The sequence below is a fragment of the Pararhodobacter sp. genome, from assembly GCF_034676075.1.
In the GTDB taxonomy this organism is placed as follows: Bacteria; Pseudomonadota; Alphaproteobacteria; order Rhodobacterales; family Rhodobacteraceae; genus Pararhodobacter.
Window position 1 is genome coordinate 1 of record NZ_JAUCCQ010000005.1, and the last position, 55,759, is coordinate 55,759.

Here is a 55,759-nt window from a genome sequence, read left to right on the forward strand (position 1 = left end):
CGGCGAAGGTCCAGAGCGGGAGGGGTTTCGCCCTCGGCCCTGACGCCGTTGGCGTTCGGGCGTCGGGCGACCGGAGGCGGGGGGCCAGCCCCCCGCACCCCCCGCCAAAGGGGGTTTTCCACCCCCTTTGGGAACCCCCGAGGATATTTGGAGAACAAAGATGAAGGGGGGGCGTGCGTCAGGGGATGTCGCGCTTTGACGGGGCTGCGTTGTCAGGGGGCAGATCAGCGGGTGTGAGGGGGCGGCGGGCAGGAGGGCGCGATCGGGGTGGGTAGCGGCGCCCCCGGTCAAGACCGGGGCGCGGCGCTCTTGGCGGGCCGCTTCCGGGATGCCGATCAGCCGCCGAGAACCCCGCCGGTTCTGCGGGACGGGCGAGGAGGGCGCGCGCGGTCAGAGGTTGAAGACGCGGTTCGGGTGCAGTTCGCCGCCCAGATAGGTGCCGACCGCGACCGGCTTGCCCTCGAAACTGGCCCAGGCGGTGTCGCCGGGTTCGGCGCGGGACGACAGCACCCGGCCGGGGTTGCCGTTCTTCAGCCGCACCGCGCCCTCGGGCGAGAGCGGCAGTTCGGGCAGGCCCGCGAGGGCGATTTCGAGGGGCAGGAGGCGCGCGTCCAGATCGGGCGTGCGGGCCAGCGCGTCGATCTCGGCCAGGCCGATGCCGTCCTCGGCGCGGAACGGCCCCGACCATTCGCGCCGCAGCCAGACGACATGGCCGAGGCAGCCCAGCGCCCGGCCCAGGTCGCGGGCGATGGCGCGGACATAACCGCCCTTGCCGCAGACCATCTCGAATTCGGCGGTATCGGCGTCGGGGCGGGCGAGGAGCACGAGTTTCTCGACCTCGAGCGGACGGGCGGCCAGCTCCATCGCCTCGCCGGTGCGGGCGATGTCATAGGCGCGCTCGCCCTCGACCTTCACCGCCGAATATTGCGGCGGGACCTGCTGGATCAGGCCGCGGAAGGCGGGCAGGGCGGCCTCGATCTGGGCCTCGGTCGGGCGGGTGTCGCGCGTCTCGATCGCCTTGCCCTCGGCGTCGTCGGTGTCGGTGGCGACGCCCCAGCGCACCAGAAAGCGGTAGCCCTTGGTGGCGTCGGTGACATAGGGGACGGTCTTCGTCGCCTCGCCCAGCGCCACGGCCAGCACGCCGGTTGCCGCGGGGTCCAGCGTGCCGGCATGGCCCGCCTTCTGCGCGTCGAGCGCCCAGCGCACCTTGCCCACGATTGAGGTCGAGGTCACGCCGGCCGGTTTGTCGACGATCAGCCAGCCGTTGACGGGGCGGCCCTTGCCCTTGCGTGCCATGATGGTGCCTCCTGCGGATCAGGCGCGGCGGATAGCGGTTCGGGGGGGCTGTGGCAAGGCCTGCCGCGGTTTCAGGGCAGGGAGGCGGCCATGGCGCAGGCGTCGCTGTCGCCCAGCGCGCAGCCCTGACGGATCAGTGCCTGGCCGCGGGGATCGTCCTGCGGCACGCCGGTGCCGCCCCTGAGCTGGAGGCCCAGTTGCAGGCAGGACCAGCCGTCGCCCTGGTCGCAGCCCAGGCCATAGAGCCGGGCCGCTTCCGTGAAATCCTGGGCGACGACGATGCCGTCATAGAGGAAATCCCCAAGGTTGCCGCAACCGACGCCGACTTCGGCGGCGCAGGCCTGTTCGAAGAGCGGCAGGGCGGCCTCGGGGTTCTCGGGACCGTCGAACCCCTGCCAGAGCGCCCAGCCGAGGTTCGAGCAGCCCAGCATCTCGCCCAGATCGCAGGCGCGGCGGAACAGGCGTTGCGCCAGCGGCAGGTCGGGCGGGCCGTCGAATCCTTCGGAAACCGCATTGCCGAGGTTCGAACAGCCCAGCGGAGAATCCGCGTCGCAGGCCTGCCGGTAGAGGGCGGCGGCGCGCTGCCGGTCGCGGGGCACATGCGCGCCGGTCTCGTATTCGAAGCCGAGGTTCTCGCAGGAATAGGGATCACCGGCGGCGCATCCCGCCTCCATCAGGGCGATGGCGCGGGGGTATTGCGCGGCATCGGTGCCCTCCAGCAGCACCAGCGCCACATTGTTGCAGGCGACCAGCGCGCCGGGCTGGCCGGCCAGGGCGCAGGCCTCCTCGTAGAGCGAAAGCGCCTTCGGCAGGTTGCGCTGCAGGCCGGACCAGCCGTTGTCATGCAGCGTGCCGAGGCGCAGGCGGGCCAGCGCAGGCAGCGCCGCCAGCGCCGAGGTGAAGAGCCCCTCGGCCCGGGGATCGGCGGGATCGGCCGCCAGATAGGCGCGGCCGAGTTGCAGGGCGATATGGGGATCCGCGGGGTGCAGGGCGGCGGCGGCCTCGCAGGCGGCAACCGCTTCGGGGGCGCGGGTGATGATAGTGGCGCCGCCCGCATCGGGGACGCGCGGGGCGTAGCGCATGCCCGCCAGGCGGTCGCAGTCGGTGGGGCCGGTCTGGCCCAGCGCCGGGGCGGCCAGCAGGATCGTCAGGACGGCGAGGGACGGCAGGGGTTTCATCGTCGGACACTCCGGGGTGGGGGGCCTCAGCGCAGGACGTCGGCCATGTCGCAGGCTTCGGGGTCGCCCAGACCGCAGGCGCGTTCCAGCGCGACGATGGCCCGGGGGACGTCGCGTTCCACGCCGCGGCCTTCGGACAGGATGTCGCCCAGGGTGACGCAGGCATAGGGGTCGTTGCCCTCGCAGCCCAGGGTGAAGAAATGCGCGGCCTGATCGGGGTCGGGCTGCACGCCGAGTCCCGAGCGGTAGATCTCGCCCAGATAGGAACAGCCCTGCGGCTCGCCCCCGGTACAGGCGCGGCGGTAGAGGTCCTGCGCACGGGAGACGTCGAGGTCCACGCCCTCGCCCAGTTCCAGCCGGAAGCCGAACTGGCTGCAGGCCAGCAGATCACCCGCGTCGCAGCCGGCCTCGAAGAGGCGGGCGATTTCCTGCCCCAGCGTGTCGAAATCGCCGGTGCCGCGCAGGTCGGTCTGGAAGGCCTGCTGCGTGCAGGCCCCGCCCCAGCCCCCGCGGCAGAGGTTGTCGAGCAGCGCGAAGCCGCCGGTCTCGTCGGTCGGGCCGCCGCGGCCCTCGATCATCATCACCGCGCGGCGGGTGCAGCCGGGGGCGGCCAGCCGGTCGGGCCAGGTATCGCAGGCAAGGCGATAGAAATCGCGCGCCTGCCGGTCGCCGATCGGCAGCCCGGCCAGCCCCATCTCGTAGAGCCGACCGAGTTCCGAGGCGGCGAGAGGGGGGATCTGTTCGACCACGCCGGCCAGCAATTCGACGACGGTGCGATCCTCGGGATTGGCGGCGAGGCGGGCGCGGGCCAGGAGGACGGCGAAGAAGGGATCCTCGGGCTGCGCGGCGCGGGCGGCCTCGCAGGCGGTGACGGCGGCGGCGGGGTCGTGGACGACATAGGGACCGGTCGCGCCCTCGATCCGCGGCAGCTGCGAGAAACCGGCGAGCCGGTCACAATCGGTCACCTGAGCCCAGAGCGGCGCGGGCAGCAGGAAAGCCAGAGCGACCCCCAGGGCCGACCATCGGTTCATCGTGCAGGTCCCTCGTCGCCTGTCCCGTCTGCGGTCTTGGGGCAAGGCTAACACGCGGGCGGCCGGGGCGAAAAGGGAATTGCGCCCCTGGTCCGCGGCTTAGCGGGTGCAGGCCTCGGCCTCGCCCAGCGCGCAGGCCTTGAGGAAGGCAGCCTGCGCCCGGGCGGGATCGGGGGCGCCCAGCGCATCGCCCGCCAGCATCTCGCCGAGGTTGAGGCAGGCCAGACCCGAGCCACCGGCGCAGCCCTGTTCGTAATAGCGCGCCGCCTGCGGCAGGGTCTGCGCCACGCCATCGGCGGTGGCCAGATGCACCGCGAGGTTGTTGCAGCCGACCGCCGAACCCAGCGCGCAGGCCCGTGCCGCCAGCTCGGCCGAACGCGCCGGGTCGCGGCTCACGGCGATCCCCTCGGCGTAGAGATAGCCGAGGTCCGAACAGGCCCAGGGATCGCGCTCGGTGCAGAGCCGGTCGAGCATCGTCACCCCCTGCGCCTGCTCGCCGGGATCGGCCAGGCTGCCGGTGCCATCCTCGCCATAGACCAGTCCGATGGCGACCTCGTAGCAGGAGTCGGCCACGCCGCCGTCGCAGCCCCGCCCGAAGGCCTCCTGCCGGGCACGCCAGCCGAATGCCATGTCGGTCGCATCACGCATCACCGCGCCCGCCCGGTAGCAGCCATCCGCGAGGCCCAGATCGCAGGCGATCTCGAAGCGGCGCAGGGCGCCCAGCGTCTCGGGCGGGTCGGTCTGGGTCAGCTCGTAACCCGCCTGGATGCAGGCGTAGGGCTCGAACAGGTCGCAGGCGCGTTCGCGCAGGGGCTGCATCCTGAGCGGGTCATAGCCCGGCGCGCGCCCCTCCTCGATCCGGTCGGCGAGGTTGGCGCAGGCCCGGCCGAAGCCCGCGTCGCAGGTCCGCTCGAACAGCGAGACGGCGGCGGGCAGTTCGTCGTCCTGCACCATCGCCGCGGCGAGGTTGTTGCAGCCCGCCAGCGCGCGCGGATCGGGGAAGGCGGCGCAGCTTTCCCCGAAGAGCGCGCGGGCGCGGCCCTCGTCCTGCGGCAGGCCGCCGTGGCCTTGCTGATAGAGCAGCCCCAGACGGCTGGCCGCGAAGGGGGGAGAGGCCGCGGCGCCCTCGGCAATCAGCGCGGGCAGGTTTGGGTCCTGGGGATCGGCGGCCTCCAGCGCCCGGGCCAGCAGGAAGGCGAGGAACGGATCGGGATCGCTGCGCCGCGCCGCTTGGCAGGCGGCGACGGCCTCGGTGGGGACGGCGATCTCGACCACGCCGGGCAGGTCAGGCGCGCGCGGCACCGGCAGATACCCGGCGAGCCGGTCGCAATCCGTCACACTCTGCGCCCCGGCCGCGGGGGCGAGGAGCAGGGCGGCAAGGGTCAGGCAGGCAAAATGCTTCATTGGCAAACCGCAAGGGCGCCGAATGCCGATGCCCCGGCCCGGGCGCCCGTCGCGCCGGAGGCCCCGGCAGCCTAGCACGAAAGCCGCCCGAGCCCGCAGGATTTCACCGCGCCCGCATCACCATCCCGTAAAGATCGCGCGGGTCGTCAGGGTCGGCGATCACGTCGAGCCGCGGCGTCTCCGGGCGCAGCTGATCGTAGAGCCAGCCCAGCGCCGCGAAATCCTCGATGGCGAAGCCCACGCCGTCGAAAAGGGTGATCTGCGCCGGGTCGGTGCGCCCGGTGGCCTCGCCGGTCAGCACCTGCCACAGCTCGGTCACCGGATAGTTGGGCGCGACCTGCTGGATCTCGCCCTCGACCCGCGTCTGCGGTTCGTATTCCACGAAGGTCGCGGCGCGGGACAGGAGGGCGGGCGCCAGTTCCGTCTTGCCCGGGCAATCGCCGCCGATGGCGTTGATATGCACCCCGGCGCCGATCATGTTGTCATGCAGGATCGTGGCGTTGCGCTTGTCGGCGGTGCAGGTGGTGATCACGTCGGCGCCCTGGATCGCCGCCTCGGAGCTGTCGCAGGGGGTGACCTGCAGCCCCGCCGCCCGCAGGTTTTGCGCGCATTTGCGGGTGGCGCCGGGGTCGGTGTCGTAGAGCCGCACCTCGGCGATGCCGCAGACCGCCCGCAGCGCCAGCGCCTGGAATTCCGCCTGCGCGCCATTGCCGATCAGCGCCAGCACTCTGGCATCCGGCCGGGCCAGCGCCTTCGTCGCCAGCGCCGAGGTGGCCGCCGTGCGCAGGGCCGTCAGCAGCGTCATTTCCGAGATCAGCAGCGGATAGCCCGTTGCCACTTCGGACAGCACGCCGAAGGCGGTGACGGTCTGCAGCCCCGCCCTTGTGTTGCCGGGATGGCCGTTCACGTATTTGAAGGCATAGCGGTGGCCGTCCGAGGTCGGCATCAGCTCGATCACGCCGATCGGCGAATGGGCGGCGACCCGCGGCGTCTTGTCGAAGAGCGGCCAGCGGCGGAAATCGGCCTCGATCCTTGCGGTGAGGTCGGTCAGCGCCGGTTCCAGACCGATGCGGTGGAGGGTCGCCATCATCTCGGCCACCGAGACGAAGGGCACCAGCGCCTGGGCCGAGGGTTGGGGAAGATCGCGCATCATACCTGCCCCCGATAGGCCCGCGTCGGCCGGTCGAAGACCTTCTTGCCCATCAGCGAGGCGACCAGATCCACCATCAGATGCGCGGTGCGGCCGCGTTCATCGAGGAACGGGTTCAGCTCCACCAGATCGAGCGAGGTGACGCGCCCGGATTCGTGCAGCAATTCCATCACCAGATGCGCCTCGCGGAAGGTGGCGCCGCCGGGGACGGTGGTGCCGACGGCGGGGGCGACGACGGGATCGAGGAAATCGACGTCGAGCGAGACATGCAGCAAGCCGTCCGCTTCCTCGACCAGCGCCAGGAATTCGCGCAAGGGGGCGACGACGCCGCGTTCATCGAGAACGCGCATGTCGTTGATCGCGATCTCATGCTCCAGCAGCGCCGCGTGTTCGGCGGCATCGACCGAGCGGATGCCGAAAAGGCAGATGTTTTCCGGCGGGACCGGGGCGGGGAAGGGCGGGAAGGCCTCGAAATCGCGGCCCGCCAGATAGGCCACCGGGGTGCCGTGCAGATTGCCCGATTCCGTGGTGGCGGGGGTGTGGAAATCGCTGTGCGCATCGAGCCAGAGGACGAAGAGCGGCCGGTTCAGCGCGCGCGCCGCCGCCGCCACCCCGGCGACGGAACCCAGCGACAGCGAATGATCGCCGCCGAGGAAGATCGGCATGCCCTCGGCCATCGCCGCCTCGCCCATCGCCGCCAGCGACTGCGCCCAGCCGAGGGTTTCGGGCAGGTGGTGGACGGCCGGGTTGGTGACGGTGGCGGGCACCGGCGTACAGATGGCGTCGCCCAGGTCGGTGACGCGGTGGCCCAGCGCCTCCAGCGCCGGTGCCAGGCCCGCGGTGCGATAGGCGGCCGGGCCCATCAGGCAGCCGGGGCGGCGTTGGCCGGTATCGACAGGGGCGCCGATCAGCAGGCAATGGGTCTGGGTCATGGGATCCTCGCGGCTCAGATGGGCTGAGTATAGCGCGGACCGGCCGGAGTTCCGCTTGACAGGATGCGCGTTTCGGGCGGTGTATTGAGCGAAATGCTCAATCAGGGGGGGCGGAATGATCAGCCTGGACGAGACGGACCAGAAGATCCTGGCCGCGCTGAAGCGCGACGGCCGCAAGGGGCTGGCGGCATTGGCCGCCGATCTGGGGATCAGCCGCAACACGGTGCGCGCCCGGATGACGCGGCTGATCGAGACGGGCGAGATCGCCGGTTTCACGGCGCTGACCCGGGGCGATCTGGCGGAAAGCCCGGTGCGGGCGCTGATGATGGTGGCGATCGAGGGGGCGGGCACTGACCGCGCCGTCGGCCGGATGCTGGCGATGCCCGCGGTGCAGGCGGTGCATGCGACCAGCGGGCGCTGGGACGTGATCGTCGACCTCGCCACGGATTCGCTGACCCATCTCGACGAGACGCTGTCGCGGATCCGCAAGCTGGAGGCGGTGACGCAATCGGAGACGCATCTCCTGATGTCGACCCGCCGCGCGACCTCGGTGCGTTAGCGCCTGCGGGGACCGGGCAGGGGGGCTTTCTGCCCCCCTCTGCCCTGCGGGCATTCACCCCCCGAGGATATTTTAAGAACAAAGATTGCAGGTTGGCGCCCTCTTAACCCCGATCTTTGTTCTCCAAATATCCTCGGGGGTTTCTCAAGTGGGTGGAAAACCCCCTTGAGCGGGGGGCGCGGGGGGCTGGCCCCCCGCTTCCTCCGCGCGGCGCCGGGGCTGGTGCGGAACAGAGGCTGGGCGTATCAGGGTCACCGACTCCGCCGGGAAGAATGCCATGGAACTCTGGGTCCTCGTCACCCTCGCCGCCGCCGCCGTCCAGACCCTGCGCTTCACGCTGCAAAAGCGGCTGAAGGGGCTGGGGCTCAGCACCGGCGGCGCCACTTTCTCGCGCTTCCTCTTCGCGGCGCCGCTGGCGCTTGCGGGGCTGGCGCTGCTCATGGCGCTCGACCCGCAGCCGGTGCCCTTGCCCGGCCCGAGGTTCTGGATCTTCGCCATGCTGGGCGGGCTCGGCCAGATCATCGCCACCTTCTGCACCGTCGCGCTGTTCTCGGAACGGTCCTTCGCCGTGGGCATCGCCTTCACCAAGACCGAGACGGTGCAGGTGGCGGCTTTCTCGGCGCTGGTCCTGGGCGAAGGGGTTTCGGCGGCGGGCCTGCTGGCAATTCTGGTCGGCGTGGCCGGGGTCATCCTGATCTCGCGCCCGCCCGAGGGCTGGCGGCAGGGCGGCATCCTGAACCGCGCCACGGTGCTGGGCGTGCTGGCCGGGGCGCTGTTCGGCCTTTCGGCGATCGGCTACCGCGGCGCCACGCTGGAGGTGGCGCATCAGGACGCGCTGTTCCGGGCCACCGCCGCCCTGGCCATGGCGACCAGCTTTCAGGCGCTGGCCATGGCGCTCTGGCTCGGCTGGCGCGAGCCGGGTGAGGTCGGGCGGGTGCTGGCGTCCTGGCGGGCGACGGCGCTGGTCGGGGTGACGGGCGTGCTGGGCAGCCTCGGCTGGTTCGTGGCCTTCGCCCTGCAGAACGCGGCCTATGTCCGCAGCCTGGGGCAGGTCGAGCTGCTCTATTCGATCCTGGTCTCGGCGCTGTTGTTCCGCGAGAAGCCGCGCCCGGTCGAAGTGGCGGGGATGGCGCTTCTGGCGCTGTCGATCCTCGGCATCGTGCTGGTGGCCTGAGCCCTCGGCGCTTATCCCCGCGCGTTCACCGCCCGCATCCGCATGACGAAGCCGCGCAGGATCCCCAGCCCGCTGTCGCGCTCGAACGGGTGATCGGCGGCGGCCAGCACCGAGAGGGTGACGATCCGCCCGGCGACCGGCAGGATGGCGCGCCAATAGGTCTCGTCAAAGGAATTGGGGTTGCCCGCGTCGTGGATCAGCAGCCAGACCACGCCCTCGGCGAAGGTCGCCTCCAGCACCTCGACATCGCTGGGATCGCCCGAGCGCGACAGCTGCGCCCGGCCCGGGGCGCTTTGCAGGAAGCCGGTGAGGCGGCGGAACGTGTCCGGGTTGCCGTCAGAGCTCAGCCCCGTCACCGTGGCGCTCAGCACCGGCGAGGGGCGCAGCGTGTAGCGGCAGCGCACCAGCAGGACGAAGGCCTCGATATCGCTTTCGCGCGTCGCCTCGGCGTCGATGCAATAGCCCGCCGGGCCCGCCACCGCCACCGCCCCGTCCAGAACCCGCAGCTCGGCCGGACCCGAGGTCGGCTGGAGCGCGCGGCTCGCCGCTTCGGTCAGCGGCGCGGTCTCGAAACAGCCGGAGAGCGGCAGCACGAGGACAAGGAGGAGGGGGAGGAGGGCGCGTCGCATCGGCTCAGCCGCTCCACCATCGGCCCCCGGGCGCCTGCGCGGGCAGGACGCGGTCACGCGGCGGAGGGCTGGGATTGGGGGGCATGGGGCCTGCGGGCATCGTGGGATCCTGAGACTGGGATACTTAACGCAAGGGGGGGCGGCAAGGGGCCTGTGCCTTTGAGTAGGGCCGCGGGCGGCAGCGCGGGCCGGGCGCAGCCTGGCGGCGCGGCTTTTGCCCAATGTTTTGCGGCGCCTGCGCAACTGCCCCCTCGACAAAACCCGCGCCCCGCGCTATCGGGCAGGGATGATCGACCAAAGCGCCTCTCTTTCGCTGCGACGCCGACGCTGACAAGCGTCTGACGATCATTGCTGCGCGCCTGTCGGCCGCAGTCCCCCCTCCGAACCCGCATTGACTTGGCCCGTTGCCTTCGGCACGAATGGGCCTTCGCATCCAAGGGCATTCCCATGATTTCGACCGTTCTGCCGACCTATAACCGCACGCCGCTTTCCTTCGTGAAGGGCGAAGGCTCGTGGCTGATCGAGGCGGACGGGCGCCGATTCCTCGACCTGGGGGCGGGGATCGCCGTCAATGCGCTGGGCCACGCCAATCCCGAGCTGGTCTCGGCGCTGACCGAGCAGGCGGGCAAGCTCTGGCATGTCTCGAACCTCTACAAGATCCCCGAACAGCAGGCGCTGGCCGACCTTCTGGTCGATCTGACCTTTGCCGATACGGTCTTCTTCACCAATTCCGGCACCGAGACCGCCGAACTCGCCATCAAGATGGCGCGGAAGTACCATTACGAAAAAGGCGCCCCGCGCGAGACGATCCTGACCTTCGAGGGCGCCTTCCACGGCCGCTCGACCGCCGCCATCGCCGCCTCGGGCGGCGAGAAGATGGTCAAGGGCTTCGGGCCGCTGATGCCCGGGTTCAAGCATCTGCCCTGGGGCGACATGGCGGCGTTCGAGGCCGCCATGGACGAGAGCGTCTGCGCCGTGATGGTCGAGCCCGTGCAGGGCGAGGGCGGCATCCGCCCGATGCCCGAGGAAGACCTGCGCGCGATCCGCGCCGCCTGCGACCGGACCGGGGCGCTGCTGATCCTCGACGAGGTGCAATGCGGCATGGGCCGGACCGGCAAGCTCTTCGCCCATGAATGGGCCGGCGTCACGCCCGACATCATGATGGTTGCCAAGGGTATCGGCGGCGGCTTCCCGCTGGGCGCGGTGCTGGCGACGGAGAACGCGGCCGCGGGCATGGTCGTGGGCACCCATGGCTCGACCTATGGCGGCAACCCCCTGGCCTGCGCCGTGGGGCTGAAGGTCAGCCAGATCGTCTCGGACCCGGCTTTCCTGGACGAGGTCAGCCGCAAGGCGGGCCTGTTGCGGCAGCGGCTGGAAGGGCTGGTTGCGGCCCATCCCGACACGTTCGAGGCGGTGCGCGGCATGGGCCTGATGCTGGGCCTGAAGTGCAAGAAGCCGGCGGTCGAGCTGGCAGCCGCCGCGCGCGAAGCCGGGGTGCTGGTGGTGCCCGCGGCGGACAACGTGCTGCGCCTGCTGCCTGCGCTCAACATTCCCGACGCGGATATCACCGAGGGCGTCGCCCGCCTCGATGCCGCCGCCAGCGCCTATGAGGGCAAGTGAGCCTCATCGTGTCACCCATACGCCGGGGGTGACTTGGCCACAGGCCAAGAGGGGGCAGTGCCCCCTCCCTCCGGTTCCAGAAAGACCCGTCTCATGAAGCATTTTCTCGATATCCATACCACCGATTCCGCCGATCTGCGGCAGATCATCGACCATGCCGCGGCGATGAAGGCCGCCCGCCGCGGCCGCCACAAGGGCGAGGCCGATGACGATCAGCCCCTGAAGGGCCGCATGGTCGCGCTGATCTTCGAAAAGCCCTCGACCCGGACGCGTGTCAGTTTCGACGTCGGCGTGCGCCAAATGGGCGGGCAGACCATGGTGCTGTCGGGTGCCGACATGCAGCTCGGCCATGGCGAGACCATCGCCGATACCGCCCGCGTCCTCAGCCGCTATGTCGATCTGATCATGCTGCGCACCTTCGAGGAGACGGTGATCCAGGAGATGGCGGAATACGCCAGCGTGCCGGTGATCAACGGGCTGACGAACCGCACCCATCCCTGCCAGATCATGGCCGATGTGCTGACCTACGAGGAACATCGCGGCCCGATCACCGGCAAGAAGGTGGTCTGGGCGGGCGACGGCAACAATGTCTGCGCCTCGCTGCTGCAGGCCGCCGGGCAATTCGGCTTCGACTTCACCTTCACCGGGCCGCAGACTCTGGACCCCGAGGCCGAATGGGTCCGCTTCGCCCGCGAAAAGGGCTCGGAGGTGGTGATCGAGCGCGACCCGATGAAGGCGGTCGCGGGTGCCGATCTGGTGGTGGCCGATACCTGGGTCTCGATGCATGACAGCCAGTCCACCAAGGAGCGCCGCCACAACCAGCTGCGTCCCTATCAGGTGAACGAGGCGCTGATGGCGGTGGCCAAGCCCGACTCGCTCTTCATGCATTGCCTGCCCGCGCATCGCGAGGACGAGGTGACCTCGGCCGTGATGGACGGGCCGCATTCGGTGATCTGGGACGAGGCCGAGAACCGGTTGCACGCGCAGAAGGCGATCATGCGCTGGTGCCTCGGCGTCTGATCGGGCCGCGCGGCTGCGCCTTTGCCCCTGACCCTTGCGCCGTCCCCGCGGCGGCTTAGGTAGGGGGAAAGGAGTTACACCCGTGCAGCATTTCTCGATCCTCGACCTGGCCTCGGTTCCCGAAGGCGGCACTGCCGCCGATGCGCTGAAAGGCAGCGTCGATCTGGCCCGCGCCGCCGAAAGGCTGGGCTATCACCGCTTCTGGCTGGCCGAACATCACAACATGGTCGGCATCGCCAGCGCCGCCACCGCCGTGGTCATCGGCCATGTGGCGGGCGCCACCTCGACCATCCGCGTCGGCGCGGGCGGCATCATGCTGCCCAACCATTCGCCGCTGATGGTGGCCGAGGCCTTCGGCACGCTGGAGACGCTCTATCCCGGGCGCATCGACCTCGGGCTCGGCCGGGCGCCCGGCACCGATCAGCTGACCATGCGCGCGCTGAGGCGCAACATGCAGGCCGAGGATACCTTCCCGCAGGATGTGGTGGAGCTTCTGGGCTATTTCGGCGCCAACGAGGGCGGGCGCGTGCAGGCCGTGCCCGGGACCGGCACCCATGTGCCGCTCACCATCCTCGGCTCCAGCCTCTATGGCGCGCAGCTCGCGGCCTATCTGGGCCTGCCCTATGCCTTCGCCTCGCATTTCGCGCCCGCAGCGCTGGATGAGGCGCTGGCGATCTACCGCTCGACCTTCCGCCCCTCGGATTACCTGAAGCGCCCCTATGCCATCGTCGCGGCGGGCTGTTTCGCGGCCGAGACCGATGACGAGGCCTATTTCCTGCGCTCGTCGCAGCTGCTGGCCTTCGCGCGGCTGCGGTCGGGCCAGCCGGGCAAGCTGCCGCGGCCGGTGACGGATGTGGCGGGTGAGGTTCCGCCCGCGCTGATGCGGCAGGTCGAGGGGGCGCTCGGGTTCTCGGCGACCGGCGGGGCCGAAACGCTGGAACGGCGCTTCCGCGAGATGATCGCCCGGACGCAGCCCGATGAGCTGATCCTGACCGGCGCGATCCACGATCCGGCCAAGCGCATCCGGTCCTTCGAGATCGCCGCCGAGGTGTTGCAGGGGTTGAGGGTTCCGGCCTGAGGGGTGCCGGGGTGGGATGAAATCCCACTCTACGGGGTTCGCGAGCGGTGCGTGCGAGCACGCACCCTACGACGGTGACGGCCCCTGCGGTAGGGTGCGTGCTCGCACGCACCGTGGCCCCCCTGACCCTACGCCGCCAATTGGACGATGATCGCCCCCGCCGCGATCAGCCCCATCAGCGCCACCCGCCGGGGTCCGGTGCTTTCGCCCAGCATCAGCCAGCCGATCAGCGCGGCAAAGACCGTCGAGGTCTCGCGCAGCACTGCCGCCTGGCCGACCGGCCCCAGCCGCGTCGCCAGCATGATGCCGCCGAAGCTGCAGAAGGCGACCAGCGCGCCGACGAAGCCCCGCCGCAGCAGCGAGGCCAGCTCGGCCCGGGGCAGGGCGAGCATCCTGCGGGCATTGACCAGCGGCATGAAGACGCTGTCGATGACGAAGAACCAGGCGAGGAAGGTGAACGGGTCGGCCGTCGAGCGGATGCCATAGGCGTCAAACGTGGTGTAGAGCGCCACCATCGCCCCGGTCGCCACGGCAAAGAGCAGCGCGGGCACCAGCCGGTCGCGGCCCTCGGTGATCTTGCGCAGGTTGTAGAGGGCGAGCCCGTAGATCCCGCCCAGCAGAACCGCCACCCCCAGCCATTGCCAGAGGTTGAAGGTCTCGCCGAAGATCAGCCAGGCGCCGATCACGGTGAACAGGGGGCCCGTGCCCCGCACCACCGGATAGACCACGGTATAGGCGCCGCGGGTATAGGTCATCGCCTGCAGGATCTTGTAGGCGACATGGATGACGAAGACCGCGGCGAGGATCGGGACCATATGCGGCTCGGGCCAGGGGACGACGAACAGCGCGACCGGCAGTGCCATCAGGAAGGCGAAGACGTCGATCCCGGCCCGTGACAGCCAGGGATCGTGCCGCCCCTTTTGCAGTGCGCCGAAGATCGCGTGCAGGACCGCAGCCGAGAGGGCCAGCGCCATCGACAGATAGAGGCCGGTCTGCGTGCCTTCCTGGGCGATCAGCCAGTCACTCATGCCGGCGTTCTCCGTGTCGGGCCGGGCACGGGGGGCGCTGCCCCCCGGACCCCCCGGCGTATTTGCAGCAAAGTGAAAGGGTCAGCGGGTTTCGGTTCCGGTCAGCGCCGCGGCGAATTCCTGCGGGTCGAAGGCGTCGAGATCCTCGATCTGTTCGCCCACGCCGATGGCATGGATCGGCAGGCCGAACCGATCGGCCAGCGCCACCAGCACGCCGCCCCGGGCGGTCCCGTCGAGCTTGGTCATGATGAGGCCCGAGACATTGGCCATCTGCCGGAAGACCTCGACCTGGGTCAGGGCGTTCTGGCCAGTGGTGGCGTCCAGCACCAGGAGCGTGTTGTGAGGCGCCGAGGGGTCCTTCTTGCGCAGGACGCGGACGATCTTGGCCAGCTCCTCCATCAGGTCGGCGCGGTTTTGCAGGCGCCCCGCGGTGTCGATCATCAGGAGGTCCGCGCCCTCGGCCTGCGCCCGGGTCAGCGCGTCATAGGCCAGCGAGGCAGGGTCCGAGCCCTCGGGCGCGGTCATCACCGGCACGCCGGCGCGTTGCCCCCAGACCTGCAGCTGTTCCACGGCCGCGGCGCGGAACGTGTCGCCCGCGGCGATGATGACCGACTTGCCCGCGGCGCGGAACTGGCTGGCGAGCTTGCCGATGGTCGTGGTCTTGCCGGCGCCATTGACGCCGACCACCAGCACCACCTGCGGTTTTTTCGCATAGAGGGGCAGGGGGCGGGCGACGGGTTCCATGATCCGGGCGATCTCGGCCGCGAGCGCTTCCTTGATCTCGGCCGTGGTGACGCGGCGGCCGAAGCGCCCGGCGGCGATGTTGGCGGTGACCTTCAGCGCCGTGTCGACGCCCAGATCGGCCTGCACCAGCAGATCTTCCAGTTCCTCGACAAAGGCGTCGTCCAGCACCCGGCGCGGCGCATCCTGCCGTCCGGTCAGCCGCGACAGGAGCCCCGGTTTCGAGGCATCGGGTGCGACGATCGGCGCGGGCGAGGGGATCGGCGCATCCGGCGCCTCGGGCGCGGGCTCGGCGGCGACCAGCGCATCCAGCCCCTCGTCGAGCTTCGAGGAGGAGCGGAACATGCGTTCCTTGAGCTTTCCGAAGAAGGACATGGGGCCTCCGGGCCGGTTTCTGGGCTGTTTTCCAGCAAGTAGCCTCTCGGTCGCATGGATGGAAGGGGCGCGATGCCTTATGCTTGCCCAAATCCGCGGGTATCCGTTAACCCTTCTCGCGCTCTGTTCTCGTGTTCTGGGCCTGCTCATGCGTCTGACCATCTTCACCTTCGCCACGCTTCTGCCCGCCGCGCTGCTGGCCTGGGGCGCCGTTTACGGCGGCTGGGCCATCTGGCTGGCGCCGGTCTCCATCGGGCTGATGTGGATCGCCGTGGACCAGTTCCCGGACCCGGCGGATGAGAGCGAGATGCCGGTCGGTGACACTCTGCTGATCCTGCTGGGCTTCCTGCAGCTGACCCATCTGCCGCTGGGGGTCTGGGCGCTGACCTATAACCTGCATGGGCTGGATTGGGTGGCGGGGATCCTGGGGTTCGGCCTGTTCTACGGCCAGATCGGCAATCCCGCCTCGCATGAGCTGATCCACCGCTCGGACCGCTTCATGACCGGGCTGGGGACGGCGGTCTATATCGGCTTCCTCTTCGGGCATCACGTCTCGGCGCATCGCTTCGTGCACCACCCCTATGTGGCGACGCCGCAGGATCCGGTCTCGGCCGACAAGGGGGTGGGCTTCTGGTCGTTCCTGCCGAAAGCCTGGTACGGCAGTTTCATCACCGGCTACCGGGCCGAGAAGGCGATGACCCGCCGCTCGGGGCGCAAACGCATTAACCCTTATGTCTTCTACATGACCGGCGAGGTGACGCTGCTGGTCCTGGCCTTTGCGCTCTTCGGGCTGAAGGGGCTGCTGATCTATGTGGCGCTCTGCGCCCATACCCAGTCGCAGATGCTGGTCGCCGATTACGTCCAGCATTACGGGCTGAAGCGCCGGCGCCTGGCCAATGGCAAGTTCGAGCCCGCCGGTCCCTGGCACGCCTGGAACTCGGTCGGCTGGTATTCCTCGGCGGTGACGCTGAACGCGCCGCGCCATTCCGACCACCACGCCCATCCGTCGCGGCCCTATCCGCAGCTGACCGTGCCCGAGGGCTCGGCCATGCTGCCCGCGCCCTTGCCCGCCATGGCCATGCTGGCGCTGGTCCCGCCCCTGTGGAAGGCGGTGATGGACAAGCGGCTGGCCGCGGTTCTGGCCCAGCACGAGGCCGCGCCCCTGCCCAGCGCCGAGGCGTTGCTGCAGGGCTGAGGGCCGGTTTCCGCCTGTGTCCGCGGACTCGCGGCATCGTGACGGAGGGGCGGCTGGCCCTTTGTGCAGGCCTCTGGCAGAGTGCCCGGGACTTGTCAGGGAGCCTTGCCATGATCCGCGCCAATTTGCTGGCTCTCGCCACCGCGCTGAGCGTCGCCCTGCCGCTGAGGGCCGAAACGCCGGTGCCGCCCGGTGACACCGCCGCGCCGATGAGCGCCGAGGAATTCGACGCCTATACGCTGGGCCGCACGCTGAGCTACGTCTTCCAGGGCACCCCGTACGGCGTCGAGCAATACCTGCCCGACCGCCGGGTCCGCTGGACCTTCATCGGCCAGGAATGCCAGGACGGCAGCTGGTACGAACGCGCGGGCAACATCTGCTTCGTCTACGACAACGCGCCCGCCGACGAACAATGCTGGCGCTTCTTCGCCGAGGGCGACGGGCTGAGGGCGGTGTTCCAGGGGCTCGATGGTCCCTCGACCGAGCTCTACGAGGTTGAACAAAGCCAGGCGCCGCTGGGTTGCCTGGGCCCGGGCGTGGGTGTCTGACTTTCGGTTTTTGTTGGGAGAGTGACAGGGCGGGCGCGTTATGCCCGCCCTTTTTTATGCCCGAAGTTGAAAAAGTGAACACTCACATCTGCGGCACGGCGACCACCGCCAGCGTGTCGCCGATCTGGGTCAGCCCCGGGAAATGCCGCGCCGCCAGGATGCCCTCGGTCTGCGCCAGCACCGTCTCGGGCGCGCCGCCGCTGCGCTCGGTGGGCCAGATCCGCGCCAGCGCCATGCCCCGGTGCACCGTCTCGCCCAGATCGACCAGCGGCTCGACCAGCCCCGAGCAGGGCGCGGCGTGATAGCAGTCGTCGCCCGGCATATCGAGCATCACGGACCCCGGATCCTCGATCTCGCCCCGCAGATGCCCGGCGTGGATAAGCACGTTCCTGAGCCCCCGCCGGGCGATCCGGGCGGAGCGCGCCGTCGCCGTGCCGCCGCCGCCCAGCTCCGTGGTGACGAAGGTCTTGCCCTGGCCCTCGACCTCGCTGTCATACATGCCGGCCGCGTCGATCTCGCGCAGCATCAGCGTATAGGGCGCGGCAAAGGCGCGGGCGGCGGCGACGCAGCGCGCCTGCTGACCGGCATTCTCCAGCACATGGGCGCAGGCCTGCGGCAGGAAATCCAGCGTCTTGCCGCCGGAATGGAAATCGACCACCAGATCAGCCAGCGGCACCAGCTGCCGCGCCACGTAATCGGCGATCTTCTGGGTCACGCTGCCATCGGGCGCCCCGGGAAACGCGCGGTTAAGGTTAACGCCGTCGATCGGCGAGACCCGGGTCCCGGCCCGGAAGGCCGGATGGTTGAAGAAGGGCAGGATGATCAGCCGCCCGGTCAGCGCCTCGGGCTCCAGCTCATGCGCCAGCGCCTGCAGGGCGATCGGCCCCTCGTATTCGTCGCCGTGATTGGCCCCAGTCAGCAGCGCCGTCGGCCCCGGCGCTCCCTGGATCACGGTGAGCGGGATCATCTGCGCGCCCCAGGCGCTGTCGTTGCGCGAATGCGGCATCTTCAGGAAGCCGTGCCGCTTGCCGGGCGCATCGAGCGGAATGGTCGGACGGATCGGATTGTCGGGCATCGGGCACCTCCACCCCCATCCTGCCGCGCCCATGCGCGCCTGACCAGAAAAACACGGCATCCCGGAAGGCATCGCCGACCCCCGTCAGGCGGAGAGGGCCGCTCCCAGGCGCCCAGGAACCCGCGAGGCGAGCCCCATGCAGCGGCTCGATAGGGGGCGGCCTGACGACTGCCGCCGCGACCGGGACCAGATACCCCATGCTGCGCAGCCCGCTCCCGGCCAGGTCCCCTGATCCCGCCCGCCGCCCCATGCCCCGTGACGCGGTTCCCGCCGAAGCGGCCTGCCGCCGACCCGTTCAGCAAGCCCGCGCTGTTCATCTTTGTTCTCCAAATATCCCGGGGGGTCCGGGGGCAGCGTCCCCCGGCTTTTCGGCGCCGCGGAACGCGGCGCCGCTGGTCGCCCGAGAAGCCCGCGGCAGCGGGTGACGAGGGCGAAACCCCTCCCTCAGCCCAGCACCCGCAGGGCTGGTCCGCCGTCCGGCGCGCGGATCCGTCCGATGGCGGCGGCGGTGTAGCCTGCCTCGCGCAAGGTCGCGACCAGACTCCCGGCCTCCGCCGCGGGCACCGAGGCCAGCAGCCCGCCCGCCGTCTGCGGATCGTAGAGCAGCGCGGTGCGGGCCCCGGGAGGCGCGGCGATCCGGCCCAGCAACGCCGCGCGGTTGGCGGGGGCGATGGTCGAGGCCACGCCCGCTTCCGCCAGCGCCTCGGCCCCCTCGTAGAAAGGGACCGCCGCGAGGTCGATCTCGGCCGCCACGCCCCCCGCCTGCAGCATCTCGTCCAGGTGACCGGCCAGCCCGAAGCCCGTGACATCGGTCATGGCGCTGGCGTGTGGCGACAGGATCGCCGCCGCCGTACCCTGCATCTGGCTGAGGAACGGCCAGAGCGCCGCCACCGCCCGTCCCGGCGCGCGTTTCTGCATCTCGGCCGCCAGCAGCGTGCCCGAGCCCAGGGGCTTGGTCACGATCAGCACCTCGCCGGGCCGGGCACCGCCCTTGGTCAGGATCCGCTCTCCGGCGATGCCGGTCACCGTCAGGCCGATGGTCAGCTCCGCGCCCTGCGTGGTGTGGCCCCCGGCGATGGCGGCGCCCGCGTCGGTCAGCACGCTGCCGAGGCCCGCCATGATCTCGGCCAGGGTCCGGCCCTGCAACTCCTCGGACATCCGCGGCAGGATCAGGCTGATCAGCGCCGCCTGTGGCCGGGCGCCCATCGCCCAGACATCGCCCAGCGCATGCACCGCGGCGATGCGGGCCATCAGCCAGGGATCCTCGGTCACCGCGCGCAGGTGGTCGGTCGCCAGCACCTGCCGCATGCCGCCCAGCTCCAGCACCGCCGCGTCATCGCCCGCGCCCAGCGTCAGCGTCGCGGCGGGGGGCAAGGCGCTCAGCGCCCGGCGCAGCGCGTCGGGGCCAACCTTGGCGCCGCAGCCGCCGCACATCGGTTTCTCGCCCAGCGCCTCGGCCAGGCCCAGGCTGCGCTCGGCGGGCAGGGCGGGCGCGGGCATGGCGGGCAGGTCGTGGAACATCCGCATGAACTTGCGGTCGATTCGGTCCTTCAGCCGCCACATCGCCCGGCCATGCAGCGGCAGGCCCCATTTGTCGGCCAGCGCCTCGCGCTCGCCCAGTGAGATCAGCTTCAGATAATCGCGCTGCGGATGGAACGGGCGCATCGCCCCGCCCGAGAGCGCGGCGCGCAGGTTGTGGTGCAGGATCGGCGCCTGCCGCACGGCAAAGACCCCGGCCTTGGGCCGCGGGCTTTCGGCCATATGCGCGCAATCCCCGGCGGCGAAGACCTCGGGATGCGAGGTCGAGCGCAGCATCGGGTCGACCGTCACATAGCCCCCGGTCAGGGCGAGGCCGGTCCCGGCCAGCCAGTCCTGCGGCCTGCTGCCCGCGGCGCCGAGGGTGAAATCCGAGGGCAGGCGGCGGCCATCGGCCAGCGTGACCGCGTCGGGCGCGACCGCGACGGCCTCGGTCCCGGTCTCGACCGCGATGCCGCGGGCGTTCAGCAGTGCCAGCAGATGACGCCGCGCGGCGGCGCCGAGATGGGGCAGGGCCTCGCCGCGTTCGACCAGCGTGACCCGGGCGCGGGGCAGGCGGTGCTGCATGGCCAGCGCCAGTTCCACCCCGCCGACGCCTGCGCCCAGCACGGTGATCCTAGGCTCGGGCGGCGGGGCGGCGGTGAAGGCTTCCCAGCGTTCCGCATAGCCGCCCAGCGGCTTGGCGGCGGTGGCATGGGCGGCAAAGCCCGGCAGGGCGGGCAGGTCCGAGGTGATGCCGATATCGAGCGAGGCTGTGTCATAGGCGACGGGCGGGCGGCCCGCGACCTCGATCAGCCGCGCCTCGGGATCAAGGCCGGTGGCCCGGCCGAGAATCAGCCGCGCCCCCGCGTGCCGGGCCAGCGCCACCAGGTCCATTTCCAGCTCGGCCGCGCGGTAATGTCCGGCGATCAGACCGGGCAGCATGCCGGTATAGGGCGCGGTCGGGTTGGGGTCGATCAGGGTCAGCCGGGCGCCTGCCAGCGGCGCCATCGCCCAGCGCAGAAGCACCAGCGCATGGGCATGGCCGCCGCCGACAAGGACCAGATCGCGGGTCTGGGGAAGGGTCTGCATGGCGCCTCCGCTTTGCCCTGTTCCTAGCCCGGCAAGAGCCCCGAGGCGAGGGGGCAAAGCACCGTCGATTTCCCTCTTGACGCTGCCAGTGGGCTATCCTAGGAAGCCGCCAGCCAAGCGGTACGGGTCGATGATCCGGCGCTGGCAGCGTGGCGGAGTAGCTCAGTTGGTTAGAGCAGCGGAATCATAATCCGCGTGTCGGGGGTTCAAGTCCCTCCTCCGCTACCACATTTTCCCTCATAATATCTCCTGACCGTCCCTGTTGAGGTCGTGCTTGTGGTTGCCAGACGGGTTCAGGCCCCTTGCCGTCTTGCGGAAGACGGGTCGTCGCGGGATGCGGGCTCCTGGGGGCGGGCTCTAGGGCTTCGATCGAGACGGCAAGGCGGTCTGTCGGCTCCCCGCCAGCGCCGAGGTCTGGCTTGGCGCTTCGCCGAAGGCCGCCTTGTAGTCGACAGAGAAACGACCCAGGTGATTGAACCCCACGTCAAAGGCAATCGTTGACACGTTCTTCCGAGCCCCGCTGGTCATCAGCATCTCGCGGGCTTTCAACAGCCTGACGTTCTTGAGATATTGCATCGGGGTCGCGCCGAGGAATTCCCGGAAGCCGGTGGTCAGCCGGTCCGTCGGGACGCCGGCAATCCGGCCGAGATCCTCCAGCCGCATCTGCTCGGGATAGGAATCCTCGATGTGCTTTACCGCTTTGCGCAGATAGCCCGGCATCATGTCGGGGATCTTGCGGCGGATCTCGTCCGAGTAGTTGTTGGGATGCCGGATCAGCAGCGCGCGCACCAACGACAGTTCAAAGTCACGGTAGACGCTGGGATCACACAGCAGGCTGTCCTCGACGGCGAGTTCACGAAGATAATGCTCGGCCGTCCGCCACCATGACGACGCCGCGGCGTCGCTTGTCGGCATCCCCACATCGAAGACCAGACGCTCGGTGACCGGGGCACCGATGAGCCGTCCGAGGGCAAGGTCCATGATCCGCTTGTTGATGGTGACGAAGACTGACCGCCAGTCCCGATCCAGATCGACCTCGACATCCTCGCCGGGCGACAGGATCACCGCCTGCAGCGGGCCGGACTGATAGCGGCGGCTGCCGGACACGACCGTCTGCCGACCGCTGCGCGGCAGGCTGATCGAATAATGGCCAATGCCCGCGCCGATGCCAATCCGGGTCTCTGTCCCATAGGCCAGATATCCGAAGGTGATGTTCGAATTGGAATTGCCGCTTCCGCGATACGAAAACGAGACGTCTTTCCTGTTCATGAAATCCAGGGAATGCGGCCCGCACATGTTCACCATGAAGTCGCAAACCGGAGAAGCGTCGCGTTCGCAAACCTCAATCAGCCGTCGCGCGTTCAAGCCTGTGCCTCCGGTGTCCGTTACCTGCACGTCCGGGCGCACCAATCAGCACCGGCAGACGTCTGCCCCTGCGTGCGCGTGGATCGCCATGGGCCGCTTTGCCCCGGCCCGCGCTCTGTTCTGCGCTCGATGGAAATCAGTGTTCCGGAATCGGATTTTCCTGTCAACAGACCCGGGTCCGGCGGCCGCAGGACAGAGCGGAAAGGCGAGTCTTTGATGAAGCATTGGACGTTTTCGGCCGATCGGGCGCAGCGGTTGCCTGCTGCGGTGCGCGGGAAAGGCGGGGACGATTCGTGCCGGCGCCCCGTGCTGCCGGGTTGGCGTCGCCTGAATCTGCCGATCACGCCGCCCGGAAGGTTCGTCACTTTCGGCTTTCGATCATCGCAAACACCGCCCGGGTCAGGGGCGCGTCCGGAAGGGACAGGTCGACCAGCAGATTGAAGTGGTTTCGATCAGGCGCCGGGATCACGGTCAGGTCGTGGCCTTTGGCTTTCCACGCGGCGGCATAGGCCGCAGTCTGGCGCACGAACCCCTCGGTCTCTAGCCCGCCGACCGACAGGACAAGCGGCGGCGCCTGATCGGGTATGTGGAACAGGGGGCTGAGCCGTTCGGCCTGCTCGGGCTCCAGCCGCAGCCAGTCGTTGGCCTCGATGTCGCAGATCGGCCGGATGTCATAGAGCCCGCTCAAGCCGACGGCACCGGCCACGACATCCGCGGGAACCGAGAATTCATCCTGCCAGCCATCGGCCAGCAGCATGCCGACCAGATGCGCCCCGGCCGAACTGCCGCCCACGTGGATCCGGTGCGGATCAATCCCATAGGCAGCCCCGTTGCGGAACAGCCAGGCGACGGCGCTGCGCATTTCCCGCACCACCTCGGCGAGGGTCGCGATCGGCAGGAGGGTGTATTCCAGCACGGCCACCGCGATCCCGGCATCGGTAAAGGTGCGGGCCATCAGGGCCGCGTCGGTCTTCGATTGCGAGCGCCAGTAGCCACCATGGATGAAGACGAAGACCGGACTGGGCTGACGCGATCCCGGGACCGGAAAGAGGTCGAGCTTTTCCGCGCTGGCGGGGCCGTAGCTCAGGTCGAACAGCCCCGGGCACTCGGCCCGGGCCCGGGCGGAGAGGTCGGCGTATTCCTGCACGCAGGCGTCGAAATCCGGCACCGACGCCCGGGCATTGTATTCAATGCGGCGCTGCGCGAGGCTCGGGAAATAGAGGTCGAACCCGGGCTCAAGCATGGCGGGCCGGTGCGAGGACGGCAATCGCCTCGATCTCGAGCATCACTTCGGGATAGATCAGGGCCGATACCGAGACACCTGTGCTGGCGGGGCGGTGCGTGCCAAAGACCTCTTTGCGGACCTGCCAGTATTCCGCCGTGACCTCGTCGGTGAGGGGGCAGGCGAAATAGGTGGTCATCTTGACCACGTCCTGCATCGTCGCCCCGTCGCGGGCCAGGATGGACCGGATATTCGCAAAGCACTGGCGGGCCTGCGCGGCAAGATCGTTCACCCCGACCACGGACCCGTCCTGCCCGAGTGCGATCTGACCCGAAAGGTAGATCGTGTCCCCGGCGCGAACGGCGGGGGCGGGGGGCAGCGCGGCCTCCCAGTCCCATTCAGCCGCGATTGTTCGGATATGGCGGGTGGTCATGCGGGTCCTCTGTCTCTTGTCTGATCGGGCGACGCGGCAGCCGGTTTGGCGCCCTTCGCCGGGTGCTGCGATCATCTGAACGGCCCGAGGTCAGGATGGCTATCCGGATTTCAGGGCAGTCCTATCCAGGTCGCGGACCCCGAGACGCCGGAATTCGCTGCCGTGAAAGACCAGCGGCTCGACCGCGGGTGAAATGGACAGGGATTCGAGCGCCAGCAGGACGAACCCATGGTCCCCGGCATCGAGGACATCGGCGATCGAGCAATCGAACCAGGCCGCCGCACCCTCGATGAAGACGGCCCCCTCGGCGGTCGCGCAATGGGCGATCGCGTCGAACTTGCTCTCGTCCCGGGACGCCAGACGCCGCGCTGCGCCGTCCTGCGCGTCGCCCAGCACGCTGATCCCCAGACGGGGCGCGCGAGTGAGCCGAGGCCAGGTCTTCGAGGTCCACTGCACGCAGAAGGCCACCAGCGCCGGGTCCATGGACACCGCGACAAAGCTGCTGGCCACCATGCAGAGGGGCCGGCCGTCCTCCATCGCCGCGACTGCGACGACCCCTGAGGGGAAGCGGCCGTAGGCGGTTCTCAGGAGTGTCTGGCGGTCCTCGGCCGCCGTCAGCGGCAGGGGCGCCGGGTTGGCCTTCGGGTCCCGGGTCATGCTTGGCCGCCCGATGCGCGGACCATGGCGGCGATCACCGGCCCCCACCTGGTCGCATAGGCGTCGATCTGCTCGCCTCCCGCATAGGTCTTGTCGGACAGATAGAGCCCCGGCGCCGGGCAGATCGCCCCCAGTTCCACCAGAACCGGCTTCAACAGAAGGTCCGGCGCCAGGGCATGCGCGGGTCCTGCGCCCAGCATCAAAGGCACCGCAACGACGCCCCGCAGCCCGTCGCCGGTGGCGAACTGGTCGAGGAACAGCTTGAGAAGGCCCGAATAAGTGGCCTTGAATGTCGGCGAGGCGACGATGACGAGCCTGGCCTTCGCGGTGGTGTCGACGGCACTGGTGACGGCGTCGTTTCCCCATTCGAGCAGCCCGGCCCCCAGGTTGATGACGTCGATCACCTGGCTCGGCTTTTCACCCGTCAGGGCGGTGGCCAGCAGACTGGCGGCATCCAATGTGCGCGATCCCGGTCGCGGATTTCCGACGACGACGATGGTGGACATGAAGCTTCCTCCGGCTATGTGCCGCGCCATTCGACAGGCGGATGGCGGGGGAATCTATCCACTTCCCGCCTGACGCTATCCAGATCTGCCGGGCAGGCCCGCGCGCGCCCTCCGGACCCGCAGCGGCTGGATAAACACCGGGGTGCAATCGGATAGTCAGCCGCAGCTTTCCCGAACAGATTTTTCCGATCATGCCGGCCAGCTCCGTGTCGGTCCGGTCAGACAGATCCGAAGGGAAACGCCATGCCCCCCATTTCCGAAGCCATCGAGCGCCTTGCCGCGGGCCAGATCGTGATCGTCGCCGACGATGCGAACCGCGAGAACGAGGCCGACCTCGTCGTCGCCGCCGAGCTTTGCACGGTCGAGCAGATGGGATTCATCATCCGGCATGGCTGCGGCATCGTCTGCGTGCCGCTGGCAGCCGACCTGGCGGAACGGCTGAACCTGCCGCCCATGGTCAGCGCGAATGACGCTCCGCTCGCGACGGCCTTCACCGTCAGCGTCGATGCGCGCCGGGGGCTGACGACCGGCATCTCGGCCAGCGAGCGGTGCATGACGGCACGGATGCTTGCGGATCCGACGGCGAATGCTGCCGATTTCGTGCGTCCCGGCCACATGTTCCCGCTTGTCGCCCGGAACGGCGGGGTGCTGGAACGCCCGGGTCACACGGAAGCGGCGGTCGACCTCTGCCGTCTGGCCGGTCTGAGCCCGGTCAGCGTGATCTGCGAGCTGTTCAACGACGACGGCACCGTGATGAAGGGCCGCCAGGTCGAGGACTTTGCCCGGCGTCACGGCCTCGCCCTGCTGCACATCCGCGATATCGCGGCCTTCCGGCGCGGTCATTCGTCTGAAGGCGGTGCGCCGTCGATGCCCGCCCTCGCCACGGCCTGACGCCGTGCCGACGCCACAGATTCCCCCCCAATTCCAGAAGATACAGGAGCAGAGCCTTGACCAGAAAGATCGAAGCGGGCGTTTTTATCCCGACGGTCCGCAGCGGATGGATCCATTCCCGCAACGCGCCCCATACCCCCGGATCCTATAAACACGCGCTCGAAGTCACGCGCCTGGCCGAGTTCCTGGGCTTTGACTTCGTGCTCAGCCCGCAGAACTGGCGCGGCGCGCAGGGGCCGCACCGCTACTGGGGCGACACGGTCGATTCCATCGCGGCGGCGGGCGCGCTGAGCCAGGCGACGGACCGGATCAAGATCTGGTGCACGGCGCATGTCTCGGTCCACAAGCCCGCCGCGATTGCCAAGATCGTCGCCTCGCTGTCCGAAATCAGCGAGGGGCGCATCGGCCTGAACGTGGTCACCGGCGGCAATTATACCCAGCTGCAACCGCTCGGGTTCTGGGACACGCTCGATCACGACGAACGCTACGACATGGCCGAAGAGTGGGTGAAAGTCATCCGCAGGTACTGGGCCGAAGAGAGCGTGACCCACAAGGGACCGTATTTCGAGGCAGACGGCGGCATCCTCAGCCCTCGTCCGGCGATCCGGCCGACGATCATCAATGCCGGGGCCTCACCGCGTGGTCTGCGCTTCGCCATCGAGAATTGCGACGTGGCCTTCATGATGGCCGGGGACGATCCGCGGTTCGTGGACTCCGCGCGGGCGGCGAAGGACATGGCGCGCAAGCTGAACAAGCCGGATTTCAAGGTCTATGGCCTGATGACGATCATCCCCGGCGAGACCGAGGACGAGGCGCAGGCGCTGCTGGACCACTTCGAGGCGGGTGTCGATCTCGAAGGGCTGGCCGATCTGGCGCGCGGCTACGAGCAGAACACCAAGGGGTTCGACAAGCTCAGCAGTTCGTCCCTCAGCCCGTTGGGCGGGCCCAAGTACAAATCGGTGATGCCCGGCGCTTTGGTCGGGGCCTATGACACCCTGGCCGAGAGGATCGCCGAACGCGTCGAGGCGGCGGATCTGGACGGCATCCTGATCATCGTCCCCGACTACATCTCGCATCTCAATCAGCTGGGCACGCGCACGCTGCCCCGGCTGGCCGATTTCGGCGTCGAGTGCCGCGTGCGCGGTCGCTAGGCGACCCGGCAGGCGTGCCCCCTCCCGTTGCGGCGCCTCGACCTCGCGACGGGACCAAGAAACCAGAAACAGACCGCCAACAGAGAGAACCCATGACCATGATCCGCGACAAATCACCCCGTTTCCCGTGCGCCAAGGCCCGGACCACCCTGCTTGCAACCCTGTTCGGGATAGGAACGGCGGCCTCGGTTCAGGCGCAGGACCGGACCATCGCCTTCTTCGCGTCGATTTCGCAGAACGGTCTGAATCAGGCCATGTACCAGGGCATGCAGGACCGCGCGGCCGAGCTGGGGGTGCGCACCTCGCTCTATGACGGCCAGTTCAACCCCGGCCTGCAATACAGCCAGCTCGAGGATGTCGTGGCCGGCAATCAGGCCGATGCTGCCGTGGTCTTTCCCATCGACTCGGTCGGCATCGCCGGGGCGGCGGCCGAGATGGCCGCGGCGGGCGTGCCGATTGTCGCGATGATGTTTCCTATCGGCCCGGAACTCGACCGGCTGGAGCCTCAGGTGCCCGGCGTTGTCACGACAATCGGCTTCTCGACCGTCGGCACCTCGGTCCAGCAGGCCGAGGACGTGGCCCGGCATTGCGCCGATATCGACCCCTGCAACGTGGTCGTGATGGTTGGCCGGATGGTCTATCCCTTCGATCAGCTGCGCTTTGACGCCTACGCGTCTGTGCTGGACCAGCACCCCAACATCCATCTGGTCGCCACGGTCGAGGGCAACTACGACCCGTCCACCGCGCTGGCCGTCATGGAGGACGTGCTTCAGGCCAACCGGGAGGTGCACGCCGTCCTGTCGGTGGCCGACCAGCATCTGATCGGCGTCGAGATCGCGCTGGAAGCGGCCGGTATCGACGTCGCGCCGGTCTATCTGTCGGGCGCGGGCGGAGCCTCCATCGCCATCGAGGCGATCCGCGAGGGAAGGTGGGATGCGACGGTCGGCGGCTTTCCCTACACCATGGGCCGGATCGCCGTGGATGCGGCGATCGCCAGCCTGAACGGCGACACCGTGCCGCCCGTGCACGACATGGAGGCGCTGGCGCCGCTGCCCACCATCATCGACCGCGCCATTCTGGATGCCCATCCCGAGTTTGAGGCCGAATGGCTGCAATGACCGCCGCGTGACCCGGGGAGGCCGGGCAACCGGCTGCCCCTCGCGGTTGCGCAGGTCGATGGCTTTGATGAAAGAGGGCAGGTTTCCATGGCACATGACAGGGACAAGGTGACCCACGGCCCCGGCGCCCCCGCGGTCAGACTGGTCGGCATCCGCAAGTCCTTCGGCGGCGTCGACGTGCTGAAGAATGTCGACGTGGACTTCCGGCAGGGCGACATCCACGGCATCGTCGGCGAGAACGGTGCGGGCAAGTCCACCGTCGGCAAGATCGCCGGCGGCTATTACAGCGCCTCCGATGGCTATCTTGAGGTCTTCGGCGAAAGGCCGGCGGCCTGGGACCCGGTCGCGGCCCTGTCCAGAGGCGTCGCGATCATGCATCAGGAATTGCAGATCGTGCCGCATCTGACGGTCGCCCAGAACGTCTTTCTGGGGATCGAGCAAACCTTCGGCGGCCTTCTCAGGCGCAACGAGGCCGCGCGGTTCGCCGCCATCGTGCAGAGCTGCGGCTTCGACCTGGACCCGGATGTTCCGGCGCATCGGCTCAGCGTGGCCGATCAGCAGAAGATCGAGATCATGCGCGCGGTGGCGCGCGAGGCGCGGGTGGTGGTCATGGACGAGCCGACCGCCTCGTTGACGGCCAACGAGATCGCGCGGCTGCACGTCACGATGCGGCGCCTGCGCGTCATGGGGCGGACGGTGATCTATGTGTCGCATTTCCTCGAGGACATCCTGGAGACCTGCGACCGCATCACCATCATGCGCGACGGTGCGGTCGTGCGCACGAGTGATGCAAGGGACGAGACGAAGGCGACGCTGGTGTCGGGCATGCTGGGGCGCAGCGCGGCCGAGGTCGCCTATCCGCCGCGGCCCGAGACGGCGGACCGGGCAGCCCCACCCTTGCTGAAGGTGGTCGGCCTGTCGGCGCCGGGCATCCGCGACATCTCGTTGCAGATCTTTCCCGGTGAGATCGTCGGGCTGGCCGGACTGGTCGGCAGCGGCCGGACGGAGATTGCCCGGGCGATCTTTGGTGCGGATCGCGCCACCGGCGGGCAGGTCTTCCTTGCCGGGCGGCCCTATGACGCCCGCTCGCCCGAACGCTCGGTCCTCCGCGGCATCGCGATGGTGCCCGAAGACCGGCGCAAGCAGGGCTTGACGATGACCCAGCCGGTGCGGCGCAACCTGACCCTGCTCGGCCTGTCGCGATTTGTCCGCCTGGGTTTGCTGAAACGCGCGCCGGAAGTCGCAGAAACCCGGCGGCTGATCGGCCACTTCGGGATCCACCCCGCCCAGGTGGATGGCGATATCTCGACCTATTCCGGCGGGAACCAGCAGAAGGCGCTGATCGGCAAATGGATCCTCAACGATCCCGATGTCGTCATCCTCGACGAGCCGACCCGCGGCGTCGATCTTGGCGCCCGGCGCCGTATCCACGACGTCGTCACCGAACTGGCCCGCGCCGGCAAGGCGGTGCTGGTCATCTCGTCGGATATCGACGAGGTGCTCGGCCTTTCGCATCGCGCCTACCTGGTGCGCCGCGGGCGCATCGCAGGCGAGGTGCGCCCGGACCATACGGACAAGGATCGCGTGCTGCGGCGCCTGTTCCAGACCGAAGACACCTCTGACGCGGAGCGCGAAACAGCATGACCCCCTCGACCCTGACCGGCCCGAAGCCGGCCTTGCCCCGTCCTGCTGCCGGTGCCGTCCTGCGGTTCTTGCAAAGGAACGCGGTCGCCATCGTGATCGTCCTGCTGATGATCGCGCTGTCCAGCCTGAGCCCCTCCTTCCTGACGGCCCGGAACCTGCTCAACATCCTGAACCAGAATGCGCCGCTGGCGATCATGGCCGCCGCCATGACAATGGTGGTGATCTGCGGCGGTTTCGATCTGTCGGTGGGGGCCATGTTCGCGGTCTGCGGGGTGTCGGCCGCCTGGGTTGCGGTCAATGTCGATCCGGTTCTGGGATTGCTCGCGGCGCCCGTGGTCGGTCTGGCACTGGGATTGTTCAACGGGCTCGTGGTCTCGTACCTCAGCATCCATTCCTTCCTGGCGACCCTTGCGACGGCGATGGTGTTCCGCGGCATCGCCATCCTTGTCACCGGGGGGACGCTGATCCCTGTCCGCGACGCCGCCTTTACCTGGCTTGGACGCGGGACGATCGGCAGCGTGAACATTGCCATTCTGCTTCTGGTCGTGGCGGTCGGGCTGCTGATGGTCCTGCTCAACGGGACCGTGTTCGGTCGGCATGTCTATTCCGTCGGCGGCAACGAAGAGGCGTCGATCCTGTCAGGGATCCGTACCCGCCGCATCCGCACCCTCACCTTCGTGCTCTCCGGTCTCGCTGCAGGCCTCGCGGCGGCCATTGCGGTGTCGCGGGTGTCCATGGGCAATGCGGGCATCGCCGTCGGCATGGAACTCGAGGTGATCGCCGCCGTCATCATCGGGGGCACGAGCATCTATGGCGGCAAGGGCGCGATCTGGCGGTCGGTCGCCGGGGTCTACATGCTGGCGCTGATAAACAACGGGTTCAACATCCTGAACATCGATCCTTTCTTCAAGGAGGTCACCACGGGCCTTGTCATTCTGGCGGCCGTCGCGATCAGCGCGACCGCACGGCAGAAGTAGAACCCTCCAGGCCCGCGTCTTCCGCGCCGCTGCGGGGCCAGGTCCAGGCGGTGCGCAGGATGAAGGCCAGAAGCAGCAGCTCCAGCCCGATGGAGAAGCCGAAGAAGATCGTCCAGGTCTCGCCCGCCGCGTTGATCGCCGAATAGGGGATGTAGATCAGCCCGACGACCAGCGAGGTGATGCGGACCGCCGGGGCGCTCAGGATCAGCGAGGCCAGGATCATCAGGGCCGGGATGGCGACCGAGGTGAAGGCCATGACCAGGAAGCTCTGGCTGACCTCGAACTCCCAGACATAGCCCTCGAGGATCCGCTGCAGATGGCCGGGTTTATAAAGCACCAGGTGATCGACATAGAGATAGAGGAACATGAAGTTGGTCCAGGCGGCGGCGAGCTGGATCTTCACCGGGATCTGCGGGTCGTCGAGCGGGGCTGAGGCGGGCATCGGCCAGTCCTTCTGAGGCCCGTCGCGCGGTGGCGGACGGGGGAGGGGTGCGGTAACAGGGGTGGTTCGGTCGGTGGAAACGGACCGGTGGATTATCGCGTCCGTACGCTGTACGCTTTGCCGTACGCTGTACGGAATGTCAAGATCGCCATGCCAGGGAGGTGCCGGTGAGCGCAGAGGCCGAGGGCGCCGGGGGGCAGGAACCCCTCAGCAGGGAGCGGGTGCTCCGCCGGGCGCTGGCGCTGGCCGACGCCGACGGGATCGAGGCCTTGAGCATGCGCAAACTGGCGCGGGAGCTGGGGGCGGGGGCGATGTCGCTCTACCACCACGTTCGCGACAAGGAGGCATTGCTGGACGGCATCGTCGATCTGGTCTTCGCCGAGATCGCGCTGCCGGAGGCGCAGGCCGAGTGGCAGGCGGCGGTGCGGGCGTGGGCCCTGTCGGCCCGCGCCGTGCTGGCCCGCCATCCCTGGGCCATCGGGCTGATGGAATCGCGCACCGCCTCGGGCCCGGCCACGCTGCAGCACCGGGAGGCGATGATGGCGGTCCTGCGCCGGGCGGGGTTCCCGATCCGCCGGGCGATCCACGCCAATTGGCTGCTGGACAGCTACCTCTATGGTTTCGCCCTGCAGGAGGCGAGCCTGCCCTTCGCGGGGGCCGAGGATTTCGCCGGGATGACCGAGGCGGTGTTCCTGCCGCAGCTCTCGGCCACGGAGTACCCCTGCCTGACCGAGGCCGCCACGGCGCTGCTGCAGGAAGGCTATGACCCGGCGGCGGAATTTGCCTATGGGCTCGACCTGATCCTCGACGCGCTCGAGCGGGACCGGCGGTCGACCTAGGGCCGGTCCGGGCTCTTGACACACACGATCATACAATCATATCACTTTCCTCGCTGAGGGCGCTGCGTCGCGGCCGCCCCCGGCAGCAGCTGGGTGCGAGGGGAGGGGACGCATGAGCGACAAGCATGTTCTGGTGGCGGGCGGCGGGCCGGTCGGGTTTCTGACGGCGCTGGGTCTGGCCCGGGCCGGTATCCGGGTCTCGCTGGTCGAGGCCGAGCCCGAGATCGTCAATTCGCCCCGCGCCATGGTCTATCATTGGTCGGTGCTGGAGGGGCTGGACCGGCTGGGCGTGCTGGACGACGCGCGCAAGATCGGTTTCGTGAAGCAGGAATTCTCGCATTGGCTGTTTCGCACCAATGAGCGGATCAACTGGTCGCTCGACGCGCTCGACCCGATCACGCCCTATCCCTTCAACCTGCATCTGGGTCAGAACGAGCTGGCGCGGATCGCCTGGCAGCATCTGGAGCGCCTGCCCGGGACCTCGGTCCGGTTCGGCACCAAGATCAGCGGGCTCACGCAGGATGCCTCGGGCGTCAGCGTCACCTTGCAGACGCCGCAGGGGCCGGTGGACGAGCGTTACGATTGGGTGATCGGCGCCGATGGCGGCGGCAGCACGGTGCGCGAGAAGCTGCTGGGCCTCAATTTCTTCGGCATCACCCATCCCGAGCGTTTCATCGCCACCAATGTCCGCCACGATTTCCGCCAGCACGGGTTCCTGTTGTCGAACCTGACGATCGACCCGGTCTATGGCGCGATCATCGTGCGGATCGACGACAGCGACCTGTGGCGGATCACGGTGATGGAGGATGCGTCCCTCCCGCTCGATGGCGTGCCCGAGCGGATGGATGCCTTCTATCGCACCTATGCGCCGGGGATCGAGGGCTACGAGCTGGTGCAGTATTCGCCCTACCGGATGCACCAGCGCTGCGCCGATACGATGCGGGTGGGCCGCGTGGTGCTGGCGGGCGACGCCGCGCATATCACCAATCCGACGGGCGGGCTGGGGCTGACCTCGGGGCTGTTCGATGTCTATCACCTGCTGGAGGTGATGACGGCGGTCCTGCTGGAGGGGGCGTCCGAGGATCACCTCGACACCTATTCCGACCGGCGCCGCCAGATGTTCATCGAGCGCGCCTCGCCGCAGGCGGTGGTCAACAAGCGGCTGATCTTCCACGCCTATCAGGACAGCTGGCTGGAGGAACGGCTGGCCTTCCTGCGCCGCCTGCCGGATGAGCCGGATGTGGTGCGGCAGATGGCGGGGTTCACCAAGACGCTGGAAACCCACATGGACCGCTGACAGGAAAAGGGGCGCCGCGGCGCCCCTTTTTCGTGGGTCCGTTCTCAGGTCCGGTTTCCGGCCGGATCGCCGCCGGGGCCGGTCAGGGCTGAGAGCGGCACCTCGCTCCAGATACCGGAAAGTGCGGTCAGCAGGGCTTCCGCATCCGCCGGATCGCGGCACTGCGCGCGCAACTTCGCCGCCAGCGCCGCATCGCCCAGCGGGCGGCCGGGGCTGCCCTCGGCCTCGTCGATGCTTCGCGAGAGGGTGCGCCCGTCCTCAAGCCACAGAGTCACCCTTGCGCCGTCGACGGTGAAGCCGGGATCCGCGACCATGGGCCCGACGCGGGTGCGGAGCGCGGCGATCTGCGGGTCGGCGGCGGCCTCGGCATCCACCTCGGCCGGGCCGAAGCGGCCGCGCAGCAGCGCCGCGCTGACGCAATGCTGGGCGCAGACCTGAAGGTCGCGCGGCAGGCGGGCGAGGGGCCGGTCGGTGCGGTCGAGAAGCAGCTGGCAGCCGGCGATCTCGATCCGGGCGATGGCGGCGGCGCCGAGGTCGGCCCGCAGGGCCAGCGCCGCCTCGATCACCGGGTTCAGCACCACGCCGCAGGGATAGGGCTTTGGCATGTTGCGGGCGAAGGACCAGTCCTGGCCGAGGCCCCGCGCCAACCCCTCCAGATCCGGCCGGTCCGTCACCAGCCGCAGATAGCCGCGCGGGCCTTCCAGCGGCGTCTCCGGCCCCGCGACGCCCTCGGCCGCCATCAGCGCCGCCAGCACCCCGGCTTGCGCCGCGTTGCCGACGCCGGTGCTCTTGGCCATGGTGCCCAGGGTCTCGACCGTGCCCGAGGCCTGCGCGGTGGCATGGCCCAGCGCCCAGAGGCTTCGCCGGGCATCGAGGCCCAGAAGCCGCGCCGCCGCCAGTGCCGCCCCCAGCGCGCCGGTCGTGGCGGTGATGTGCCAGCCGCGGCGGTAGTGTTCGGGCGAGACGGCATCGGCCAGACGGCAGGCCACTTCGCAGCCCAGCGTGAAGGCGGTCATCGCCTCGGCCGGGGCGGTCCCCAGATCCTCGGCCAGCGCCGTCACCGCGCCGAGGACGGGCGCGGTCGGGTGCAGGATCGTCGGCGCATGGGTGTCGTCGAAATCGAGGAGGTTGCAGAGCATGGCATTGGCGAAGGCCGCCCGCGTCACGTCGAGCTGCGGCCCGCCCGCGATCACCCCGGCCCGGGCGGGGCCCGACAGACGGGTCAGCACCCGCAGCATCGCCGCCGCATCGGGGTCGCGTCGCCCGGCGATGCCCGCGGCCAAAGCGCTGGTGACAGACCGGCGGGCGAGGTCGCGCAGCGCGGGCGGGATCGCTTCGGTCGGCGTCTCGGCGGCGAAGCGGGCCAGCGCCGCCGAGGGGGAGGGCGCGCTCATTCCGGCGTGGCCAGGTCGATGATCGTGGCCATGTCGGCGGCGCTGTCGAGCGACCAGAGCGCCCCGATCAGCGCCTCGGTCCGCGGGGGCGTCAGCACCTCGGCCTGATCGCGGAACTTCTGCGCCAGCTGGTCGTCGGACAGCGGCCGGCGGATATTGCCGATGGAGGCATCCAGCTCCTTGGTCAGCACCCGCCCGTCCTTCAGGCGCAGCGTCACATGCACCCCATCCTCGGGCACCTTGTCCGAGGCCCGGGGCGTGACCCGTGCCCGCATCGCCTTCACATCGGCGGCGTTCACCGTCTCGTCGCTGAATTCCTCGCGCCCGGCGCGGTGGCGGGCCAGGGCGATCCCGGCGGCGTGGTAGATCGAGAACTTGCCTTGCAGGCCGACGGTGATGTCCTTCTGGTTGCACAGGTCCAGCACCAGCGGCGCCACGTCCAGCTCGACCGCCTCGATCATCTCGGGCGTCAGGCCATGCGCCGCGACCAGTTGCAGGCAGGCGTCGATGGTCGGATGGACGACGATGCCGCAGGGGAAGGGCTTGTAGGTATTCTCGTGCAGCAGCGGATCGCGGCCGAGGTCGCGGGTAACAAGCGACAGATCGAACGTGCCCGAGGTGCCGGTCGTGACATGGGCAAAGCCGCGCGGCCCTTCCAGCGGCGTCGGCCCGGCGGTGAAGCCCTTGGCGGCCAGCAAGGCGGCCATGTAGCCCGCCTCGGCCGAGCGGCCGGGATGCAGCGATTTCGCCATGGCGCCGAAATTGTCGCGGATCCCGGCGGCCTGCGTCGCGGCGAGGCCCAAGGCGTGGCGCATCTGCTCGGGGGTCAGGCCCATCAGCCGGCCGATGGCCGCCGCCGCGCCGAAGACACCGATGGAGCCCGTGGAATGCCAGCCCGCCTGGTAATGCGCGGGATAGGTGGCGTTGCCGATCCGGGTGACGGCCTCGTATCCCAGAATGAAGGCGTGCAGGAAATCCGCGCCGCTGACCGGGTTGGCGCTGGCATAGGCAAAGAGCGCCGAGGCCACGGGCGAGGTCGGGTGGATGTAGTTCGAGGGCGTCGTGTCGTCGAAATCATGGACATGCGAGCTGATGCCGTTGATCAGCGAGGCCAGCAGCGGGTCGAACCCCTCGCGCCGGCCCAGCGCCCGGGCGGTCGGCGCCCCGCCGAAGGGGCCGCGGGCGGCGATGGCGATCTCGACCGCCTCATGCTCGGCCCCGCCCAGCGCGCAGCCAACGATATTGACCAGCGCGCGCCTAGCCTCGTGCCGGTCGCGGTCGCTGATGGCCTCGGGGCGCTGGGTGGCGAGGTGGTCGGCCAGTGCCTGGGACACGCCCTGCGGCGTTGCGGTTGCGGTCATGGGGGTCTCCTCGGACGCGGTGGCTGGGCGGCGGGGCAGGGCCCGGCGCCGGTTCGGTCGATGCGCGGCGCGGGGCCGCAGGAAAGGCACCTCCCGGTCCGGCGATTCGCGGTGTGGCCGCGGAGGGATCGCTGCGAGTCGGGGGTTGGCTTCAGAATCATCATACAATACTACCATAATCAACCTTAAACTCGCTTAACGGCCCCTCCGCGGTGCGGCGCCATCATCCGGTTGAAATAAAACAGGAATTACTGGCGGGAGTGGCATTTTCTTGGCTAAGGCCATTGTTCTTGAGTTATGATTGTATGATTGCTATACAGTAATCAGGTTCGACCCGGCCACCACCTCGGAGGAAGGCGGTGGCAAAGGGGCGATGCGTAAGCCGCACCGGGCATGGCCCCGGACGCGCGAAGGAGGAGCCATGACGCTTCTGGATGTGCCCCGGATCGCCCTCGATCCGTTCACCTACGAGACCATTCCCGACAATCTGGAGATCATGCGCGAGGCGCTGGCGCAGGCGCCGGTCTGCTGGCTGGAGCCTTACGGCGTCTACGTCACCGGGCGCCATGCGCTGGCGCAGGTCATGTTCAAGGAATGGGAGGTCTTCACCTCGACCGTGAAGGCTTTCGGCGAGCGCGAGTTCATCCGCAAGACGCTGGTGCAGGAGGATCCGCCTGATCATGGCCGCGTGCGCAAGCCGATGATGAGCCTGTTCTCGCCGCTTGCGCTGAAGGAATACGACGCCTATTTCCGCGCCGAGGCCGAAAAGATGGCCGACGAGATCGTGGCGATGGGCGAGGTCTACGGCGTCGAGGACATCGCCGCGCGCTATGTGCTCAAGGTCTTTCCCGACATTCTGGGCGTGATCGACATGGACCGGCCGCGGCTGCTGCCCTGGGCCGACCTCGCCTTCAATTCCAACGTGCCGGGCAATCAGGTCTTCCTCGATTGCAAGGCGCGCAGCGGCGATGTGCTGGAATGGTTCGCCCATCAGATGCGGCGCGAGAATTTCCGCCCCGACAGCATGGGCGGCCAGATCTTCCGCATGGCGGACGAGGGGATCCTGTCGCTGGAAGACGCGCAGACGCTGGTGGTCATCATCTTCAGCGCCGGGTTCGACACGACGATCCTGGCCATCGGCAACGGCTTGAAGCTGCTGGCCGACAACCCCGACCAATGGGACCGCCTGCGCGAGGCGCCGGAGCTGGTGCGCACCGCCTTCGAGGAAACGCTGCGCATGGAACCGCCTGCGCGCAGCGTCGGCCGGGGCGTGACGCGCGACACCGACCTGTGGGGCGTGCCGCTCAGGGCCGGGGACAAGGTGGCGTCCTTCCTCAATGTGGTGGGCCGCGATCCGGCGGTCTGGGACGACCCTGACAGCTTCCGCGTCGACCGGCGCAAGGTGCTGGGTCACATGGCTTTCGGCGCGGGCGTCCATGCCTGCGCCGGGCAGGCGCTGTCGCGGATGGAATACTCGGCCATCATCGGCGCGCTGGTGTCCCGCGTGCGCCGGATCGAGCCGACGGGCCCCGCCGAACGCAAGATCAACAACAATGCCTCGGGCTTTGCCCGGGTGCCGCTGCGCCTGATCCCGGCCTGACCGGGGCAGCGCAGCACGCCGACGATGGCGGATCGCCAAGGCCCGCGGAGGGGGTCGCGCGATCCGTCCGACATCACGGATCCAGGGAGGGACCAATGAACGTGACGACGAGACTGGGGCGCTTCGGCGCCTGCGCGCTGACCGCGCTGAGCCTGATGACCGCCACCACCGGCGGGGCAGGGGCGCAGACCGTGCTGCGCATGGCGACGGCGCTGCCGGAAAACCACCTCTACATGAACGAGGTCTACACCCCGTTCATCGAGCGCGCCAACGAGGCTGCGGCCGGGCAATTCACCATCCAGCCCTTCCCGCCGCCCTTCGCCACCAACACCAACATGCTGGACCGCGTGGTCTCGGGCGTGGCCGATATCGGCATCATCCAGATGCCCGCCATCGGCGTGCCCTTCCCGCGGACCGATGTGATCGGCCTGCCGAACCTGACCAGCAGTTCCGAGGCGGCGATGGCCGCGCTCTGGGGGCTCTATGAGGACGGCATGCTGGACGCGGCGCTGAGCGAGCAATTCGTGCTCTTGGGCTTTGTCACCGCCACCGCGCCCCGGCTCTTCACCCGCTTCCCGGTCCATGCCGCGGCCGATCTGCAGGGCCGCCGCATCCGCATCACCGGCCGCGCCACCTCGGACGTGATCGAGGCGCTGGGCGGCGCGCCGACCTCGATCTCGATCACCGAGGTCTATCAGGCGCTGGACCGTGGCGTGGTCGAGGGGCTGACCACGGCGATCAACGCCGTCGCCGCCTTCCACTTCAACGAGGTGGTCAGCTACGGCGTCGAGAACTTCGCCTTCGGTCTGGTGCCGGGTGCGGTGATCATGAACCGTCAATCCTATGACCGGCTGACCGACGAAGGCCGCGCGGCACTGGCCGAGGTCACGGGGCTGGACCTGTCGGTCTTCATCGGCCGGGCCATGGACGAGATCGACGCCGAGTCGCGTCAGGTGCTGGTCGGCGCGGTCGAGATGACCGACCTCTCGCCCGAGGAACTGGCGATCTGGCAGGCGGCGACCGAGCCCGCGATCCGCAACTGGGTCGAGAGCACCGACAACGGCGCCGCGATCCTCGACTCCTACCGCGAGCGCGTGGCGGCCTACCGCCGCGCCGAGTGATCCGAGGGGCCGGGGTGCGCGTGCCTGCGCGCCCCGGCCTCTGCCTGTCGACAGCAAGATCGGGCGGGGGCCGGCGCGACCGGCCGCCTGCCCGTTGAAACCCGTCCGTTGAAAGGGGCTTGGGCAGATGGCTCAAGAGAACGCAGACCTGACCCTCACCGCGGCCGAGACCGCCCCTGACGCAGCGGGCGGCCTTGACCGTCTGGCGCGGGGGCTGGCGGGGCTGACCAGCCTGATGGCCGTGATCGGCATCGGGCTTTTCCTGGTGGTCGGCGTGACGATGTCGGTCGATGTGGTGATCCTGCGTACCATCTTCGTGGTCTCGATCCCCGGCTCGAACGAGATCTATGCCGCGCTGATGTGCACGGCCATCGCGCTGGTGATGCCCAACGGTCTGGCGGCCCGGGCGATTCTGGAGATGGACCTTCTGGTCAACACCTTCTCGCCCCGTGTCGTCGCCTGGCTCCGGTGCCTCGGCGCCACGATCTTTGCCGGTTGTCTGGTGGCGCTGGCCTGGGCGATCTGGGGGCAGGTCGAGATGGCCTGGCAGACGGGCTCGCAATCGCTGCTGTTCCAGATCCCCTATTGGTATTCCTACGCGCTGATCCTGTTTGCGCTGGTCGTCTCGCTGCCCGTCTCGCTGGTCAACGTCGCGCTTCAGGCGCGCGAGATCCCCGGGGCGCCGGTGGCGGGGGGCCTTTCCGCGCTGGTCGCGGGCGTCGCGGTTCTGGCGGTTGGGTACTGGCTGGCCGCGACCTATCAGACCTATTTCCTCAGCAACATGATGATGAGCGCGCTCTGGCTGGTGCTGGCGCTCTGGGTGATGATCCTGCTCTTCGTGCCGGTCGCCGCGGCGCTCACCTTCTGCGCGCTGGTCGGCGTCATGGGCTTCTTCGGCAGCGGCGCCGCGGTCAGCGTGCTGGGGTCCGAGACGGTGGGCCTGCTCACCTCGGCCGACCTCGCCATCATCCCCTTCTTCCTGATGATGGGCAGCTTCGCCGTCACCAGCGGCATGGCGAGCGACATCTACCGGCTGGCCAACGCGCTGTTTTCCCCGTTCCGGGGCGGGCTGGCGCTGGCGACGGTGGCGGGCTGCGCGGGTTTCGGGGCGCTGACCGGATCCTCCATCGCAACGGTCGCCACCATCGGCTCGGCCGCCTTCCCCGAGATGAAGAAGCGCGGCTATTCGCCGGCGCTCTCGGCCGGGACCATCACCGCGGGCGGCACGCTGGGCCAGCTCACGCCGCCCTCGACCGCCATCGTCGTCTACGCGCTGCTGGTCGAGGAATCGATCGGGTCGCTCTACATGGCGCTGCTGATCCCGGCGGCGGTGACGCTGGCGCTTTACATGGTGGCCATCGTCCTGTCGGTCCGGCTGGGCGCTGCGGGACCTGCGGGCGAGCCCTGGAACCCGCGCGAGATCGGCGCGGCGGCGGTGCGCTGCATCCCGGCCTTCATCCTGTTCGGGCTGGTCATCGGCGGCATCTTCTTCGGCGTCTTCACCGCGACGGAAGCGGCCTCGCTGGGCGCGATCCTGGCGGTGGCGGTGACGCTGCTGCGCGGGAGGCTGACGCGGCAGAACTTCCTGCAAGTGGCCTCGGACACCACGAAATCCACCTCGATGATCTATTTCCTGATCATCGGCGCGCTGACCCTGACCTTCCTCATGTCCTCGACCGGGGTGGCGCAGGAACTCTCGCGCATGCTGCTCGACACCCAGCTTGAGCCCTGGATGATCGTGTCGCTGATCGCCATCCTGTTCATCCTCCTGGGCACGATCATGGACAGCATGACGATCATGATGATCACCGCCTCGACCACCGGGGCGCTGATGCAGGGGCTCGGCTATGACCTGATCTGGTGGGGCGTGATGATGGTCGTGGTGGTCGAGATCGGCGTGATCACCCCGCCTTTCGGCATCAACCTGTTCATGATGCGCTCGGTCGCACCGGAACTCAGCCTGACCGAGATGTACCGGGGCGTGATCCCCTTCGTCGTGGCGGACCTGCTGAAGGTGGCGCTGCTGATCGCCCTGCCGGGGCTGCCCCTGCTGCTGCTCAGCTGAGCGGTGGCCCATCGAAAACAAGGAGAGGGACATGGCCGGATTCGGCAGTTTTGAGGGCCGGACGGCGGTGGTGACCGGCGGGGCTTCGGGGATCGGGCTGGCCATTGCCCGGCGCCTCAGGGCCGAGGGGATGAATGTGGTCATCGCCGATATCGACCCCGTGGCGCTGGAGGCCGCCGCGGCCGAGATCGGCGCGCTGGCTGTGCAGGCCGACGTGAGCCGCATCGCCGATGTCGAGGCTTTGGCCGAGGCCACGCTTACCGCCCATGGCTGCGTCGATCTGGTCTGCAACAATGCGGGCGTCGGCCCGGCGGGGCGGCTGGCCGATCTGACGCTGGCCGACTGGAAATGGATGCTGGAGGTCAACCTCTGGGGCGTGATCCACGGGCTGCATGTGTTCCTGCCGCTGCTGAAGGCCAATCCGCGCGGCGGCTGGGTGGTCAACACCGCCTCGATGGGCGGGCTCAGCCCGGTCGAGGGGCTGGGCGCCTATGTCACGGCGAAATACGGCGTGGCGGGCCTGACCGAGACGCTCGCGCTGGAACTGGCCAGCGACGGGGCGAAGGTGGGCGCGACGCTGCTGTGCCCGGGGCCGATCCGCACCAACATCGGCCGCTCGATGCGTCACCGGCAGGGCGAGGCCGCGCCGGGCGGGCTGGCCGATGTCGATGTCTCGACCATGGCGCATTACCGCACGGCGATCCCCTGGCGCCCGCCCGAGGACGCGGCCGAGGCGGTGGTGCGGGCCCTGCGCCAGGGTGCGCTCTATGCCATCACCCACCCCGAACAGCGCGACCGGATCGAGCGGCGGATGGGCGCCATCCTGGCGGCCTTCGAGCAGGAGTGAGAGGAAGACCATGAAGATGATCGTGACCGGGGCCGAGGGCTTCGTCGGCCGGGGCCTCGTCGCCGCGCTGGCGCCCCTGATGGCCGAGACGGACGAGCTGGTGCTGATCGACCGGCAGCTGGAGCCGGTGCAGGGCCGGGGCCGGGTGCGGCTCTTGGAAGGCTCGGCCAGCGACCGCTCGCTGATGGCCGAGGCGATGGCGGGCGGCGCGGATGTCGTCTGGCATCTGGCGGCGGCGCTGGGCATGGTGGCGGAACCCGACCTGCACGCGGGCCTCGACGCCAACCTGCACAGCATCCTCACGGTGATGGAGACCGCGACCGAAAAGGCCCCGGGCGCCCGCATCGTCAACGCCAGTTCGGTGGCGGTCTATGGCTCGCCCGTGCCCTCCGAGGTGCATGACTACACCCTGCCCAACGCCAACAGCAGCTATGCCGCGCAGAAGCTGGTCAGCGAGATCCTGCTCGACGATTTCACCCGGCGCGGGCATGTCGACGGGCTGTCGCTGCGGCTGTCGGGGGTGATGGCGCGGACGCCCGGGTTTTCCAGCACCTCGTCGGCGTTTCTCAACAACGTCTTCCATGTCGCGCGCGAGGGGGGCGAGATCGTCATGCCCTGCAGCCCCGACATGACCAGCTGGCTGATTTCGCGTCAGGAAATGACCTTCAACCTGCAACTGGCGGCGCGGCTGCCGGCCCGGGCGCTGCCCGCGCGGCGGCATTGGGCGCTGCCCGCGCTGACCGCGCGGATGGGCGATCTGGTGGCGGCGCTGGCGCGTCGCTATGGCCCCAACGTGACCGAGCGCGTGCGCTTCGCGCCCGATCCGAAGATCGAGGCGATGTTCTGGCAACCCCCGCTCAAGGCCGAGATGGCCGTGCGGCTGGGCTTTCGCGCCGATGCCGATTGCGACGCGCTGGTCGACCGGGTGCATGCGCAATACGCCTGAGCGCCCCCTTGCCCGGCGGGGCGTGGTCCGATCGCCCGCCGGTCGGACAATCCGCATTGCCGGGTCTCTGAGCGGAGCCTATAGATTGCCCCATGAAGCTGAACGAGCGCCATCTGATGCAATTGGCGGCCGTCCTCGACACCGGCAGCGTGTCCGAGGGCGCGGCGCTTCTGGGTATGACGCAATCGGCCGTCAGCCGCTCGCTGAGCATGCTGGAAGCCCGGGTCGAACAGCCGCTCTTCGTGCGGGGGCGCCGGCCGCTGAAGGCCACGCCCTTGGGCGAGCAACTGGCGATCCACGGACGCGCCATCCTCGCCGCCTCGCGCCATGCCACGGATGCGGTGCGCGGCTATGTGACCGGGGCGCGGGGCGTGGTCCGGGTGGGGGGCGTGCCCTTTTTCATGGATGCGATGATCAGCCAGATGATCGCCAGCTTCCACGGCGAGGAACCCGAGGTCACGGTCGAACAGAGCTATGGCAACCTGCCGGAGATGACCGTCGCGCTGGAGGCGGGGATGATCGACCTTGCCATCGTGCCGGTGGGCTCGGCGCATCCCGGCCCCGCCTTCGACTTCGTGGAGCTGCTGCCCGGGCGCAACATCGTCGCCTGCCGCCCCGGCCATCCGCTGATGCGCCGCACCCGGTTGCAGGCGGTGGACCTGACCGCCTATCCTTGGATCGCGCCCTTGCCCGGCTCGCCGCTGATGTCAGACCTGCAGATGATCCTCATGAGCATCGGCGTGTCCGACCTCAGCATCCGCTACGCGGGCGGCTCGCTGATGAGCGTGATCAGCTTCCTGTCGGGCTCGGATGCGCTGGCGGTGCTGCCCTTCTCGGTGGTCTTCGCCCAGCGCAAGGAGAACCGGGTCACGGTGCTGCCCTTCGACATTCCGCAGCCCAACCGCTCGCTGGGGATCCTGCGGCTGGCCGGGGCGCCGCGCTCGCCCGCTGCCGACCGGCTGGCGCATTACATCATGGCCGCCTTCAACGACCTGCGCCACATCATCCAGCGGCACGAGAATGCCGTGGTCTGGGGCCGCTGACCCCGGGGCGGGTGCCCGCCACGCTCCCTTTCATGTTGGCCGACCATGCGCTATGGATTGTGTTACCGTCATGCATGTCAGGAGGTTTGGCATGCTGAGGGCCGACGTTGATAAAGCCGGAGTGAACGTGACGTTTCTGGTCGAGAGAGTGGCGGCACCCCTGCGCCAGCAGGTGACCGACAGCATCCGCAACGCGATTGCGCTGGGGCATTTCAAGCCCGGCCAGCGCCTGCGCGAGCGCGAATTGTGCGAGATGGCCGGGGTCAGCCGGACCTTGGTGCGCGAATCCCTGCGCCAACTGGAGACCGAGGGCCTGATCGAGGTCCACGCCAACCGCGGCCCGATGGTGACCAAGCTCTCGCGCAAGCAGGCCGAGGACATCTACCGCGTGCGCAGCCTGCTCGAAGGGCTGGCGGCCGAGCTGGTCGCGACCGAGGCCGATGACGCCGCCGTGGCGGGCCTCGCCGCGGCCTTCGACCAGCTGCGCGTCGCGATGCAGAGCGCCGATGTGCTGGACCGGCTGGTGGCGAAGAACCATTTCTACGACGTGCTGATCAAGGCCGCCGACAATCAGGCGGTGGGTGACACGCTGCGCATGCTGAATTCGCGGATCACGCTGTTGCGCTCGGCGTCCCTCAGCGCGCCCGGGCGGACCGAGCACAGCCTCGCCGAACTCGGCGCGGTGATCGACGCGATCAAGCGCCGCGATGCCCCGGCCGCGCGCGAGGCGGTGACGCTGCATGTCCGCAACGCCGCCATCGCCGCGCTGGGCCGTCTGGAAGAGCCCGCGCCCGACGCTTCCTGACCCTGCCTTCATGCCCTTCGGGCCGTGTTCCGGCGCAATATACCCCAAAGGTATATTGCCTCACGGGATGCGCATTTGACCTGAACGGGGGCGATCCCGGATAAGGGCCGGGACGACACGGTGGCGTGCCGGGGCGGGGCAGGGGCCTTGTCCCGCGGGTCCGCCGGGGTCGGATCCGTCCACGCCCGGCGCCACGCCCGGGCCGCAGTCCAGGGGCCCTGAGACCATGAGCTATTTCGATGAATCCCGTTCCGCCGAGACCGTCAACGGCCGGATGGGTCCCCAGACCGACGCCCGCCTGCGGCAGGTCATGGAAAGCCTGGTGCGCCATCTGCACGCCTTCGCCGTCGACGTCTCGCTGACGCAGGAGGAATGGGAATACGGCATCGGCTTCCTGACCCGGACCGGCCAGATGTGCTCGGACGAGCGGCAGGAATTCATCCTGCTGTCCGATGTGCTGGGCTTCTCGATGCTGGTCGATGCGATCAACAACCGCCGCCCCAAGGGCGCGACCGAGAACACGGTGTTCGGCCCGTTCCACGTCGCCGACGCGCCGATCCGCCAGATGGGCGAGACGATCTCGCTCGACGGCAAGGGAGAAAGCTGCCTGTTTCAGGGCGAGGTCCGCGATCTGGACGGCAACCCGGTCGAGGGCGCCTGCGTCGATGTCTGGTCCGACAATGCGGACGGGTTCTATGACGTGCAGCAGCCCGGCATCCAGCCGAAATGGAACAACCGTGGCCGCTTCTATACCGGCCCGGACGGGCGCTATGCCTTCGTCGGCATCAAGCCGGTGGCCTACCCGATCCCCGATGACGGCCCCGTCGGCCAGATGCTTGGGCATCTGGGCCGCCACCCCTACCGGCCGGCGCATATGCATTACCTGGTCACCGCGCCGGGCTTTCAGAAGCTGGTCACGCATACCTTCGTCGGCGACGATACCTACCTCACCTCGGACGCGGTCTTCGGCGTGAAAAGCTCGCTGGTCGCGCCTTATGAGCGGCTGGAGGGGGCCGAAACGCTCTGGCGGTCGGATTACGACTTCGTGCTGGTCCCGGCCTGAGCCCGCCATGCCGAACATCAAGCTCTACGTCGACATGCAGCGTCACCCCGAGGCCCGCGGCCAGATGCAGGCGCTGATGGCGGACCTGCGCGACATCGTGGTGCAAACCCTGGGCGTGCAGAAAGCCGCCTGCCAGCTCGCCGCCATCGAGGTGGCGGGCCTGGCCGACCAGCCGCCCGTCAATCTGGAGATGAGCTATCTGCCCGCCCCGGCCCGGACCCGCGACCGGATGGAGCAGGTGGCGGGGCTGCTGCGCGACGCGGTGCGGCAGGCGACCGGGCTGCATTCGGCGGTGCGCTTCACCGCGCTCGACGGCAGCACCTATCTGGCGACGAAATAGGCCTCAGCCCCGGCGGCGGACCTGGCGCTCGTGATCCATGCGGTTCTGCAGCCGGTGCAGCTCGTCCCCGACAAAGCCCGCGAAGGCCTTCAGCGTCCGCGCCTCGCGCCCCTCGGCCGCGGTGAGGATGCCAAGCTGGCGGTCGGGGTGTTCGATGCGCACCGGCAGGATCTCAAGGGGCGTCGTCCGCCGCGCGAGGAAGGCCACCGAATAGGGCAGCACCGTCAGCGCGTCCGAGGCCGAGAGCACGGCCAGGATCGACGACAGCGTTCCGCCCGAGAAACTGACCTGGAAATCCTCGCGCCCGATCGAGCGCAGCGCGCGTTGCAGGTCGCGGTAGAGCGGGCTGTCGCTGGGCGGTGCGATCCAGCTGAAATCCTCGATATCGGCCATGGTCAGGCCCTTGCGGCGGGTCAGCGGATGCCCGGCCCGGCAGGCGATCACGTTGTGCCCGGCCAGCAGCGGCGTGAAGGTCATTTCGCGCGGGACCTGCGTCGGGTGCAGCGGCAGGATCGCCAGATCCAGCGTGCCGTTCCTGAGGCTGGTCGCCAGCGCGTCGAGATAACCGTAGACCTGTTCGATCTGCACATCGGCGTTGCGCGACTGGAAATCGGCGATGATGCCCGAGACGACGCCATCCATGAAGACCGGCGTGCCGCCGACCCTGAGCCGCCCGGCTTGCCCCTGCTGGAATCGGCGGACCATCTGCCCGGCCTCGATCCCCGCAGCGCGGATCCTTGCCCCCGCCTTGGCCAGGCTCAGACCCAGTTCCGTGGGCCTGAGCGGGCGGCGTCCCGGCTCGAACAAGGGCATGCCGACCCGCTGTTCCAGCAGGGCCATGCTGCGCGAGACCGAGGGCTGCGACTTGCCCAAAGCCTCGGAGCCTTCGGTCAGGCCGCCCTTCTCGACGATGACGGCCAGGATTTCGAGGTGTTCGGCGCTGAGTTTCATGCCGACAAGCTATATAAGCTGGGCAGGATGCGATCAATATTGTCTGCTTGTCAGTCTACCTTTGACCCGTCGGAACGGGAGGAGTCCGACCGCGCAAAGGCCCGAGCCCCCGGGGGCGCCGGGCCGCGTGGCCTGCCTCCGCCTCCGATGCGGCCTTTCTTCGCCCCTGAACCGGGGCAGGGCGGGCCGTCTGCGCAGAGGAAGAAGCGAAAGGACAGGGGCTCATGGCCGATATTTCGACGGATGTGCTGATCATCGGGACGGGCCCGGCGGGGGCGGCAGCGGCCGCGCTGCTGTCGAGCTATGGCATCGAGACCATGGCCGTGAACCGCTACCGCTGGCTGGCCAACACGCCGCGCGCCCATATCACCAACCAGCGCACCATGGAGGTCCTGCGCGACCTCGGGCGCGAGGTCGAGGACGAGGCCTATCTCTTCGCCACGCATCAGGAGCTGATGGGCGAGAACATCTTCTGCGAAAGCCTGGCGGGTGAGGAAATCGGCCGGATGAAGGCCTGGGGCAACCATCCGCTGTCGCGCGCCGCGCATCAGATGGCTTCGCCCACGCGGATGAACGACCTGCCGCAGACCTTCATGGAGCCGCTGCTGTTCAAGACCGCCTGTTCGCGCGGCACGCAGGCGCGGATGTCGACCGAATACTTGTCGCACACGCAGGATGCCGAGGGTGTGACCAGCGTCCTGCGCGACCGGCTGACCGGCAAGGACGTGACCGTCCGCTCCAAGTATCTGATCGGCGCCGATGGCGGCAAATCGCTGGTGGCCGAACACGCGGGCCTGCCCTTCGAGGGCAAGATGGGTGTCGGCGGTTCGATGAACATCCTGTTCCGGGCGGATCTGTCGCGCTATGTCGCGCACCGGCCCTCGGTCCTCTACTGGGTGATGCAGCCCGGCGCGGATGTCGGCGGCATCGGCATGGGGTTGGTGCGGATGGTGCGGCCCTGGAACGAATGGCTGATCGTCTGGGGCTATGACATCAACGGGCCCGAGCCCGAGGTGACGCCCGAGTTCGCGACCGGCGTGGCACGGCAGCTGATCGGCGATCCGGATCTGGATATCGAGCTGCTGTCGGTCAGCACCTGGACCGTGAACAATTACTACGCGACGCGGGTCTCGAACGGCCGGGTCTTCTGCATGGGCGACGCGATCCACCGGCATCCGCCATCGAACGGGCTGGGGTCGAACACCTCGATCCAGGATGCGTTCAACCTGGCCTGGAAGCTGGCCATGGTGCTGAAAGGGCAGGCGGGCGAGCGGCTTCTGGACAGCTATGACGCTGAACGCGCGCCGATCGCCAAGCAGATCGTCACCCGCGCCAACCAGTCGATTGCCGAGACCGGGCCGATCTTCGCCGCGCTCGGCATGGCCGAGGGGGTGGACCCGGCGCAGATGCAGGCCAACCTGGAGGCGCGCTGCGACGGCACGCCCGCGGCCGAGGCCCAGCGCGAGGCGATCCGCAAGGCCATCGCCTTCAAGAAATACGAATTCGACGCCCATGGGGTTGAGATGAACCAGCGCTACCGTTCCTCGGCGGTGGTGACCGACGGGCAGATGGAACCGGCGCTGGAGCTGGATGCCGACCTCTATTATCAGCCGACCACCTGGCCCGGCGCCCGGCTGCCCCATGCCTGGCTCTACCGCCGCGATACCGGCGCCGAGACCTCGACCCTGGACCTCTGCGGCAAGGGGCGGTTCACCATCCTCACGGGTCTGGGCGGCGAGGCCTGGGCGGAGGCGGCGGCCAAGGTTGCGGATCGGCTGGGGATCGACCTCGTCACCCATGTCATCGGCCCGCGTCAGCCCTATGTGGACCATGGCGGCGACTGGGCGCGGATCTGCGAGATCCGCGACAGCGGCTGCCTGCTGGTGCGCCCCGACCAGCATGTCGCCTGGCGCGCGACGGCGATGACCGAGGATCCGGAGGGCGACCTCTTCCGCGTGCTGCGGCAGGTTCTGGCCCGCTGATCCGCGCCGCGCGCAACGCATATTCCGCCCGTCCGCGCCTCACGGCAGCGGGCGGGCGCTGGCCTGTCTGGCGCCCCCTGGTGGGGCAGTCCGGGCGGGCAGCAACCCACGCCCCCTGGGGCTGAAAGGACAGATCATGATGGAATCCTTCGTATTTCCCGGCATGACGACGCGGGTCGTCTTCGGCTCGGGCACGCTGGCGCAGGCCGGGGATGAACTCGACCGGCTGGGACAGGGCAAGGCGCTGGTCCTCTCGACCCCGCATCAGGAGGGCGACGCGCAGAAGCTGACCGAGGCGCTGGGCGGACGCGCGGTCGGGGTCTTCGCCGGGGCCGCGATGCACACGCCGGTCGAGGTGACGGAAAAGGCCATCGCCGCCTTTGAGAAAAGCGGCGCGGGGGCGGTGGTCAGCCTTGGCGGCGGGTCGACCACCGGCCTCGGCAAGGCCATCGCGCTGCGCACCGGCGCCGATCAGGTGGTGATCCCGACGACCTATGCGGGCTCCGAGATGACCGATATTCTGGGCGAGACGGCGGAGGGGCGGAAGACCACCCGCCGTGATGCCGCGATCCGGCCGGAAACCGTGATCTATGACGTCGATCTCACGCTGACGCTGCCGGTCGGGCTGACCGTCACCTCGGCGATGAACGCGATTGCGCACGCGATGGAGGCCTTCTACGCCCCCGACCGCTCGCCGGTGATCGAACTCATGTGCCGCGACGCCATGCAGGCCTTCAAGGCGGGCATCCCGGCGCTGATCGCCGACCCGCGCTCACAACCGGCGCGGGCCCGGGCGCTTTACGCCGCCTGGTGTTGTTCGACCGCGCTGGGCTACGTCTCGATGGCGCTGCACCACAAGTTGGCGCATGTCTTCGGCGGGTCCTTTGACACGCCGCATGCCGAGACGCATGCGATCCTGCTGCCCTATACCACCGCCTTCAACGAGGTCGCGGTGCCGGATGCGCTGGCGCCGATTGCCGAGGCTTTCGGCGGTGGCTCGGCGGGGGGCGGTTTGTGGGATTTCGCGCGTGAGGTGGGCTCGCCGCTCAGCCTGAAGGAGGTGGGGATCACGGAGGCCGATCTGGACCGCGCGGCGGATCTGGCGGTCGAGAACCGCTATTCCAACCCGCGCCCCTTCGAGCGCGCCGATATCCGCGCGCTGCTGCAGCAGGCCTGGGACGGCACCCGGCCGGGCGCCTGACGCATAGGGGGGCGGGCGCCTGGCGCTCGCCCCCGCGCTTAATCCCCGGTCGGGCCGACCAGCCGGTGGCGGATCGGGAACAGATGCCACCCGGTCCGCGCCGACAACAACCCCCAGAGGCCCTTCGGCGCGAAGATCATCGCCACGATGGCGGTCAGGCCCAGCGTCAGCAGATACCAGGAGCCGTAATCGGCCAGCGTGCTGCGCAGGGCGAAGAACACCAGCACCCCCAGGATCGGGCCCTCGATGGTGCCGATCCCGCCGATCACCACGATGAAGATGACATAGGCCGTCCAGTCGGTGATGGCGAAGGCCGCGTCGGGCGAGATGCGGGCGGTCTGCAGGAAGATCAGCGCGCCGGTGAGGCCGGTCGCGACCGAGGCGATCAGGAACACCGCCCATTTCAGCCAGCGCACGTCGACGCCGACCGAACCCGCGGCCTCGGCATTGTCGCGCACGGCGATCAGGGCAAGGCCCAGACGGCTGCGCAGAAGCGCGTAGATCCCGGCGATCAGCGCCACGGCCAGCAGCAGCGCGATCCAATAGGCCAGGATGTCCCGCGCCGCCGCGTCCCGCACGCCGAAAAGTTCCGCCACCTGCGCCACGCCCATCATGTCGCTGGTCGCGGCGCGGGGCAGCGAGGTGCCGGTGCCGCCGCCCAAAGCCTTCCATTGCGCGACCAGCAGCCGCGTCGTCTCGGCAATCACCCAGGTGCCGATGGCGAAATAGGCGCCGTGCAGGCGGAAGGCGAAGAACGCCATGGGGATGGCCAGCACGAGGCCCGCGGCACCGCCCAGCAGGATGGCCAGCAGCGGGTCCATGCCGCCCAGGATCACGCCGCCGAACAGGGCATAGGCGCCGATGCCGACGAAGGCCTGCTGCCCGACCGACACCAGCCCGCCATAGCCCGCCAGCAGGTTCCAGATCTGGGCGAGCGACAGCATGGTCAGGATATAGAACAGGTCCTGGATCAACCGGCGCGAAGCGAAGGCGGGCAGGACCAGCCCGGCGACGATCAGCGCCAGCGCCAGAAGCGCCACGAGGGTTCCGGTGCGGGTCCGCGTCGTCGCGCGCCAGGGGGCGGAGGGGGAAGACATCGGCAAGCTCCGTTTCAATCGCGGGCGCGGGGGAACAGCCCGCGCGGCCGGACCAGCAGCACGAGAAGGAAGGCGAGGTGCCCGGCGAGGATCTGCCATTCGGGATTGACCGCGGCGCCCAAAGTCTGTGCCACGCCGATGATGACGCCGCCCGCCAGCGTCCCCCAGAGGCTGCCGAGCCCGCCGATGATCACCGCCTGGAAGGCATAGATCAGCCGGGCGGGTCCGATGGCCGGGTCGAAATTGGCCCGGGTGCCGAGGTAGAGCGCGGCGACGGTGACGACCATCATGGCGAGGCCGGTGGCGACAGCGAAGACCTTCATCGGCTCGATCCCCATCAGCCCCGCCGTGACCGGATCGTCCGAGGTGGCGCGGAACGACCGGCCAAGCGGCGTGCCATAGATCACTCGGTTCAGGATGACGATGACCAGCACGGCCGAGGCGAAGGTCAGGACCGGCATCACCCCCACGGTGACCGGCCCCAGCGCGACCGAAGCGCCCTCAAGATCCGGGTTCGGGATGCGGCGGCTGTCGGCCGAGAAGCCCTCGAGCAGGGCGTTCTGGATGGCGATCGACAGCCCGAAGGTGACCAGCAGCGGCGGCAGGATATCGGGGCCCAGCACCCGGTTCAGCACCACCCGTTGCAGCAGCCAGCCGAGGACGAACATCAAGGGTGCGGCGATCAGCACCGCCAGCCAGGGCGACAGGCCCAGCCCGGTGACCAGCACCAGAATGAGGTAGGCGGCCAGCACGATCATGTCGCCATGCGCGAGGTTCACCAGTCGCATGATGCCGAAGACCAGGCTGAGCCCGGTGGCGAAGAGGGCATAGAGCCCGCCCAGCAGGATCCCCTGCACGATGGTATCCAGCCAGATCATGCGTGGCCTCCGAAATAGGCGCTGTGGATCGCCTCGCGCGTCAGCTCCGCCGGGGTGCCGCTGAGGGTGACGCGCCCCTCCATCAGGCAATAGACCCGGTCGGCGACGCGCAGCGCCTGGGTGATGTCCTGTTCCACCACGATGACCGCCGCGCCCGACTCGCGGATGCGCGGCAGGGCGGCGTAGATGTCGCGGATCACGACCGGGGCCAGGCCCAGGCTGATCTCGTCGCAGAGCAGCAATTCCGGGTTCGACATCAGCGCCCGGCCGATGGCCACCATCTGCTGTTGTCCGCCCGACAGCGCCGTGCCCGGCACTGCGCGCTTTTCGCGCAGGATCGGGAACAGGGCATAGATGCTGTCGAGCGACCATTGCCCGCTGCCGCGCCGCTTCTGGCCGCCGATCAGCAGGTTCTCCTCGACCGAGAGCGAGGGGAAGAGCTTGCGCCCCTCGGGCACCATGGCGATGCCGCGTTGCAAGATGGCGGCGGAACTCAGCGCGCCGATGGGGTCGCCCTTGTGCCGGATCATGTCGGGCGCGTTGGGCAGGACCCCGGCGATGGAGCGCATCAGCGTGGATTTGCCGGCCCCGTTCGCGCCGATGATGGCGACGCATTCGCCGGCATCGACCCGGATATCGACGCCGAACAGCGCCCGGAACCGGCCATAGCCCGCGTCGAGGGATCGGGTTTCCAGCAGCATCAGACCTCGATCCCCAGATAGATTTCGCGCACCTCGCGGGACGCCATGATGTCCTCGGGCTCGCCCACGCCAATGAGCCGCCCGAAATCGAGGACGGCGAGGCGTTCGACCACCGAGGTGAGGGCGTGCAGCACATGCTCGATCCAGATGATCGTGGTGCCGCCCGCGTGGATGGTGCGGATCGTCTCGACCAGCGCGCGGCATTCGCCCTCGGTCAGGCCGCCCGCGATCTCGTCCAAGAGCAGCAGTTCCGGCCCGGTGGCCAGCGCCCGGGCCAGTTCCAGCCGCTTGCGGTCGAGAAGGCTCAATTCCCCCGCCAGCTGGTTGGCGCGGGCCAGCATGCCGGTCTCGCGCAGGATCTCGGCGCAATCGTGGACCGCGCGGTCATGGGCGGCGGCGCCGCCGAACCGGGCGGCGGTCAGCAGGTTCTCAAAGACGGTCAGCCCCTCGAACGGCTGCGGGATCTGGAAGCTGCGCCCGACCCCCATGCGCACCCGCTTCATCGCGGGTAGGCGGGTCACGTCCTGGCCCCTCAGCTCGATCCGGCCGGAACTGACCATGAGGTTGCCGGTGATCAGGTTGAAGAGCGTGGATTTCCCGGCGCCATTCGGGCCGATGATGCCCAGAGCCTGCCCCTTGGGCACGCTCAGGCTGACGCCATCGGTGACGGTCAGCGCGCCAAAGGATTTCGACACATTGTCGAGGGTGAGCATCGTCTGCATCCCTTCAGGACGGAAGCGGGGCGGCGGCGGTCGCCGCCCCGGCAGGAATCAGCCCAGTGGCTGCATCGTGTCGGCGGTCGGGATCTGCGGCGCGATGCCGTTCTCGACACAGACCAGATCGAAGCCGCCATCCTCGCGCCGGCGCCACTGACCGCCGACCAGCGGCGTCTTGCAGACGTTGGCGGCGGCGAAATCGGGCACGCCCTCGCCGTTCCAGGCGACATGGCCGACCATGGTCTCAAGATCCGTCGCGGCGATGGCGGCGGCGACTTCCTCGGGATCCTCGGGGCTGGTCACGCGGCCCATCACGTCCGAGGCGACCTCGAACAGCGAATGGATGAAGCCGATGGGCTGGGTCCAGGGGCGGCCGCTGTCAGCCTCGTAATCCTCGGCCAGCTCCCGCGCCGATTGCCCGGTCAGGGACGAGCGGAACGGATGCGACGGCGACCACCAGATCTCGCACGACAGGTTGTGCCCGGCCGCGCCCAGCGTTTCCACCGATTGCGGGAAGAGCAGCGCCTTCGCCACCGAAATGGCCTTGGGGCTGAAGCCCTGCTGGCGGGCCTGGTTCCAGAAGGTGGTGAAGTCGGGCGGGATCACCACGCCGGTGACGATCTCGGCATTCGCGGCCTTGAAGGCGTTGATCTGCGCGGTGAAATCGTCGCTGAGGTTCTGATAGCGGCCCGGGTCATGGGTGGTGTAGCCCGCCGCGGCATAGATCGCGGGCAGGCCGAGGTTCGGGTCGCCCAGCGCGTTGCCGTCGGCGTCGTTGGGGAAAAGCCCGCCGATCTGCTTGTTGGTCTCCAGCTGGTTCCACATGGCGGTGAAGACCGCGCCCATGTCCTCCATCCCCCAGAAATAATGGAAGGCGAAGTCGAAGGGGCGCCAGCTGGCGGGATCGCCTGGGTTGCCCTGCTGGCCGATGAACCAGGGCTGCCAGGGCGCCTTGGTCGAGATGACCGGGATCCCCTCGGCCTCGCAGGTGGTGGCGACGGGGTTGGTGTTCTCGGGCGTCGAGGCGACCAGCATCAGGTCGATCTCGTCCGAGATGATCAGATCCTTGGCCACATCCGCGGCCCGGGTCGGGTTGGACTGGCTGTCCTTGACGATGACCTCGAAGTTCTGGCCCGCCTCGGTCGCCAGGAACCGGGCGATGTTATAGGCGTCGCTTTCGGCGAAACCGGCCAGCGGCCCGGTCTGCGGCGAGACATAGCCCAGCTTGATCTTGCGGCCCTGGGCGATGGCCGGCGCGGCAAGGCCCGAGGCGGCGAGCGTGAGCCCGGTCGCCGAGGTGGTGGTCAGGAATCTGCGTCTCGTGAACATGGTAATCCTCCCTTGGTTGCAGTGCCGTCTCGTCGTCTTGGCGGGATGCGGCGCCCTCCCGGCCCCGCATCCCGGCGTCGTTCTCAGCGCGGGGCCGCCAGGGCGGGCGCACGGCCTGCGACCAGATCGGCCAGCAGGGACCCGAGCATGGCGATTTCCGCCCCGGCGACCTCGTGCCCGCGGCCGGGGAACAGATCGGCCCTGAGCTGCGTGCCCCGCATTCCCAGCGCCTGCGCCGCTTCGGCGAAGGCATGGACCGGGATCCACGGATCGGCGTCGCCGCCGGTCAGATAGACCGGCAGGCCCGGGGGCAGGGCGTCGTCGCGGGCGCAACCCGGCGTGCCGACCCGGCAGCCGGTGAGGGCCGCCAGCGCCTCGGGCGCCGGGGCGCCCGAGAAAGCGTATTCCAGCGACAGGCATGCCCCCTGCGAGAACCCGGCCAGCAACAGCGGCAGGCCGGGATATTCGGCGCGGAAGGCGGCAATCTCGGCACCCAGCTGGGCGAGCGAGGCGGCCAGCTGCGCCCGGCAATCCGGTACCAGCGGGTCCACCGCCTTCGCGTCATACCAGGCGCCGCGCTCGGCGCGGGGCAGGTGGAAGGCCACCCCCGGCGCGTCGAGCCGCGCCAGGACATGGCTTTCCATCTCTTCGGGCGACTGGCTGCGGCCGTGGACGAAGACGCAAAGCGCCTTCGCCCCGGGGCCCAGCGCGCCGCGCCGCAGGGGGCCGGTCTGGGCCATCAGACGAACGCGGCCTCTTCCAGACCCGAGCGCAGCTCGTCCTCGCGGTTCTTGAACCACGGCGGGAACACCAGGGTCTTGCCGATCTCGCCGGGGGCCTCGTCCTTGGCCCAGCCTTCGGGCGTGGTCCAGGCGAGTTCGAACAGCGCACCGCCCGGGCTGCGGACGTAGCAGGACTTGAAGTACATCCGGTCCTTCTGTTCCGAGATGTCGGTGAAGCCCAACCCCTCGATATGGGCGCGCAGTTTCAGCTGGCTTTCCTCGTCGCCGGTGTTCAGCGCGATGTGGTGGATCGTCCCGCCCGAAAGCGTCCAGGTCCCCTGGGGCGAGCTGCGGTCGTCGATCACCTCGACCCGCTGGATCACGCCATTGGCGTCCGGCACGCGGTAGACGGTGC

At 69.1% G+C, this 55,759-nt stretch carries 52 protein-coding genes and 1 tRNA gene (1 of these 53 cut by a window edge); 26 read left to right on the plus strand and 27 right to left on the minus strand.

Going from position 1 to position 55,759, the window contains the following annotated elements; all coding sequences use genetic code 11:
* Nucleotides 1-390: 390 nt before the first annotated feature.
* The 6 genes from truB to rocF all read right to left on the minus strand — a co-directional run bounded on the left by truB (nt 391) and on the right by rocF (nt 6,991).
* Nucleotides 391-1,296, minus strand: coding sequence for a tRNA pseudouridine(55) synthase TruB (gene truB / locus VDQ18_RS03345; RefSeq protein ID WP_323019599.1), 906 nt, complete (start codon nt 1,294-1,296; stop codon nt 391-393).
* 71 nt (nt 1,297-1,367) lie between these two features.
* On the minus strand, nt 1,368-2,474 hold the full coding sequence (locus VDQ18_RS03350) for a tetratricopeptide repeat protein (protein ID WP_323019600.1): 1,107 nt from the start codon (nt 2,472-2,474) through the stop codon (nt 1,368-1,370).
* 26 nt (nt 2,475-2,500) lie between these two features.
* Nucleotides 2,501-3,505, minus strand: coding sequence for a tetratricopeptide repeat protein (locus VDQ18_RS03355; protein WP_323019601.1), 1,005 nt, complete (start codon nt 3,503-3,505; stop codon nt 2,501-2,503).
* A gap of 99 nt (nt 3,506-3,604) precedes the next feature.
* Nucleotides 3,605-4,909 (minus strand): tetratricopeptide repeat protein, encoded by a 1,305-nt coding sequence (locus tag VDQ18_RS03360; protein ID WP_323019602.1) that lies wholly within the window; start codon nt 4,907-4,909, stop codon nt 3,605-3,607.
* Nucleotides 4,910-5,012: 103 nt separating this feature from the next.
* On the minus strand, nt 5,013-6,059 hold the full coding sequence (locus VDQ18_RS03365) for an ornithine cyclodeaminase (RefSeq protein ID WP_323019603.1): 1,047 nt from the start codon (nt 6,057-6,059) through the stop codon (nt 5,013-5,015).
* Nucleotides 6,059-6,991, minus strand: a complete 933-nt coding sequence (gene rocF, locus VDQ18_RS03370; RefSeq protein WP_323019604.1) for an arginase — start codon at nt 6,989-6,991, stop codon at nt 6,059-6,061. The genes VDQ18_RS03365 and rocF overlap by 1 nt, the downstream gene beginning before the upstream one ends.
* A gap of 115 nt (nt 6,992-7,106) precedes the next feature.
* Between rocF and VDQ18_RS03375 the strand changes: the two genes are divergently transcribed.
* Complete coding sequence (locus VDQ18_RS03375) at nt 7,107-7,550, plus strand: Lrp/AsnC family transcriptional regulator (protein ID WP_323019605.1); 444 nt, start codon at nt 7,107-7,109, stop codon at nt 7,548-7,550.
* Nucleotides 7,551-7,827: 277 nt separating this feature from the next.
* Nucleotides 7,828-8,724, plus strand: a complete 897-nt coding sequence (locus VDQ18_RS03380) for a DMT family transporter (RefSeq protein ID WP_323019606.1) — start codon at nt 7,828-7,830, stop codon at nt 8,722-8,724.
* An 11-nt stretch (nt 8,725-8,735) separates the two neighbouring features.
* On the opposite strand, the gene VDQ18_RS03385 is transcribed toward VDQ18_RS03380, so the two are convergent.
* Entirely contained in the window at nt 8,736-9,353 is a 618-nt protein-coding gene (locus VDQ18_RS03385; protein ID WP_323019607.1) for a hypothetical protein, read from the minus strand.
* A gap of 447 nt (nt 9,354-9,800) precedes the next feature.
* Here VDQ18_RS03385 and VDQ18_RS03390 point away from each other — a divergent pair, with 447 nt between their 5' ends.
* The 3 genes from VDQ18_RS03390 (at nt 9,801) to VDQ18_RS03400 (ending at nt 13,071) form a co-directional block, all read left to right on the plus strand.
* Nucleotides 9,801-10,973, plus strand: coding sequence for an aspartate aminotransferase family protein (locus tag VDQ18_RS03390; RefSeq protein WP_323019608.1), 1,173 nt, complete (start codon nt 9,801-9,803; stop codon nt 10,971-10,973).
* A 93-nt stretch (nt 10,974-11,066) separates the two neighbouring features.
* Nucleotides 11,067-11,993 carry an ornithine carbamoyltransferase gene (gene argF / locus VDQ18_RS03395; RefSeq protein ID WP_323019609.1) on the plus strand — a complete coding sequence of 309 codons (927 nt, stop codon included), beginning with the start codon at nt 11,067-11,069 and terminating at the stop codon, nt 11,991-11,993.
* Nucleotides 11,994-12,075: 82 nt separating this feature from the next.
* Nucleotides 12,076-13,071, plus strand: coding sequence for an LLM class flavin-dependent oxidoreductase (locus tag VDQ18_RS03400; RefSeq protein WP_323019610.1), 996 nt, complete (start codon nt 12,076-12,078; stop codon nt 13,069-13,071).
* Nucleotides 13,072-13,199: 128 nt separating this feature from the next.
* Here VDQ18_RS03400 and VDQ18_RS03405 read toward each other — a convergent pair whose 3' ends face one another.
* Both VDQ18_RS03405 and ftsY read right to left on the minus strand, forming a co-directional pair.
* Nucleotides 13,200-14,099 (minus strand): DMT family transporter, encoded by a 900-nt coding sequence (locus VDQ18_RS03405; RefSeq protein ID WP_323019611.1) that lies wholly within the window; start codon nt 14,097-14,099, stop codon nt 13,200-13,202.
* An 81-nt stretch (nt 14,100-14,180) separates the two neighbouring features.
* Nucleotides 14,181-15,215 (minus strand): signal recognition particle-docking protein FtsY, encoded by a 1,035-nt coding sequence (gene ftsY / locus VDQ18_RS03410; protein ID WP_323019612.1) that lies wholly within the window; start codon nt 15,213-15,215, stop codon nt 14,181-14,183.
* 148 nt (nt 15,216-15,363) lie between these two features.
* Here ftsY and VDQ18_RS03415 point away from each other — a divergent pair, with 148 nt between their 5' ends.
* Together VDQ18_RS03415 and VDQ18_RS03420 are read left to right on the plus strand one after the other, a co-directional pair.
* A complete protein-coding gene (locus tag VDQ18_RS03415; protein ID WP_323019613.1) occupies nt 15,364-16,410 on the plus strand; it encodes an alkane 1-monooxygenase in 1,047 nt (348 codons plus the stop codon).
* A gap of 110 nt (nt 16,411-16,520) precedes the next feature.
* Nucleotides 16,521-16,958, plus strand: a complete 438-nt coding sequence (locus VDQ18_RS03420; RefSeq protein ID WP_416235082.1) for a hypothetical protein — start codon at nt 16,521-16,523, stop codon at nt 16,956-16,958.
* 82 nt (nt 16,959-17,040) lie between these two features.
* Here the strand turns inward: VDQ18_RS03420 and doeB are convergent, their stop codons facing one another.
* Complete coding sequence (gene doeB / locus VDQ18_RS03425; protein WP_323019614.1) at nt 17,041-18,033, minus strand: N(2)-acetyl-L-2,4-diaminobutanoate deacetylase DoeB; 993 nt, start codon at nt 18,031-18,033, stop codon at nt 17,041-17,043.
* A 444-nt stretch (nt 18,034-18,477) separates the two neighbouring features.
* Entirely contained in the window at nt 18,478-20,640 is a 2,163-nt protein-coding gene (gene selD / locus VDQ18_RS03430; RefSeq protein ID WP_323019615.1) for a selenide, water dikinase SelD, read from the minus strand.
* Between the two features lie 151 nt (nt 20,641-20,791).
* Here selD and VDQ18_RS03435 point away from each other — a divergent pair.
* Nucleotides 20,792-20,868, plus strand: a tRNA-Met gene (locus VDQ18_RS03435).
* A 129-nt stretch (nt 20,869-20,997) separates the two neighbouring features.
* On the opposite strand, the gene VDQ18_RS03440 is transcribed toward VDQ18_RS03435, so the two are convergent.
* The 5 genes from VDQ18_RS03440 to VDQ18_RS03460 form a co-directional block, all read right to left on the minus strand.
* Complete coding sequence (locus tag VDQ18_RS03440; RefSeq protein ID WP_323019616.1) at nt 20,998-22,005, minus strand: AraC family transcriptional regulator; 1,008 nt, start codon at nt 22,003-22,005, stop codon at nt 20,998-21,000.
* A 361-nt stretch (nt 22,006-22,366) separates the two neighbouring features.
* On the minus strand, nt 22,367-23,248 hold the full coding sequence (locus VDQ18_RS03445) for an alpha/beta hydrolase (protein WP_323019617.1): 882 nt from the start codon (nt 23,246-23,248) through the stop codon (nt 22,367-22,369).
* Entirely contained in the window at nt 23,241-23,660 is a 420-nt protein-coding gene (locus VDQ18_RS03450; RefSeq protein WP_323019618.1) for a RidA family protein, read from the minus strand. The genes VDQ18_RS03445 and VDQ18_RS03450 overlap by 8 nt, the downstream gene beginning before the upstream one ends.
* A 99-nt stretch (nt 23,661-23,759) precedes the next feature.
* Complete coding sequence (locus tag VDQ18_RS03455; protein WP_323019619.1) at nt 23,760-24,317, minus strand: flavin reductase family protein; 558 nt, start codon at nt 24,315-24,317, stop codon at nt 23,760-23,762.
* A complete protein-coding gene (locus VDQ18_RS03460; RefSeq protein ID WP_323019620.1) occupies nt 24,314-24,823 on the minus strand; it encodes an NADPH-dependent FMN reductase in 510 nt (169 codons plus the stop codon). Before VDQ18_RS03460 ends, VDQ18_RS03455 begins: the two co-directional genes overlap by 4 nt.
* 243 nt (nt 24,824-25,066) lie before the next feature.
* Here VDQ18_RS03460 and ribB point away from each other — a divergent pair, with 243 nt between their 5' ends.
* The 5 genes from ribB to VDQ18_RS03485 all read left to right on the plus strand — a co-directional run bounded on the left by ribB (nt 25,067) and on the right by VDQ18_RS03485 (nt 30,604).
* Nucleotides 25,067-25,714 (plus strand): 3,4-dihydroxy-2-butanone-4-phosphate synthase, encoded by a 648-nt coding sequence (gene ribB, locus VDQ18_RS03465; protein WP_323019621.1) that lies wholly within the window; start codon nt 25,067-25,069, stop codon nt 25,712-25,714.
* A gap of 56 nt (nt 25,715-25,770) precedes the next feature.
* A complete protein-coding gene (locus VDQ18_RS03470; protein WP_323019622.1) occupies nt 25,771-26,865 on the plus strand; it encodes an LLM class flavin-dependent oxidoreductase in 1,095 nt (364 codons plus the stop codon).
* A 92-nt stretch (nt 26,866-26,957) separates the two neighbouring features.
* Nucleotides 26,958-27,983: a sugar ABC transporter substrate-binding protein gene (locus VDQ18_RS03475; protein WP_323019623.1), complete on the plus strand. Its 1,026-nt coding sequence runs from the start codon at nt 26,958-26,960 to the stop codon at nt 27,981-27,983.
* Between the two features lie 87 nt (nt 27,984-28,070).
* On the plus strand, nt 28,071-29,627 hold the full coding sequence (locus tag VDQ18_RS03480; protein ID WP_323019624.1) for a sugar ABC transporter ATP-binding protein: 1,557 nt from the start codon (nt 28,071-28,073) through the stop codon (nt 29,625-29,627).
* On the plus strand, nt 29,624-30,604 hold the full coding sequence (locus VDQ18_RS03485) for an ABC transporter permease (protein ID WP_323019625.1): 981 nt from the start codon (nt 29,624-29,626) through the stop codon (nt 30,602-30,604). Before VDQ18_RS03480 ends, VDQ18_RS03485 begins: the two co-directional genes overlap by 4 nt.
* Here VDQ18_RS03485 and VDQ18_RS03490 read toward each other — a convergent pair.
* Nucleotides 30,579-31,046, minus strand: coding sequence for a DUF6326 family protein (locus VDQ18_RS03490; protein ID WP_323019626.1), 468 nt, complete (start codon nt 31,044-31,046; stop codon nt 30,579-30,581). The genes VDQ18_RS03485 and VDQ18_RS03490 overlap by 26 nt on opposite strands.
* A gap of 167 nt (nt 31,047-31,213) precedes the next feature.
* Between VDQ18_RS03490 and VDQ18_RS03495 the strand changes: the two genes are divergently transcribed.
* A complete protein-coding gene (locus tag VDQ18_RS03495) occupies nt 31,214-31,885 on the plus strand; it encodes a TetR/AcrR family transcriptional regulator C-terminal domain-containing protein (RefSeq protein WP_323019627.1) in 672 nt (223 codons plus the stop codon).
* 112 nt (nt 31,886-31,997) lie between these two features.
* Nucleotides 31,998-33,182 (plus strand): NAD(P)/FAD-dependent oxidoreductase, encoded by a 1,185-nt coding sequence (locus VDQ18_RS03500; protein ID WP_323019628.1) that lies wholly within the window; start codon nt 31,998-32,000, stop codon nt 33,180-33,182.
* Nucleotides 33,183-33,226: 44 nt separating this feature from the next.
* Here the strand turns inward: VDQ18_RS03500 and VDQ18_RS03505 are convergent, their stop codons facing one another.
* Together VDQ18_RS03505 and VDQ18_RS03510 are read right to left on the minus strand one after the other, a co-directional pair.
* On the minus strand, nt 33,227-34,576 hold the full coding sequence (locus VDQ18_RS03505; protein ID WP_323019629.1) for an MmgE/PrpD family protein: 1,350 nt from the start codon (nt 34,574-34,576) through the stop codon (nt 33,227-33,229).
* On the minus strand, nt 34,573-35,937 hold the full coding sequence (locus VDQ18_RS03510) for an MmgE/PrpD family protein (protein ID WP_323019630.1): 1,365 nt from the start codon (nt 35,935-35,937) through the stop codon (nt 34,573-34,575). The genes VDQ18_RS03505 and VDQ18_RS03510 overlap by 4 nt, the downstream gene beginning before the upstream one ends.
* Nucleotides 35,938-36,358: 421 nt before the next feature.
* Between VDQ18_RS03510 and VDQ18_RS03515 the strand changes: the two genes are divergently transcribed.
* The 9 genes from VDQ18_RS03515 to VDQ18_RS03555 all read left to right on the plus strand — a co-directional run bounded on the left by VDQ18_RS03515 (nt 36,359) and on the right by VDQ18_RS03555 (nt 45,767).
* Nucleotides 36,359-37,537 carry a cytochrome P450 gene (locus VDQ18_RS03515; protein ID WP_323019631.1) on the plus strand — a complete coding sequence of 393 codons (1,179 nt, stop codon included), beginning with the start codon at nt 36,359-36,361 and terminating at the stop codon, nt 37,535-37,537.
* Nucleotides 37,538-37,632: 95 nt separating this feature from the next.
* Nucleotides 37,633-38,658: a TRAP transporter substrate-binding protein DctP gene (gene dctP / locus VDQ18_RS03520; protein ID WP_323019632.1), complete on the plus strand. Its 1,026-nt coding sequence runs from the start codon at nt 37,633-37,635 to the stop codon at nt 38,656-38,658.
* 127 nt (nt 38,659-38,785) lie between these two features.
* Complete coding sequence (locus tag VDQ18_RS03525; protein ID WP_323019633.1) at nt 38,786-40,723, plus strand: TRAP transporter large permease subunit; 1,938 nt, start codon at nt 38,786-38,788, stop codon at nt 40,721-40,723.
* Nucleotides 40,724-40,754: 31 nt separating this feature from the next.
* A complete protein-coding gene (locus tag VDQ18_RS03530) occupies nt 40,755-41,570 on the plus strand; it encodes an SDR family NAD(P)-dependent oxidoreductase (RefSeq protein WP_323019634.1) in 816 nt (271 codons plus the stop codon).
* Nucleotides 41,571-41,580: 10 nt separating this feature from the next.
* Nucleotides 41,581-42,516 carry an NAD-dependent epimerase/dehydratase family protein gene (locus VDQ18_RS03535; protein ID WP_323019635.1) on the plus strand — a complete coding sequence of 312 codons (936 nt, stop codon included), beginning with the start codon at nt 41,581-41,583 and terminating at the stop codon, nt 42,514-42,516.
* Between the two features lie 92 nt (nt 42,517-42,608).
* Nucleotides 42,609-43,559 carry a LysR family transcriptional regulator gene (locus VDQ18_RS03540; RefSeq protein WP_323019636.1) on the plus strand — a complete coding sequence of 317 codons (951 nt, stop codon included), beginning with the start codon at nt 42,609-42,611 and terminating at the stop codon, nt 43,557-43,559.
* Between the two features lie 91 nt (nt 43,560-43,650).
* Nucleotides 43,651-44,364 carry a GntR family transcriptional regulator gene (locus tag VDQ18_RS03545; RefSeq protein WP_323019637.1) on the plus strand — a complete coding sequence of 238 codons (714 nt, stop codon included), beginning with the start codon at nt 43,651-43,653 and terminating at the stop codon, nt 44,362-44,364.
* Nucleotides 44,365-44,590: 226 nt separating this feature from the next.
* Nucleotides 44,591-45,427 (plus strand): intradiol ring-cleavage dioxygenase, encoded by an 837-nt coding sequence (locus VDQ18_RS03550; protein ID WP_323019638.1) that lies wholly within the window; start codon nt 44,591-44,593, stop codon nt 45,425-45,427.
* A gap of 7 nt (nt 45,428-45,434) precedes the next feature.
* Nucleotides 45,435-45,767, plus strand: a complete 333-nt coding sequence (locus VDQ18_RS03555) for a hypothetical protein (RefSeq protein ID WP_323019639.1) — start codon at nt 45,435-45,437, stop codon at nt 45,765-45,767.
* 3 nt (nt 45,768-45,770) lie between these two features.
* On the opposite strand, the gene VDQ18_RS03560 is transcribed toward VDQ18_RS03555, so the two are convergent.
* Nucleotides 45,771-46,718, minus strand: coding sequence for a LysR family transcriptional regulator (locus tag VDQ18_RS03560; RefSeq protein WP_323019640.1), 948 nt, complete (start codon nt 46,716-46,718; stop codon nt 45,771-45,773).
* A gap of 224 nt (nt 46,719-46,942) precedes the next feature.
* Here VDQ18_RS03560 and VDQ18_RS03565 point away from each other — a divergent pair, with 224 nt between their 5' ends.
* Both VDQ18_RS03565 and VDQ18_RS03570 read left to right on the plus strand, forming a co-directional pair.
* Nucleotides 46,943-48,700 carry an FAD-dependent monooxygenase gene (locus VDQ18_RS03565; protein WP_323019641.1) on the plus strand — a complete coding sequence of 586 codons (1,758 nt, stop codon included), beginning with the start codon at nt 46,943-46,945 and terminating at the stop codon, nt 48,698-48,700.
* A gap of 136 nt (nt 48,701-48,836) precedes the next feature.
* The gene (locus VDQ18_RS03570) at nt 48,837-49,901 is read left to right on the plus strand and encodes a maleylacetate reductase (RefSeq protein WP_323019642.1); all 1,065 of its coding nucleotides are present in this window, start codon (nt 48,837-48,839) and stop codon (nt 49,899-49,901) included.
* Nucleotides 49,902-49,939: 38 nt separating this feature from the next.
* On the opposite strand, the gene VDQ18_RS03575 is transcribed toward VDQ18_RS03570, so the two are convergent.
* From VDQ18_RS03575 to VDQ18_RS03605, 7 genes are all read right to left on the minus strand, one after another.
* The gene (locus VDQ18_RS03575) at nt 49,940-50,998 is read right to left on the minus strand and encodes a branched-chain amino acid ABC transporter permease (RefSeq protein ID WP_323019643.1); all 1,059 of its coding nucleotides are present in this window, start codon (nt 50,996-50,998) and stop codon (nt 49,940-49,942) included.
* A 14-nt stretch (nt 50,999-51,012) separates the two neighbouring features.
* Complete coding sequence (locus VDQ18_RS03580; RefSeq protein ID WP_323019644.1) at nt 51,013-51,876, minus strand: branched-chain amino acid ABC transporter permease; 864 nt, start codon at nt 51,874-51,876, stop codon at nt 51,013-51,015.
* Nucleotides 51,873-52,580 carry an ABC transporter ATP-binding protein gene (locus VDQ18_RS03585; RefSeq protein WP_416235083.1) on the minus strand — a complete coding sequence of 236 codons (708 nt, stop codon included), beginning with the start codon at nt 52,578-52,580 and terminating at the stop codon, nt 51,873-51,875. The genes VDQ18_RS03580 and VDQ18_RS03585 overlap by 4 nt, the downstream gene beginning before the upstream one ends.
* Nucleotides 52,577-53,290 (minus strand): ABC transporter ATP-binding protein, encoded by a 714-nt coding sequence (locus tag VDQ18_RS03590; protein WP_323019646.1) that lies wholly within the window; start codon nt 53,288-53,290, stop codon nt 52,577-52,579. Before VDQ18_RS03590 ends, VDQ18_RS03585 begins: the two co-directional genes overlap by 4 nt.
* A gap of 57 nt (nt 53,291-53,347) precedes the next feature.
* A complete protein-coding gene (locus VDQ18_RS03595; protein WP_323019647.1) occupies nt 53,348-54,622 on the minus strand; it encodes an ABC transporter substrate-binding protein in 1,275 nt (424 codons plus the stop codon).
* 83 nt (nt 54,623-54,705) lie between these two features.
* Nucleotides 54,706-55,362 carry a hypothetical protein gene (locus VDQ18_RS03600; protein WP_323019648.1) on the minus strand — a complete coding sequence of 219 codons (657 nt, stop codon included), beginning with the start codon at nt 55,360-55,362 and terminating at the stop codon, nt 54,706-54,708.
* Nucleotides 55,362-55,759 carry the 3' portion of a glyoxalase gene (locus tag VDQ18_RS03605; protein WP_323019649.1) on the minus strand. Its footprint extends 562 nt past the window's final position, so only the last 398 of its 960 coding nucleotides appear in the window; its start codon lies off the right edge, out of view; the stop codon is at nt 55,362-55,364. Before VDQ18_RS03605 ends, VDQ18_RS03600 begins: the two co-directional genes overlap by 1 nt.

Coding starts and splice junctions, on each gene's coding strand:
- truB (WP_323019599.1), bottom strand. CDS start 1,296: ATGGCACGCAAGGGCAAGGGCCGCCCCGTCAACGGCTGGCTGATCGTC.
- VDQ18_RS03350 (WP_323019600.1), bottom strand. CDS start 2,474: ATGAAACCCCTGCCGTCCCTCGCCGTCCTGACGATCCTGCTGGCCGCC.
- VDQ18_RS03355 (WP_323019601.1), bottom strand. CDS start 3,505: ATGAACCGATGGTCGGCCCTGGGGGTCGCTCTGGCTTTCCTGCTGCCC.
- VDQ18_RS03360 (WP_323019602.1), bottom strand. CDS start 4,909: ATGAAGCATTTTGCCTGCCTGACCCTTGCCGCCCTGCTCCTCGCCCCC.
- VDQ18_RS03365 (WP_323019603.1), bottom strand. CDS start 6,059: ATGCGCGATCTTCCCCAACCCTCGGCCCAGGCGCTGGTGCCCTTCGTC.
- rocF (WP_323019604.1), bottom strand. CDS start 6,991: ATGACCCAGACCCATTGCCTGCTGATCGGCGCCCCTGTCGATACCGGC.
- VDQ18_RS03375 (WP_323019605.1), top strand. CDS start 7,107: ATGATCAGCCTGGACGAGACGGACCAGAAGATCCTGGCCGCGCTGAAG.
- VDQ18_RS03380 (WP_323019606.1), top strand. CDS start 7,828: ATGGAACTCTGGGTCCTCGTCACCCTCGCCGCCGCCGCCGTCCAGACC.
- VDQ18_RS03385 (WP_323019607.1), bottom strand. CDS start 9,353: ATGCGACGCGCCCTCCTCCCCCTCCTCCTTGTCCTCGTGCTGCCGCTC.
- VDQ18_RS03390 (WP_323019608.1), top strand. CDS start 9,801: ATGATTTCGACCGTTCTGCCGACCTATAACCGCACGCCGCTTTCCTTC.
- argF (WP_323019609.1), top strand. CDS start 11,067: ATGAAGCATTTTCTCGATATCCATACCACCGATTCCGCCGATCTGCGG.
- VDQ18_RS03405 (WP_323019611.1), bottom strand. CDS start 14,099: ATGAGTGACTGGCTGATCGCCCAGGAAGGCACGCAGACCGGCCTCTAT.
- ftsY (WP_323019612.1), bottom strand. CDS start 15,215: ATGTCCTTCTTCGGAAAGCTCAAGGAACGCATGTTCCGCTCCTCCTCG.
- VDQ18_RS03415 (WP_323019613.1), top strand. CDS start 15,364: ATGCGTCTGACCATCTTCACCTTCGCCACGCTTCTGCCCGCCGCGCTG.
- VDQ18_RS03420 (WP_416235082.1), top strand. CDS start 16,521: ATGATCCGCGCCAATTTGCTGGCTCTCGCCACCGCGCTGAGCGTCGCC.
- doeB (WP_323019614.1), bottom strand. CDS start 18,033: ATGCCCGACAATCCGATCCGTCCGACCATTCCGCTCGATGCGCCCGGC.
- selD (WP_323019615.1), bottom strand. CDS start 20,640: ATGCAGACCCTTCCCCAGACCCGCGATCTGGTCCTTGTCGGCGGCGGC.
- VDQ18_RS03445 (WP_323019617.1), bottom strand. CDS start 23,248: ATGCTTGAGCCCGGGTTCGACCTCTATTTCCCGAGCCTCGCGCAGCGC.
- VDQ18_RS03450 (WP_323019618.1), bottom strand. CDS start 23,660: ATGACCACCCGCCATATCCGAACAATCGCGGCTGAATGGGACTGGGAG.
- VDQ18_RS03455 (WP_323019619.1), bottom strand. CDS start 24,317: ATGACCCGGGACCCGAAGGCCAACCCGGCGCCCCTGCCGCTGACGGCG.
- VDQ18_RS03460 (WP_323019620.1), bottom strand. CDS start 24,823: ATGTCCACCATCGTCGTCGTCGGAAATCCGCGACCGGGATCGCGCACA.
- ribB (WP_323019621.1), top strand. CDS start 25,067: ATGCCCCCCATTTCCGAAGCCATCGAGCGCCTTGCCGCGGGCCAGATC.
- VDQ18_RS03475 (WP_323019623.1), top strand. CDS start 26,958: ATGACCATGATCCGCGACAAATCACCCCGTTTCCCGTGCGCCAAGGCC.
- VDQ18_RS03480 (WP_323019624.1), top strand. CDS start 28,071: ATGGCACATGACAGGGACAAGGTGACCCACGGCCCCGGCGCCCCCGCG.
- VDQ18_RS03485 (WP_323019625.1), top strand. CDS start 29,624: ATGACCCCCTCGACCCTGACCGGCCCGAAGCCGGCCTTGCCCCGTCCT.
- VDQ18_RS03490 (WP_323019626.1), bottom strand. CDS start 31,046: ATGCCCGCCTCAGCCCCGCTCGACGACCCGCAGATCCCGGTGAAGATC.
- VDQ18_RS03500 (WP_323019628.1), top strand. CDS start 31,998: ATGAGCGACAAGCATGTTCTGGTGGCGGGCGGCGGGCCGGTCGGGTTT.
- VDQ18_RS03505 (WP_323019629.1), bottom strand. CDS start 34,576: ATGAGCGCGCCCTCCCCCTCGGCGGCGCTGGCCCGCTTCGCCGCCGAG.
- VDQ18_RS03510 (WP_323019630.1), bottom strand. CDS start 35,937: ATGACCGCAACCGCAACGCCGCAGGGCGTGTCCCAGGCACTGGCCGAC.
- VDQ18_RS03515 (WP_323019631.1), top strand. CDS start 36,359: ATGACGCTTCTGGATGTGCCCCGGATCGCCCTCGATCCGTTCACCTAC.
- dctP (WP_323019632.1), top strand. CDS start 37,633: ATGAACGTGACGACGAGACTGGGGCGCTTCGGCGCCTGCGCGCTGACC.
- VDQ18_RS03525 (WP_323019633.1), top strand. CDS start 38,786: ATGGCTCAAGAGAACGCAGACCTGACCCTCACCGCGGCCGAGACCGCC.
- VDQ18_RS03530 (WP_323019634.1), top strand. CDS start 40,755: ATGGCCGGATTCGGCAGTTTTGAGGGCCGGACGGCGGTGGTGACCGGC.
- VDQ18_RS03535 (WP_323019635.1), top strand. CDS start 41,581: ATGAAGATGATCGTGACCGGGGCCGAGGGCTTCGTCGGCCGGGGCCTC.
- VDQ18_RS03540 (WP_323019636.1), top strand. CDS start 42,609: ATGAAGCTGAACGAGCGCCATCTGATGCAATTGGCGGCCGTCCTCGAC.
- VDQ18_RS03545 (WP_323019637.1), top strand. CDS start 43,651: ATGCTGAGGGCCGACGTTGATAAAGCCGGAGTGAACGTGACGTTTCTG.
- VDQ18_RS03550 (WP_323019638.1), top strand. CDS start 44,591: ATGAGCTATTTCGATGAATCCCGTTCCGCCGAGACCGTCAACGGCCGG.
- VDQ18_RS03555 (WP_323019639.1), top strand. CDS start 45,435: ATGCCGAACATCAAGCTCTACGTCGACATGCAGCGTCACCCCGAGGCC.
- VDQ18_RS03560 (WP_323019640.1), bottom strand. CDS start 46,718: ATGAAACTCAGCGCCGAACACCTCGAAATCCTGGCCGTCATCGTCGAG.
- VDQ18_RS03565 (WP_323019641.1), top strand. CDS start 46,943: ATGGCCGATATTTCGACGGATGTGCTGATCATCGGGACGGGCCCGGCG.
- VDQ18_RS03570 (WP_323019642.1), top strand. CDS start 48,837: ATGATGGAATCCTTCGTATTTCCCGGCATGACGACGCGGGTCGTCTTC.
- VDQ18_RS03575 (WP_323019643.1), bottom strand. CDS start 50,998: ATGTCTTCCCCCTCCGCCCCCTGGCGCGCGACGACGCGGACCCGCACC.
- VDQ18_RS03580 (WP_323019644.1), bottom strand. CDS start 51,876: ATGATCTGGCTGGATACCATCGTGCAGGGGATCCTGCTGGGCGGGCTC.
- VDQ18_RS03590 (WP_323019646.1), bottom strand. CDS start 53,290: ATGCTCACCCTCGACAATGTGTCGAAATCCTTTGGCGCGCTGACCGTC.
- VDQ18_RS03595 (WP_323019647.1), bottom strand. CDS start 54,622: ATGTTCACGAGACGCAGATTCCTGACCACCACCTCGGCGACCGGGCTC.
- VDQ18_RS03600 (WP_323019648.1), bottom strand. CDS start 55,362: ATGGCCCAGACCGGCCCCCTGCGGCGCGGCGCGCTGGGCCCCGGGGCG.